The 56,609-nt window shown below is 59.4% G+C and carries 54 protein-coding genes and 1 riboswitch (2 of these 55 only partly in view); of the genes, 19 read left to right on the plus strand and 35 right to left on the minus strand.

Features of this window, described 5'->3' with window-relative positions:
• Positions 1–948 carry the 3' portion of an NAD(P)/FAD-dependent oxidoreductase gene (locus FTE24_RS00235; protein WP_160441605.1) on the plus strand. Its footprint begins 204 nt before the window's first position, so the window shows 948 of its 1,152 coding nt (coding positions 205–1,152); its start codon lies beyond the left edge, outside the window; it ends in the stop codon at positions 946–948.
• Positions 949–1,236: 288 nt separating this feature from the next.
• Positions 1,237–1,704: a MarR family winged helix-turn-helix transcriptional regulator gene (locus tag FTE24_RS00240; protein WP_141448387.1), complete on the plus strand. Its 468-nt coding sequence runs from the start codon at positions 1,237–1,239 to the stop codon at positions 1,702–1,704.
• 304 nt (positions 1,705–2,008) lie between these two features.
• On the opposite strand, the gene FTE24_RS00245 is transcribed toward FTE24_RS00240, so the two are convergent.
• Both FTE24_RS00245 and FTE24_RS00250 read right to left on the minus strand, forming a co-directional pair.
• Positions 2,009–3,442, minus strand: a complete 1,434-nt coding sequence (locus FTE24_RS00245) for an MDR family MFS transporter (protein ID WP_150234884.1) — start codon at positions 3,440–3,442, stop codon at positions 2,009–2,011.
• Positions 3,443–3,780: 338 nt separating this feature from the next.
• Complete coding sequence (locus FTE24_RS00250) at positions 3,781–4,083, minus strand: hypothetical protein (RefSeq protein ID WP_141448386.1); 303 nt, start codon at positions 4,081–4,083, stop codon at positions 3,781–3,783.
• Positions 4,084–4,342: 259 nt separating this feature from the next.
• Here FTE24_RS00250 and FTE24_RS00255 point away from each other — a divergent pair, with 259 nt between their 5' ends.
• The gene (locus FTE24_RS00255) at positions 4,343–4,822 is read left to right on the plus strand and encodes a GAF domain-containing protein (RefSeq protein ID WP_150234801.1); all 480 of its coding nucleotides are present in this window, start codon (positions 4,343–4,345) and stop codon (positions 4,820–4,822) included.
• Positions 4,823–5,081: 259 nt separating this feature from the next.
• On the opposite strand, the gene FTE24_RS00260 is transcribed toward FTE24_RS00255, so the two are convergent.
• The 3 genes from FTE24_RS00260 to FTE24_RS00270 all read right to left on the minus strand — a co-directional run bounded on the left by FTE24_RS00260 (position 5,082) and on the right by FTE24_RS00270 (position 8,117).
• Complete coding sequence (locus tag FTE24_RS00260) at positions 5,082–5,807, minus strand: phosphatase PAP2 family protein (RefSeq protein ID WP_237401565.1); 726 nt, start codon at positions 5,805–5,807, stop codon at positions 5,082–5,084.
• Positions 5,808–6,004: 197 nt separating this feature from the next.
• Complete coding sequence (locus FTE24_RS00265; protein ID WP_202111692.1) at positions 6,005–7,336, minus strand: Nramp family divalent metal transporter; 1,332 nt, start codon at positions 7,334–7,336, stop codon at positions 6,005–6,007.
• Positions 7,337–7,592: 256 nt separating this feature from the next.
• On the minus strand, positions 7,593–8,117 hold the full coding sequence (locus FTE24_RS00270; protein ID WP_141448384.1) for a DUF402 domain-containing protein: 525 nt from the start codon (positions 8,115–8,117) through the stop codon (positions 7,593–7,595).
• Between the two features lie 210 nt (positions 8,118–8,327).
• On the opposite strand from FTE24_RS00270, the gene FTE24_RS00275 reads away from it, so the two are divergent.
• Positions 8,328–8,810 carry a GNAT family N-acetyltransferase gene (locus FTE24_RS00275; protein WP_141448383.1) on the plus strand — a complete coding sequence of 161 codons (483 nt, stop codon included), beginning with the start codon at positions 8,328–8,330 and terminating at the stop codon, positions 8,808–8,810.
• On the opposite strand, the gene FTE24_RS00280 is transcribed toward FTE24_RS00275, so the two are convergent.
• Both FTE24_RS00280 and azlC read right to left on the minus strand, forming a co-directional pair.
• The gene (locus tag FTE24_RS00280; RefSeq protein ID WP_141448382.1) at positions 8,807–9,133 is read right to left on the minus strand and encodes a branched-chain amino acid transporter permease; all 327 of its coding nucleotides are present in this window, start codon (positions 9,131–9,133) and stop codon (positions 8,807–8,809) included. The genes FTE24_RS00275 and FTE24_RS00280 overlap by 4 nt on opposite strands.
• Positions 9,130–9,858: an azaleucine resistance protein AzlC gene (gene azlC / locus FTE24_RS00285; protein ID WP_141448381.1), complete on the minus strand. Its 729-nt coding sequence runs from the start codon at positions 9,856–9,858 to the stop codon at positions 9,130–9,132. Before azlC ends, FTE24_RS00280 begins: the two co-directional genes overlap by 4 nt.
• A 110-nt stretch (positions 9,859–9,968) precedes the next feature.
• Here azlC and FTE24_RS23540 point away from each other — a divergent pair, with 110 nt between their 5' ends.
• Positions 9,969–10,433 (plus strand): aminotransferase class I/II-fold pyridoxal phosphate-dependent enzyme, encoded by a 465-nt coding sequence (locus FTE24_RS23540; protein WP_337189994.1) that lies wholly within the window; start codon positions 9,969–9,971, stop codon positions 10,431–10,433.
• Positions 10,402–10,671 (plus strand): hypothetical protein, encoded by a 270-nt coding sequence (locus tag FTE24_RS23120; RefSeq protein ID WP_237401566.1) that lies wholly within the window; start codon positions 10,402–10,404, stop codon positions 10,669–10,671. The genes FTE24_RS23540 and FTE24_RS23120 overlap by 32 nt, the downstream gene beginning before the upstream one ends.
• Before the next feature lie 21 nt (positions 10,672–10,692).
• On the opposite strand, the gene FTE24_RS00295 is transcribed toward FTE24_RS23120, so the two are convergent.
• The 6 genes from FTE24_RS00295 to FTE24_RS00320 all read right to left on the minus strand — a co-directional run bounded on the left by FTE24_RS00295 (position 10,693) and on the right by FTE24_RS00320 (position 17,133).
• Complete coding sequence (locus FTE24_RS00295; protein ID WP_150234799.1) at positions 10,693–11,379, minus strand: M15 family metallopeptidase; 687 nt, start codon at positions 11,377–11,379, stop codon at positions 10,693–10,695.
• 281 nt (positions 11,380–11,660) lie between these two features.
• Positions 11,661–12,881: a TraB/GumN family protein gene (locus tag FTE24_RS00300; RefSeq protein ID WP_150234797.1), complete on the minus strand. Its 1,221-nt coding sequence runs from the start codon at positions 12,879–12,881 to the stop codon at positions 11,661–11,663.
• 288 nt (positions 12,882–13,169) lie between these two features.
• Positions 13,170–14,045: a YitT family protein gene (locus FTE24_RS00305; RefSeq protein WP_141448377.1), complete on the minus strand. Its 876-nt coding sequence runs from the start codon at positions 14,043–14,045 to the stop codon at positions 13,170–13,172.
• Between the two features lie 123 nt (positions 14,046–14,168).
• A complete protein-coding gene (locus FTE24_RS00310) occupies positions 14,169–14,573 on the minus strand; it encodes a GNAT family N-acetyltransferase (RefSeq protein ID WP_170315031.1) in 405 nt (134 codons plus the stop codon).
• Positions 14,574–15,093: 520 nt separating this feature from the next.
• Complete coding sequence (locus FTE24_RS00315) at positions 15,094–15,711, minus strand: NAD(P)-dependent oxidoreductase (protein ID WP_150234795.1); 618 nt, start codon at positions 15,709–15,711, stop codon at positions 15,094–15,096.
• A gap of 198 nt (positions 15,712–15,909) precedes the next feature.
• Complete coding sequence (locus tag FTE24_RS00320; protein ID WP_141448367.1) at positions 15,910–17,133, minus strand: NADH:flavin oxidoreductase/NADH oxidase family protein; 1,224 nt, start codon at positions 17,131–17,133, stop codon at positions 15,910–15,912.
• A gap of 156 nt (positions 17,134–17,289) precedes the next feature.
• Here FTE24_RS00320 and FTE24_RS00325 point away from each other — a divergent pair, with 156 nt between their 5' ends.
• Positions 17,290–17,883 (plus strand): TetR family transcriptional regulator, encoded by a 594-nt coding sequence (locus FTE24_RS00325; RefSeq protein ID WP_150234794.1) that lies wholly within the window; start codon positions 17,290–17,292, stop codon positions 17,881–17,883.
• A 222-nt stretch (positions 17,884–18,105) separates the two neighbouring features.
• Here the strand turns inward: FTE24_RS00325 and FTE24_RS00330 are convergent, their stop codons facing one another.
• The 8 genes from FTE24_RS00330 to FTE24_RS00365 all read right to left on the minus strand — a co-directional run bounded on the left by FTE24_RS00330 (position 18,106) and on the right by FTE24_RS00365 (position 24,582).
• Complete coding sequence (locus FTE24_RS00330) at positions 18,106–18,690, minus strand: TetR/AcrR family transcriptional regulator (protein WP_141448365.1); 585 nt, start codon at positions 18,688–18,690, stop codon at positions 18,106–18,108.
• A gap of 78 nt (positions 18,691–18,768) precedes the next feature.
• Positions 18,769–19,467 (minus strand): SDR family oxidoreductase, encoded by a 699-nt coding sequence (locus FTE24_RS00335; RefSeq protein ID WP_150234792.1) that lies wholly within the window; start codon positions 19,465–19,467, stop codon positions 18,769–18,771.
• Between the two features lie 255 nt (positions 19,468–19,722).
• Positions 19,723–21,009, minus strand: coding sequence for an ABC transporter permease (locus FTE24_RS00340; protein WP_141448363.1), 1,287 nt, complete (start codon positions 21,007–21,009; stop codon positions 19,723–19,725).
• A complete protein-coding gene (locus tag FTE24_RS00345; RefSeq protein WP_150234790.1) occupies positions 21,002–21,907 on the minus strand; it encodes an ABC transporter ATP-binding protein in 906 nt (301 codons plus the stop codon). The genes FTE24_RS00340 and FTE24_RS00345 overlap by 8 nt, the downstream gene beginning before the upstream one ends.
• Positions 21,908–21,940: 33 nt before the next feature.
• Positions 21,941–22,831 carry an ABC transporter ATP-binding protein gene (locus FTE24_RS00350; protein ID WP_150234788.1) on the minus strand — a complete coding sequence of 297 codons (891 nt, stop codon included), beginning with the start codon at positions 22,829–22,831 and terminating at the stop codon, positions 21,941–21,943.
• Positions 22,832–22,944: 113 nt separating this feature from the next.
• Positions 22,945–23,334 (minus strand): GntR family transcriptional regulator, encoded by a 390-nt coding sequence (locus FTE24_RS00355; protein WP_150234786.1) that lies wholly within the window; start codon positions 23,332–23,334, stop codon positions 22,945–22,947.
• Positions 23,335–23,364: 30 nt separating this feature from the next.
• Positions 23,365–24,084: a hypothetical protein gene (locus tag FTE24_RS00360; protein WP_150234783.1), complete on the minus strand. Its 720-nt coding sequence runs from the start codon at positions 24,082–24,084 to the stop codon at positions 23,365–23,367.
• Between the two features lie 309 nt (positions 24,085–24,393).
• Entirely contained in the window at positions 24,394–24,582 is a 189-nt protein-coding gene (locus FTE24_RS00365; protein ID WP_087798774.1) for a hypothetical protein, read from the minus strand.
• 505 nt (positions 24,583–25,087) lie between these two features.
• On the opposite strand from FTE24_RS00365, the gene FTE24_RS00370 reads away from it, so the two are divergent.
• On the plus strand, positions 25,088–26,356 hold the full coding sequence (locus FTE24_RS00370) for an MGDG synthase family glycosyltransferase (protein WP_150234781.1): 1,269 nt from the start codon (positions 25,088–25,090) through the stop codon (positions 26,354–26,356).
• 549 nt (positions 26,357–26,905) lie between these two features.
• Here the strand turns inward: FTE24_RS00370 and FTE24_RS00375 are convergent.
• The 3 genes from FTE24_RS00375 to FTE24_RS00385 form a co-directional block, all read right to left on the minus strand.
• Entirely contained in the window at positions 26,906–28,594 is a 1,689-nt protein-coding gene (locus tag FTE24_RS00375) for a glycoside hydrolase family 13 protein (protein ID WP_150234779.1), read from the minus strand.
• A gap of 299 nt (positions 28,595–28,893) precedes the next feature.
• Positions 28,894–30,303, minus strand: a complete 1,410-nt coding sequence (locus FTE24_RS00380; protein ID WP_150234777.1) for a nucleobase:cation symporter-2 family protein — start codon at positions 30,301–30,303, stop codon at positions 28,894–28,896.
• Between the two features lie 69 nt (positions 30,304–30,372).
• On the minus strand, positions 30,373–30,957 hold the full coding sequence (locus FTE24_RS00385; RefSeq protein ID WP_141448356.1) for a xanthine phosphoribosyltransferase: 585 nt from the start codon (positions 30,955–30,957) through the stop codon (positions 30,373–30,375).
• A gap of 342 nt (positions 30,958–31,299) precedes the next feature.
• A riboswitch (purine riboswitch) is annotated at positions 31,300–31,399 on the minus strand.
• A gap of 173 nt (positions 31,400–31,572) precedes the next feature.
• Between FTE24_RS00385 and mscL the strand changes: the two genes are divergently transcribed.
• Positions 31,573–32,058 (plus strand): large conductance mechanosensitive channel protein MscL, encoded by a 486-nt coding sequence (gene mscL, locus FTE24_RS00390; RefSeq protein ID WP_141448355.1) that lies wholly within the window; start codon positions 31,573–31,575, stop codon positions 32,056–32,058.
• A 982-nt stretch (positions 32,059–33,040) separates the two neighbouring features.
• Here the strand turns inward: mscL and FTE24_RS00395 are convergent.
• Both FTE24_RS00395 and FTE24_RS00400 read right to left on the minus strand, forming a co-directional pair.
• A complete protein-coding gene (locus tag FTE24_RS00395) occupies positions 33,041–33,346 on the minus strand; it encodes a hypothetical protein (protein ID WP_150234775.1) in 306 nt (101 codons plus the stop codon).
• Between the two features lie 365 nt (positions 33,347–33,711).
• The gene (locus tag FTE24_RS00400; RefSeq protein ID WP_150234773.1) at positions 33,712–35,022 is read right to left on the minus strand and encodes a hypothetical protein; all 1,311 of its coding nucleotides are present in this window, start codon (positions 35,020–35,022) and stop codon (positions 33,712–33,714) included.
• A gap of 333 nt (positions 35,023–35,355) precedes the next feature.
• Between FTE24_RS00400 and FTE24_RS00405 the strand changes: the two genes are divergently transcribed.
• A complete protein-coding gene (locus FTE24_RS00405) occupies positions 35,356–36,201 on the plus strand; it encodes a GTP pyrophosphokinase (protein ID WP_237401567.1) in 846 nt (281 codons plus the stop codon).
• A gap of 166 nt (positions 36,202–36,367) precedes the next feature.
• Here FTE24_RS00405 and FTE24_RS00410 read toward each other — a convergent pair whose 3' ends face one another.
• The 3 genes from FTE24_RS00410 to FTE24_RS00420 form a co-directional block, all read right to left on the minus strand.
• On the minus strand, positions 36,368–37,183 hold the full coding sequence (locus FTE24_RS00410) for a M15 family metallopeptidase (protein ID WP_150234769.1): 816 nt from the start codon (positions 37,181–37,183) through the stop codon (positions 36,368–36,370).
• A gap of 157 nt (positions 37,184–37,340) precedes the next feature.
• Entirely contained in the window at positions 37,341–38,132 is a 792-nt protein-coding gene (locus FTE24_RS00415; protein ID WP_150234767.1) for a hypothetical protein, read from the minus strand.
• A 75-nt stretch (positions 38,133–38,207) separates the two neighbouring features.
• The gene (locus tag FTE24_RS00420; protein WP_150234765.1) at positions 38,208–41,291 is read right to left on the minus strand and encodes a DEAD/DEAH box helicase; all 3,084 of its coding nucleotides are present in this window, start codon (positions 41,289–41,291) and stop codon (positions 38,208–38,210) included.
• An 879-nt stretch (positions 41,292–42,170) separates the two neighbouring features.
• On the opposite strand from FTE24_RS00420, the gene FTE24_RS00425 reads away from it, so the two are divergent.
• Positions 42,171–42,572, plus strand: coding sequence for an HTH domain-containing protein (locus tag FTE24_RS00425; protein ID WP_337189996.1), 402 nt, complete (start codon positions 42,171–42,173; stop codon positions 42,570–42,572).
• Between the two features lie 250 nt (positions 42,573–42,822).
• Here the strand turns inward: FTE24_RS00425 and FTE24_RS00430 are convergent, their stop codons facing one another.
• Positions 42,823–43,341: an SMI1/KNR4 family protein gene (locus FTE24_RS00430; RefSeq protein ID WP_150234761.1), complete on the minus strand. Its 519-nt coding sequence runs from the start codon at positions 43,339–43,341 to the stop codon at positions 42,823–42,825.
• A 76-nt stretch (positions 43,342–43,417) separates the two neighbouring features.
• Complete coding sequence (locus FTE24_RS00435; protein WP_150234880.1) at positions 43,418–45,859, minus strand: glycoside hydrolase family 31 protein; 2,442 nt, start codon at positions 45,857–45,859, stop codon at positions 43,418–43,420.
• A 370-nt stretch (positions 45,860–46,229) separates the two neighbouring features.
• Between FTE24_RS00435 and FTE24_RS00440 the strand changes: the two genes are divergently transcribed.
• Entirely contained in the window at positions 46,230–46,979 is a 750-nt protein-coding gene (locus tag FTE24_RS00440; protein ID WP_150234759.1) for a tryptophan-rich sensory protein, read from the plus strand.
• Positions 46,980–47,106: 127 nt separating this feature from the next.
• Here FTE24_RS00440 and FTE24_RS00445 read toward each other — a convergent pair whose 3' ends face one another.
• Entirely contained in the window at positions 47,107–47,493 is a 387-nt protein-coding gene (locus FTE24_RS00445; RefSeq protein WP_141448344.1) for a RidA family protein, read from the minus strand.
• 126 nt (positions 47,494–47,619) lie between these two features.
• Positions 47,620–49,014 carry an ATP-binding protein gene (locus tag FTE24_RS00450; RefSeq protein WP_150234758.1) on the minus strand — a complete coding sequence of 465 codons (1,395 nt, stop codon included), beginning with the start codon at positions 49,012–49,014 and terminating at the stop codon, positions 47,620–47,622.
• A 215-nt stretch (positions 49,015–49,229) separates the two neighbouring features.
• Between FTE24_RS00450 and FTE24_RS00455 the strand changes: the two genes are divergently transcribed.
• The 3 genes from FTE24_RS00455 (at position 49,230) to FTE24_RS00465 (ending at position 51,583) form a co-directional block, all read left to right on the plus strand.
• The gene (locus FTE24_RS00455; RefSeq protein ID WP_150234756.1) at positions 49,230–50,087 is read left to right on the plus strand and encodes a carbon-nitrogen hydrolase family protein; all 858 of its coding nucleotides are present in this window, start codon (positions 49,230–49,232) and stop codon (positions 50,085–50,087) included.
• A 10-nt stretch (positions 50,088–50,097) separates the two neighbouring features.
• The gene (locus FTE24_RS00460; RefSeq protein WP_150234754.1) at positions 50,098–50,781 is read left to right on the plus strand and encodes a GNAT family N-acetyltransferase; all 684 of its coding nucleotides are present in this window, start codon (positions 50,098–50,100) and stop codon (positions 50,779–50,781) included.
• Between the two features lie 133 nt (positions 50,782–50,914).
• Positions 50,915–51,583: a GNAT family N-acetyltransferase gene (locus tag FTE24_RS00465; RefSeq protein ID WP_150234752.1), complete on the plus strand. Its 669-nt coding sequence runs from the start codon at positions 50,915–50,917 to the stop codon at positions 51,581–51,583.
• A 51-nt stretch (positions 51,584–51,634) separates the two neighbouring features.
• On the opposite strand, the gene FTE24_RS00470 is transcribed toward FTE24_RS00465, so the two are convergent.
• Together FTE24_RS00470 and FTE24_RS00475 are read right to left on the minus strand one after the other, a co-directional pair.
• Complete coding sequence (locus tag FTE24_RS00470) at positions 51,635–51,892, minus strand: hypothetical protein (RefSeq protein ID WP_150234750.1); 258 nt, start codon at positions 51,890–51,892, stop codon at positions 51,635–51,637.
• 74 nt (positions 51,893–51,966) lie between these two features.
• Entirely contained in the window at positions 51,967–52,194 is a 228-nt protein-coding gene (locus FTE24_RS00475) for a hypothetical protein (protein ID WP_202111693.1), read from the minus strand.
• A 374-nt stretch (positions 52,195–52,568) separates the two neighbouring features.
• On the opposite strand from FTE24_RS00475, the gene FTE24_RS00480 reads away from it, so the two are divergent.
• The 4 genes from FTE24_RS00480 to FTE24_RS00495 all read left to right on the plus strand — a co-directional run.
• Entirely contained in the window at positions 52,569–53,480 is a 912-nt protein-coding gene (locus FTE24_RS00480) for an FMN-binding protein (protein ID WP_150234748.1), read from the plus strand.
• A 148-nt stretch (positions 53,481–53,628) separates the two neighbouring features.
• Positions 53,629–55,503, plus strand: a complete 1,875-nt coding sequence (locus FTE24_RS00485) for an FAD-dependent oxidoreductase (RefSeq protein WP_150234746.1) — start codon at positions 53,629–53,631, stop codon at positions 55,501–55,503.
• 176 nt (positions 55,504–55,679) lie between these two features.
• On the plus strand, positions 55,680–56,126 hold the full coding sequence (locus tag FTE24_RS00490; protein ID WP_150234744.1) for a hypothetical protein: 447 nt from the start codon (positions 55,680–55,682) through the stop codon (positions 56,124–56,126).
• A protein-coding gene (locus FTE24_RS00495) for a polyprenyl synthetase family protein (RefSeq protein ID WP_150234742.1) crosses the window boundary here: on the plus strand, positions 56,113–56,609 show its 5' portion. It continues 484 nt past the right edge of the window; the window shows 497 of its 981 coding nt (coding positions 1–497); it begins with the start codon at positions 56,113–56,115; its stop codon lies beyond the right edge, outside the window. Before FTE24_RS00490 ends, FTE24_RS00495 begins: the two co-directional genes overlap by 14 nt.

A 56,609-nucleotide genomic window follows, 5' to 3' on the forward strand; every position in this document is an offset into this window, starting at 1 on the left:
AAGACAGTGGTGGACGCGCTGGTCGGGCGGATTCGTTCGCTCGGCGTCGAAGTGCGGATCAACACTCCGGTCGCGCGCATTTTGTACGAAGACGGACAGGCGGCCGGCGTGCAGCTGAAGGACGGAAGCAAACTGTACGCGCCCTGCGTGATCGCGGCGGTCGGCGGCAAGTCGGTTCCCAAGACCGGGTCGACCGGCGACGGGTATCCGTGGGCGGAAGAAGCGGGGCACACGATTACGAAGCTGTTCCCGACCGAAGTGCCGCTGACGTCCGGAGCCGCCTTTATCCAGAGCAAGGAACTGCAGGGGCTGTCGCTGCGCGAGATCGAGCTGACCGTCTGGAACGCCAAAGGCAAAAAGCTTGTCACGCACGTCGGCGATATGCTGTTCACCCATTTCGGCCTGTCCGGTCCGGCGGCGCTGCGGTGCAGCCAATACGTCGTCAAGGAGCTGGACAAGCAGGCCGGCGGCACGGTGCGGGTAACGGTCGATCTGATGCCGGACCGCAGCGCGGACGACGTGTACCGGGAGACGCTGAACCTCACGGCAGCCGATCCCAAGAAAGCGATCAAAAACGTGCTGAAGACGGCGGTGCCGGAAAAGCTTATTCCGCTGCTGCTCGTGCGCGCGGAACTCGACGAGATGCTGACGCACGACAACATCCCCAAGCTCAAATGGATCGAATTGTCCAAGCTGATCAAAGCGTTCCCGGTTCCCGTGAACGGTACGCTGTCGATCGAAGACGCGTTCGTCACGGGCGGCGGCGTCCAGCTCAAGGAAGTCGACCCGTCGACGCTTGAGTCCAAGCTGACCGCCGGCCTGTATTTCTGCGGCGAGCTGCTGGACATCCACGGCTACACGGGCGGCTACAACATTACGGCGGCGTTCTCGACCGGCCATGCGGCCGGCACGAGCGCAGCCGAACGGGCCGCGGCTTTGCAAGGTTGATCCCCTGCCGGGCGAAGCGGGGACGGCCGTATCCGGCTGCTCCGCCAAATGTCCGCCTTTCGGGCCGGTCTGCGCTTTTTGAGCGTGGACCGGCTTTTTGCTTGCGTTTCCCCGATTTCTTTTTCATACATGTGACCGAGATCACTTTAAATTTGAAGATTTCATAAAAGTACAAAAAATTTTAATAGTTAAAAAGAAAAACTGTGACAAATGACATGTTCTCAAATGTTCACACTGAACTAAGATAAATATAAACCATCTACCAAAATTTGAAAGGGCGGAGACGCAATGATCCATGCTTCAGCACGAGATACCGAATTGTCCCTGCATCTGTACCGGGTATTCGCCAAGTCGTTCAAAAGCGTCAGCGAACATGCCGTCAGCGGCAGCAAGATTCAAGGCTTCAATCCTACGGCGTTTGCCGTTCTGGAAGTTCTCTACTTCAAAGGCCAACAGCCGATTCAACAGATCGGGGCGAAGCTGCTGCTCCAGAGCGGCAACGTCACATACGTGATCGACAAGCTGGAACGCCACGGCCTGCTCGTCCGCCAACCGTGCCCGACCGACCGCCGCGTCATCTATGCCGAACTGACCGACAAAGGCCGAGCGCTGATGGACGACGCTTATCCCCACTACGCCGAACGTCTCACGAACGCGCTCAGCGGCCTCGAAGAGGAAGAAATGCTCCAACTGATTACGCTGCTCAAAAAAATGGGCATGGAAGCGGAACGACTGTCCCCGTCGGCGCGCAAATAAAGCGGCGCTCCGGCGTCGGGAGTGTCCGCGTTCGGCGACGACCGACGCGGTAGCAGGCCCGGCGATGCGTAAAACGATAAGTTCCGCGATCCGTCCGGCGGCAGCTGCGGATCGGTCAGGCAGAATCTTTTGCGGATGATTAAGTGAAATATTTCTCAATGTTTGCGCCCGACCGGCATCGGTCTCGGCAGCGATTGCCGCGCTTTCTCCCTGCTGCTGTCCTCCTCTTCGCTGCCCGCACGCAAAAAGACGATTTCCCGTTTCGAGGCACGGGAAATCGTCTTTTTCGTAGGTAAAACTGCTGTCACTCGCTCGGCGCCGGAGGACGCTTGCTCAGCGGCAGCACCGCCAGCAGGCCGATCACGGTGAGCACGAGCATGACGATAAACAGGCTGTGCAGCCCGCTCTCCAGCACGCCCGACAGGCTGCCGAGCCGGTCCGGAGACATCTCGGCGCGCGTATGTTCCGACAGCAGCGCGTTGATCTCCGCTTCGCTGACGCCGGAAGAATCGCCGCCGGCGTTCGACAGCAGCGAAGCGTTAAGCAGCGTGCCGAAGAAGGCGACGCCAAGCGTCTGGCCGAGCGTGCGCAGAAACGTGTTCAGCGCCGTCGAGGCTCCGCGCATCGAATAGCCGACCGACGACTGCGCCACGATCGTAAACACCGTGAGCGACATGCCGAAGCCGAGACCGAGCACGAGCATGAGCAGCGGCAGCACATAGACCGGCGAATGGCCGCCCATCAGCGCCACGCCGGCGCTGCCTGCGACAAGCGCCGCCAAGCCGATCACGGCAGCGCCGCGTGCGCCGCTTTTGGCGATCATGCGTCCGCCCACGAACGAGCCGATGATCCAGGTGAGCGACATCGGCGCGAGCAGCATGCCCGACAGCACGGCGCTGCCCTGCTGCACGCCCTGTACCCAGAGCGGAATATACGTCGTCAAGCCGATCAGCAGCGTACTGACGAAGATCGCGCCCAGGCTTGAGAAGGCAATGTCGCGTATACGGAACAGCTTCAGCGGCACCATCGGCTCGGCTGCCCGGCTCTCGATCCAGACGAACGCGGCCAGCATGGCGATCGATCCCGCCAGCAGGCCGATCATGAGCGGCGAATCCCAGGCCGCGCTCTGCCCGCCGGACGTCAGCGCCAGCAGCAGCGTCGTCATGCCGATCGTGAAGGTCGCGGCGCCGGCCCAGTCGATGTTCGCTTTTTTGCGCGTCCGTTCTTCCTTGAGGAACAGCGCGATAAACAGGACGGCCAGCAGGCCGAACGGCACGTTGATACCGAAAATCCAGCGCCACGAAAAGGTATCGACCAGATAACCGCCCAGCAGCGGCCCGACCAGGGACGCGATGCCCCAGACCGAACTGATCATGCCCTGCACTTTGCCGCGTTCCTCCATTTTGTAGAGGTCGCCCACGATCGTGTAGGTGACCGGAATAACGGCGCCCGCGCCGATGCCCTGCAGGGCGCGGAACGCAATTAGCTGCTCCATGCCGCCCGCGAAGCCGCACAGCGCCGAACCGGCGATAAAGATCAGGCATCCCGTCAGAAAAATAGGCTTGCGGCCGAACAGGTCGCTCAGTTTGCCGAAGATCGGCGTCGTGACGGCCATCGTCAGCAGATAAGCCGCGAACACCCAGCTCATGAGCGACGCCGCTTCGAACTCGCCCACGATCGACGGCGTCGCCGGGCTGATGACCGTGCCTTCCACCGCCGCCAGGAACGTCGACAGCATCAGGCCGGCCAAGACGTATTTGCGTTTGCTTTGCAGTTGTTCCACCGTTTCAAAATCCTCCCGTAACAAAGGCGTCTCCGGACGTCCCGTTCAAAATCTCGTACACCGCCCGAACCCGGTTCGATCTGCACCCGGGCCGAAACGGCACTTTTTCTATCTTACCACGGAAAAGAAAGAACGGTCCCGGTAAAACCTTTTTCCGCGGCGCACTCCTGCGGCCGCAAAAAAGCACGTCCGCATCCCAAGATGCAAACGTGCGGACCTGCCGCCGATATCGACGTCGGCGAGCAAAGGCTATCCGCAGAAGACACGGCCGGCTAGCCCGTCTCCCGCGGCGATCAGGCTCTGACGGCTTTGCCCGCGGGTTCCGCGGTCAGCACTTCCGAGCACAGGCTGCCCAGCGAACCGCGGATCTTGCGCAGTTCGGTGATGCCCGCTCCCGTCAGCGTGTATTCCTCGCCGTGAGCGGTCAGCAGATTCTCTGCGGCCAGATTCTCCAGCTCCTGCTTGACTTCGCGGTCGGCGACCCGGTAACCGGCGCGCTCCAGCTTGGGCAGCGCTTCGCGGATCGAGATGTCTTGCTCTTCTGCGTAATGCAGCAAATGGATGCGTACGAACAAATTCTGCGTTGCGGCCTGCATATCGCTTCTCCTCGCTTTCTGTGAATGGCTGTCGCATTTCCGGCACGCGGAGCTTCATTGTGCTTCGGACAGATGCGCAGTCTATGAGTTAACCTGTATTTACCCGCGTGTTTCCCGCCGGAAACATCGCGATCTTCCGGCTGCGCTCATTGACATTGGAGCTGAAAAAGGCCTAAATTAAGAGACCGATCTTCCCTGTTTCGCCAAAGATCGGCCTGATTTTTCATCGAATACGTCCGCGAATAGGAGGCTTATGCCCATGTTTGAAACGAAACCCCAAGCCGGTACGCGCGAAGAGCGTTACGCGACCGCGCTGTCCCAGCTGAAGTCCCTGATCGACGGCGAACCCGACCGGATCGCCAATCTCGCCAACGCTTCGGCGCTGCTGTCGCAGTGCCTGCCCGATACGAACTGGTCCGGCTTCTACCTCTACGACGGCAAAGAGTTGGTACTCGGCCCGTTCCAGGGCCTGCCGGCCTGCATCCGTATTCCGATGGGCAAAGGCGTCTGCGGCACCGCCGCGCAGACCCGCGAGACGCAGCGCATCGACGACGTGCACGCTTTCCCGGGCCATATCGCCTGCGATGCCGCGTCGAACAGCGAGATCGTCGTTCCGCTCGTCAAGAACGACGAGTTGATCGGCGTGCTCGATATCGACAGCCCGGAACATGCCCGCTTCGACGGGACCGACCAGGAATTCGTCGAAGAATTCGCGCGGATTCTGACTGCCCAGCTGTAAAGGCCGGCGTGCAGGCAGTTCAAGCGAACCGTTCGCTGCGGTGTCCGCTGCCCGCGTACGATTAGGGCAGCGCCCTGATACTGCTGCGTACTGCTGCGCCCGAACCAAAAAGCTCCCGCGTCGCCTCTGGGCGATGCGGGAGCTTTTTTGCCGTTCATTTCGGCGTTTATCTCGGCGGTCGCTTCTATAATGCGGTTCCGCCGGCCTGTTCCCTCGGGCCTACGCCGATACATGTCCAGCGACACCTTCGCCCGACGCCTCAGATCGGCGCGCGATCCGCTTCCGCGTTCTGGACGTCCGCTTCCGAACGGCCGCCGAGGCGGCGCTGCTTGCGGTGGCGCCAGTATTCGAACGCTCCGATCGTGAGCGCAAGCCATGCTCCGCTCGCGGCATAGCCGCCGATCACGTCGCTCGGGTAATGCACGCCGAGATAGATTCGGCTGAGCCCGATCGTCAGCGTGAGCAGGATGCACAGCACCAGCGCTGCAATGCGCAGCGGCAGCGGACGGATTATGCGCCACAGCAAATACGCGAGAATGCCGTAAAGCGCGAACGCGCCCATCGAATGCCCGCTCGGGAAACTGAACGAATACTCTTCCGCCAATCGGTTGATATCCGGGCGTTCGCGGCGGAACAGATTTTTGAGCAGAATATTCAGCAGCGCGCTGCCGCCGGTGGCGACGAGCAGCAGCAGCGGTTCCCAGCGAAGCCGGGGCACGAGCAGCAGAAACGCGAGCAGCGCCACCTCGATCACGATGACGATCTGCGTGGAACCGATCCACGACAGCGTCTCCGCTACCTGCGTCCAGATCGGCGTTTCCTGCGCCTGAATACGCCCGATCCATTTATGGTCGAAATCGATGACTCTCTGATTGCCCGATCCGACGAGCATGGCGATGACGACGAAGGCGACCGCCAACAGGCCGAACCCGATAAAGCACAGTGCGGTGTGCCTCATCGAAGTGGTAACTTTGCTTTGCGACATTGTTTTTCCTCCGGGTTCTTCTTGAAATAGGATTTGGCCACCAAGATGGCTTTACATTCAATTTACGTTTCCCGGCACCCAAGTAAACACTTTGCGCGGAATAAAAATTAAAATCGTAGGGAATCGTTCTTTTTTTCGACAAAAAAGCCTTCTCCGCCGATGCGGAAAAGGCTTGAATGAGAGGCGTCATGCTGCACTCAGAAACTCTCGACGACCAAAAAGATGTTCAGCGCGATGACGAGAGCCGCGATCGCCCAGCCCAGCACCTGCGTGATCGGATGGTTTACGAGTCCGCCCATCAGCTTGCGGTTGCCCGTGAACAGCATGAGCGGCACGAGCGCGAACGCGATGCCGAACGACAGGATGACCTGGCTTGCGACGAGCGCTTCGGTCGCGTTGATGCCCGAGATGATCAGCGCAAGCGGCGGAATCATCGTGATGGCCCGGCGCAGATACAGATTGATCCGTTTGTTGATGAAGCCCTGCATGACGACGTCGCCCGACATCGTGCCGACCGACGAACTCGACAAGCCGGCGATCAGCAGCCCGAGGCCGAACGAGATCGCGGTCGCCGGACCGGCCAGTTCGCGGAAATGGATAAACGCCTGATCCAGTTGTTCGACCAACAGCCCGTTTTTGAAAAAGAGCGCCGCGGCGATGATCAGCATCGCCATGTTGACCGCTCCGGCCACGATCATCGCGAAGATGATATCGAAAAATTCGAGCCGGAAAATCTTCTTCTTCTCTTCCTCGTTGCGGCCGACGATCCGGTTCTGCGTCAGCGACGAGTGCAGGTAGATCGCGTGCGGCATCACCGTCGCGCCGAGAATGCCGGCGGCCAGCATGATGCTCTGCGTGCCTTCGAACTGCGGCGTGAAAATGCCCGCGGCCACGGCCCCCATATCGGGCTTCGCCATGAATACCTGGAACGCGAACGCCAGCACGACGGCGACGACCATGCCGGCGATCCCCGTCTCCAGCGCCCGGAACCCGCGGCGCTGCAATTCGAGAATCGCGAACGAGGCGACGGCCGTAATCAGCGCGGCCGGCAGCATCGGGATCCCGAAGATCAGGTACAGCCCGAGCGCCGCCCCGATAAATTCGGCCAGGTCCGTCGCGATGATAACCAATTCGCTCTGTATCCACAGGAAGATCGAGACGCCTTTGGGGAAGCGGTCGCGCGCGATCTCCGGCAGGTTGCGTCCGGTCGCGATGCCGAGCTTCGCCGACAGCGACTGGATCAGCACCGCCATCAGGTTCGATGCGAAGATGACCCACAGCAGCATATACCCGTACTGCGAGCCCGCCGTAATATTGGTCGCGAAGTTGCCTGGGTCGATATAGGCGACCGCCGCGATAAACGCAGGTCCCAGAAACGGCAGCAGCCGCTTGAGACCTTTGGTGTCTCCGTCCAGCACAGCCTGGGCCGCGATCTCGGTCCGGGTTCTGCTGTCCGTTTGATTGCGCACGAGTTCGTTCGGCGCCGGATCGGCGCCCTCCCGTGTTCGAGATTCGATCTCTTTCTCCATCCTTCGTTCCCCCCTCCGTCTCCAGTTCGTACCTGATCTATTTGGGTTTCGGCTCTATTTTGGTTCCGACTCTATTTGTTCTCCTTGCACATGAATGTTTCCCCGGTGCAACTTTTGAACTGATTATAATCCTTTTCTTTTTATATGTAAACACTTCAATACGAAAACTTGCGCAAAAAACAAATTATTTTTCACGGCGTTTCATGACGGTTCGGAAAAGTCTGCGCCTTGTCCGATCCACGAAAAAACGGCGAAGCTAGAAGTTCAGCTTCGCCGTCCCGGCTTGAATACGTCCGATCTCTTCGTCCAAACTTCCGTCGAACGGGAATTCCCCGCGCTGTGCGCGTTCCTGCAAACTGCGCAGCGAACGCTGCGCGTACCGCGTCAGCTCGTCCGGATACCCGAGCCGCTGCCGGTTGTCTTCGAATTCGTCTTCGTCGACCACGTGCCAGCCTTCCGCTTCGTTCCACAGCAGGTCCAGATCCAGGTCGACGAACGACACATGCTCCCCGTCCCGCACGCACGGCTGCGATACGTTGCAGTAGATCGAGATCACTTGGCCGTCCGCAATATCGAAACTGACGGTGAATCCTTCTTCCAGCGCATACACTTCGAGCGAAGCGTGCGGCACGGTAAACGTCCGCTTTTTCGTATGATGCTTCAATTGGCGTCCCGGCGCCCCTTCGGCGATCAGGCAGCCTTCGCGTTCGCCTAGCAGCTTCATGTCCCAGTCGTAATGGGGCGTATCGCCGTATTTGAGCGCATGCAGCTTCAAGTCCATATTCGGCTCCTTCCCGCAGCCAACCCGAATGTGCGGCCGGCTTGCGCGTTCTTTCTTCTATAACCCGGACGGCGGCCAATTTACACGAACGAGGCCGACCTTTATAATTCAACCTAGTATCTTGTCAACTCTTGATCCGAACCTTTGGCGTTGACAAGGGACTAGCGTTTGCACGCATCCCAATCCAGCCCGAGAGGAAGAACAAGACCTATGCAATGGCATTTAAAATCGTTTGAACAACTGAGCGCAGACGAACTGTACCGGATTTTGGAGCAGCGGGTGAACGTCTTCATGCTGGAGCAGAACTGCCTCTATCCCGAGATCGACGGCAAAGACCTTCGCAGCTTCCATCTGTTCGCCGAGGAGAACGGACAAATCGCCGCTTACTGCCGCCTGCTTCCGCCGGGCGTCGCCTACGATCAGGCTTCGATCGGACGGGTGCTCGTCGGCGGCGATTTCCGCGGCCGCGGATTGGCCCAGGAGCTGATGACGCGCGCGATCGCTTTTCTGACCGAAGAACGCGGCGAGCGCGAGATCAAGATCCAGGCGCAGCATTATCTGGAGAAATTCTACGGCTCGCTCGGCTTCCGGCCGATCTCCGACGTGTATCCGGAAGACGGCATTCCGCATGTGGACATGCTGCTCGGCGGAACGGACGCGAACGATTGGAGCACCGGAAAACTCGAACGCTAGAGACGGATCAGGACCATGTACAGAATCGTGCCCGCCGCGATCGACAGGAACATGTTCTTTTTCCACACATGCAGCCAGACGACGACCGCGACGGACACCAATTCGGGAAGACCCCGGCTGCCGGCGAGCACGTTCACGTCTTTGAGGCTGTAGACGACCAACAGACCGATCGCCGCGGCGGGCAGCACCCGGCCGAGATATTGGATGTACGGCGGAGTCGGACGACCCGGCGGGAACAGCAGGAACGGGAGAAACCGCGTTGCCATCGTACCGAGCACGATCACGGCGATGACGACGATTTGCTGGCTTAACGTCATGCTCATGCCCGTCCTCCTTCTTCGGCTTCCGCCGCTTTGCGTTCCGAAGCTTTGCGCGTCAGCGTCAGCACGGCCAGAATCGCGATCATCGCCGGCACGATAAAGCGTTCGCCGCCGAACAGGATCAGGCTTGCCGCCGAGACGCCGATGCCGATAATCGCGCTGTGATGCACTTTTTGCTTCATCCACTGTTCCACGAAGATCACGACGAACAGCGCGGTCATGACGAATTCGAGGCCCGCCAGGTCGAAACGCACGAACGAACCCAGCAGCCCTCCGACCGTCGCTCCGGCAACCCAGTACAGATGATTGAGCAGCGTCACGAAAAACAGGTACCAACCGCGGTCGATGTTCTGCGGAATGTTCGCCGAATAGTTGATCGAAAACGATTCGTCGCACATGCCGAAGATCAGGTACGGCTTTTTCCAGCCTGTCCCTTTATACTTTTCCAGCATCGACAAGCCGTAGAATAAATGCCTCGCGTTGACCATCAGCGTCAGCAGCAGCGCCCCGAGCGGATTGAACGGTCCGAGCAGCAGACCGACGGCCACGAACTCCATCGAACCGGCGAAAATAAGCAGGCTCATCAGAAACGTGTAGCCGACGCCGAAGCCCGACACGTTCATGAACACGCCGTAGGCGATGCCCAGAAACGCGAACCCGGCCAGAATCGGCACCGTCACGGGAAAAGCCGCGCGGAACGCTTGAGACACTTTTGCTGAATCGTTCATTTCTTTCAATCCCTCTCTTCGCCTGTAAGCTTGTCCGTTTATTTTAGGGCCCACAATCCATACAATCAACGTTATAATTGTATGGATTACAATTTTGCGAGGTGCGAGGTGTGCCATGCCGATTAACTCTTTCGTCGACTACCCGATGTCCTGGCGGCCGGACCGTCACGGGCAGCGGCACGTTCGTCTCGGCCAACGCGGCGCGCGCAGGGCTTGAGCGCTTCCTGAACTACCACGATCCCGCCGACCTGCCCGGGCAAAAAGAAGCCGCGCTGCGCTGGATGCGTCCGCTCGGTATACGCGCGAGTGCCGAGCGGGTCGCAATCGTCTCCGGCGCCCAGAACGCGCTTGTCGTCACGCGGCTCGCCCTGTTCGAGCCGGGCAGCCGGATCGCCGTGGACACGCACACGTATTCCAACTTCATCGAACTGGCGAAGTCGCTTCGCATCAAGCTCGTGCCGGTGGCCGGCGACTGCAGCGGCATGCTGCCCGGCGCGCGATATCGTCGCATACAAAAAGTCGCTGGCGCGCGGCGCCAACGACTTGTTCGACCGATTTTTCCCGCAATCGGATAAGCCGGGCCATCCGCTCGGCTTTTTCCGCTGGCTGCGCCTGCCGCGCCCCATGCACGCCGCGCGGCTCGAAAGCGACCTGCTCGCAGCCGGCGTCCGCGTGTTCCATTCGGACCGGTTCCTTGCGGGAGCGGGCGCTTCCGGCGATTACCTGCGCATCGCGCTGTCGTCTACCGACTCGTTAGACGAGCTGGAACGCGGCCTGCGCATTCTGCGCGGCAATCTGCAAGGCGGCGCCTGATCAGGCCGTCGGTCGTTCACCTTAATTCGAGCTGCCGGCGTTCGGGGCCGGCTCCGGCGACTCGACAGCCGACCCCGGCGGGTATCTGCCGTTCTGAAGCTGGCGCAGCGTGTAGCCGAACGTGAGCTGAAGATGCGGATAGTCGCGGAAGTTGCTCCAATCCCCGCCCCATTCGAAGCCCATTTCTTTGGCGAGTTCGACCACTTCCATCCAGTCGGAACGGCCGTTGCCGCTGCGGTCCAGCTCCATGTCCCACACGATTCGGCCCGAACCGTCGCGCAGCGCGAAGTCGATCGCCAGTCCGAAATTGTGGTACGACTGGCCGCCGCGCGCGTTCGTGACGATATTCCCCGGCTTGTCCCGTCCCTGCCGGAACAGCTCGTCCTGCTCGTCGATGCCGCGAAAATCGGACGTGATCACGACGTCGATACCGCGGTCCGCCGCCAGGCGGATCAGCCGCTCGGACTTCTCGCGAATCTCGGGATGCAGCGCGATGATCCGGCCGCCGCTCTCGCTGCTCTCGACGCCCGGCACTTCCGGCACGTAGCCGAAATAAGATAGCGCTCTCCAGCCGGCGGCCAGCAGACAGAGCAGCAGAGCGAGCGTCAGCCAGCCTCGCCAGCCGGACTTTCGGCGGCGCTTGGCCGGGCGCGGGCGGACAGGGGAGGGCGGCTTGGGAGGCGGTGTCGGTGGGTTCGCGGGCGGCATGGATCGTCTCCTTCGTCGGCTGATAGGATCGCTTGGCGTCGTGTTACTCTGTCTCCATTCTACCCGGAACCTTCCGCGCATTGCCAGCCGGGGCGTTTCGAAGCGGCGGCCGCGCAGCGAATCCGGCCGGATCAGGCACCCTTACGCCAAGCCGTAAGCGACCGCCAAATAGCCGTTGTCTCCCGGCAGGGAGATAACGGCTATTTGGCGTCTTGAAGGTTTTCCTTCGTTTTTCTTATACATCCGATGATTTGCTGCCTTTTTGGCTGTCTTTTTACTGACTATTTGCGCATAATCTTGTAGCCTTTGTCTTCCAGCAGCTTGAGTACTCCGTCTTTGCCCAGATAATGCGCGGCGCCGACGACGATAAAGTATTCTTCGGCTTTGCCGCTCTTGAGGTAACCTTCGATCTTGTCCGCCATGCCGACGTTGCGGTCGGTCAGCAGCGCTTTGTAATACTCGGGATCTTGAGCGACGCTGTTCGTAAGTTCGAGCAGCGCTTTTTCGTTGCCGCTTTTCCACATTTCGGCCATTTCGTTCGTGCTGTCTTCGATCGAATCGAAGTTGTCGATTACGCTCTTGAGATTCTTCTCCTGAACCTTGTCGGACAGGCCGTTGAACATGCCCAGCTGCGATTCGTACGATTCCAGTTCAATCACCGGAATTTTCTTCTTGACCGCCTGCTGGATAAAGTACAGATCGACGCCCGCTCCGGCTTCGTAACCGGCTTCGCTGGACTTGAGGCTGCCAAGCGTCGTCTCCACGACCCACGGCTTGAACTTGTCGAGCGCGTTCGCCTGAAGTCCGTTCGCTTTCAGCAGCTTGCCGAGTTCCGTGTACGTAGCGGCCGAGATATGATCTTTGAGCGTCGTGCCGTCTTTGTACGTGCCCATATCGAGAATCATCTTCTGCTGGTCTTCGCCCGCTGCCTGGCTGAGGTCGATCTCGACGCCCAGATAGTCCGCTTCGGCAAACGCCTGCTCGAACTCTTTGCGCAGCGGATAGAAGCTGTCGTCGGCGATATGCATCGAACCGACAAGGTAGACGGTCGTCGGACCGTTCTGTACTTCCCACAGGAAGCCGCGTGCCGCTTGGCCGGTCGCCTGCGAGACGAGCAGCACCGTGTTCGTCTTGCGGTCCCAGCGGACGTCGTATCCGGCCACTTCGGCCAGGGCGCGCAGCGAGACGAACGGAATGCCGTCGATCAGCTTCGACTTCGCTTCGAGCGTCACGACTTTGCCGTTGACGGTCACGCGCACGGTGCCGTTTTTGTTGTCTTTGAGCTTGATCCCGAGCGCCTGCGTCGTGAGATCGACCGGAACGAGCGTCGTGCCTTTTTGCACCAGCGCTTCGCCGGCCGCATAATCGATCTTTTTGCCGTTCAGGTTGACGGACGTCTGCGCGAATCCTTCGGGCGGAGCCGCGGCAAAAGCCGGCACGGCCGAGGCCATCAGGCCGACGGAGACGGTCAGGGAGAGGAGCATGTTTTTCCACGGTTTCATTGGCGTTGGGTTCTCCTTAGAATGGAAGATTTGGGGTAGGCTGTTGTTCTGGATGTGTGCTTACTATCCGTTACCCATATAAACACCAAGCAGAAGCTTTACGTTACGAAAATACGTGATTTTCGCCAATCCGCGCGGCAAAAAGCCTTTCCCCGAAAAAATTCGGAGAAAGGCTTTTCCCATGCGACGGTGAATCGGTCTGCGCACGGCTCTGCGGAATGCTGCGCCATGAAGTAAACAGGTGGGAACCTGTCGGCTTGGCGAATGTCTTTTTTAGCGAATCTCTGTTTAGTGAATGTCTTTTTTCTTGAAATTGCCGCCCCGGACTTCCGCCACGTCGTACACGACGACAAAAGCGTTGGGATCGATCTCGTGAATGATCTCTTTGATCTTGCTCTCTTCCATCCGGTTGATGACGCACGTGATCTCCTTGAACTGCTCGTTGGAGTAGCCGCCGTACGCGTCCGAATACGTGGCGCCGCGTCCGAGGCGATCCCGAATGGTCTCGACCATGACTTCCGGCTGGTTCGTGATGATCTTGAACGTCTTCGAGCCGCTCAGACCTTCTTCGACGATATGGATCACTTTGGAAGCGATAAAGTAAGCAAGCGCCGACAGAATCGCCCCTTGCAGGCCGAACACGAACGAGACGACGACGAACACGAATGTGTTCAGGAACAGGATCAGGTCGCTCGTACCAAAAGGCAGTTTGCGGGACAGCAGCACGGCCAGCATGTCGATGCCGTCGAGCGCCCCGCCGTTGCGCAGCGCAAGGCCCATGCCCGTACCGATAATGATGCCACCTACTACGGTGACGAGCAGCGTGTCGCCCTGAATGATGGTCGGCACGTGGTGCATCAGGCTTGCGCTGATCGCGAGCGCCGCGATGCCGACGATCGAATACAGCGCGAAGCTTTTGCCGATCTGCTTGTAGCCGAGCCAGACGAACGGAATATTGATGATCGCGATCAGCAGGCCCAGCGGGATACCGAACAGCTGCGAACCGACGATGCTCAGACCCGTCACGCCGCCGTCGGACACCTGATTCGGAATCAGGACCGCTTCCAGACCGTAGGCGGTCAGCACTGCGCCAATCACGATCAGCAGCACCCTGGAGAAAATTTTGAGCGACTTGGCCGATTTCTTCGTTCTCTCTTTTTCCATACCTTGCCCCCTCTATAAAAATAAAAAAACACTAAAATACAGTCTATACCAGTTGCGGCGTTCGGGGCAAATGACAACGGGGCGGCTTCGCCTCTCCGGCGAACCGCCCCGCTCCCGTTCTTTTCAGCAAAACCGCTCCATCACCACGTACTCCTGACCGCCTTTGCGGTACACGACGTTCGTTCGGACGAGGCCGAATTTTTCGTAAAATGGAATTTTGTTCGTTCTTGCGTTGCAGCAAATATGCTTGGCGCCTTTGCGCTTCGCTTCGCCCAGCACCGCGTTCAGCAGCCGGCTGCCGTAGCCCTGATTCTGCCGCTCGCTGAGCGTGGCGAACTTGCGAAACTGCGCGTCTTTTCCCTGTATGAACAACGACACCGCCGAGACCAATTCCCTGCCTTCGAACAATCCGTAATGAATGCCTTCGTCGTCGTCCGGCAGCTTGATATAATCGAATTCTTCCTCCGGCCACATCACCGCATGCCGCAGCTCCCACGCTTGTTCTTTGGTAATTACTTTGACTCCCACTTCAAATCAAACCTCTCATTCGCAAAAATACATAAATTCGAACCAAAAACGGGCCTCATCGCCTCACCCTGCTCTTACGGATCGGAAGGCGGCCGGTTTCATCCTGCATTGTACCACTTGTTAGGAAAATGTGAGAGGGGCGGAATGTAAAATTTTCGAGCCGGACGTTCTCCGTAAATAGGAATTCCCCTATGAAAAGACGGTCGGGATCAGCGAATCTCAAGTCGATCGTCCATAAGGGTAAACGTTTAATTAATATCTAGCCAAGACCTCCACTCCTGACCCAATCCCTAAAATTCCATTTTGGCATATGATGCTGGATATCGCCCTGAACATGCCACTGGAGCGTACGCCGCTGCTCGATTTAGTTAAAGAACGACAATCTGCTTAGCATCAAAGTCCGCCTCCCCTTAGATCTGGGTATCTACTTCCTCCAATGCTTCTACAATTTGTTCGCAGCAAGGGGCCGTCCCGAAAGCCGGAATTCCGGCTTGGGACAGCCCCTTGTCGACTTCGGCCTTCAGTAAGCGATGCCTACCCTCGCCTGCACGTGCCGAAGATCGCCGATTTGGCCGTACGTGAATTCGGCCGTGTCGAAGACCGATATTTCGGTCCCGCCTTCGGGCAAATAGTCGCGCTCCGTCCGATATTTGCCGACGTATTCGCCGTCCGGCAAATACGTCGGACAGACGATCGTCCAGTCCAGCGTCGACGCTTGCAGCAGCGTATAGACGCGATGATGCTCCTCCGCCGCCCGGGTCAGGCGGCGCCTGGATTCGTTCGACTGGTAGCGCAGCAGCTCCGTCTCCGTGCGGCTTTGCAGGATACCGGCCGTACCCACCGTCACGATGCGCCGAACGTCAAATTCTCGCATCGCTTCGATGATGAGCGGCATACTGTCGCTGAGCGTCGTCGTTTTGTCCGTGTTCAGCGCGCTGATTATGGCATCCTGCCCCTCGACGGCCCGCCGAACGTCCGCGGCGTTACACGCATTTCCTTCATGGACCGTCAGTCCTTCGCAGGCTTGAACTTTACCCGGATCGCGTACCAGCACCGTCACTTCATGTCCGTCTCTTAACGCATGATTGACGATCAAGCTGCCGACGCGCCCCGTTGCACCTAATATGAGAATACGCATACGTTCGTTCCCCTCCCTCGTTAAGATCGTGCGTACTGAACAGCACGCTCACTTCTTTTCGTTCAACCGTTCATTTGATTTGCCGTACAAAAAAGACCATCCATCGAAATGAATGATCTCTATCGATCCTTCTTATGCTCTATGTTAAACCAAATCGCGATCAGCCCCAAGCGGATGTTATGGTTCGGTCTGCTCTTCTCAATTCGAACGACGCGGCGAGAGAGCCGCGATTCCCTGCCGGCGCACCATGTGCAGCAGCGGGTCCCAGGCGTTCCGGTGCAGCTTCACGGCTTTGCCCTGCGCGATGCGCCGCATCTGCTGCTCGTAATAACTCAGTCCGATCATTGCGCCGAATTGTCGGTCCAGCGACGGGAACCCGGTCGTCAGGCGCTGCGTCGTAACCGTCTCGTACCGGCCTTCCATGATTTGATTCGGTATATCCGGGATCAAGGCAAGCGGACGCGCGATGCCGATCATCGAGGTCTTCCCCGCCGCCAGCGCTTCCTCCATGCCGAGTTTCGACCGGAAGCCGCCCGTCACCGCGATCGGTACATGGACGATCGAGGCCATACGCTCCGCATACTTCAGGAAAAACACTTCGCCGTCGTCCTCGGCGGACATTTTCGGATTTTCATAGTTGCCGCCGGAAATCTCGATCAGATCGATTCCGCGCTCCGCCATCGCCTTGACCACTTCTTCCGAATCTTGTTCCGTAAAACCGCCTTCCTTAAAATCCGCAGAGTTAAGCTTCAATCCGATCGGGAACCCCGCTCCCAACACGCGGCGCATTTCGTCGTAAATCTCGATCAGGAATCGCATCCGGTTCTCCGCACTGCCGCCGTATTCGTCATTTCTTCGATTATCCGCAGGCGATAAAAACTGGTTGACCAGATAACCGTGCGCGCCGTGGATCTGAACGCCCGTGAATCCGGCTTCTTGGGCGATCCGCGCCGTCTCGGCGAAGCGCTTCACGATGCCTTTTACCTCCGCGTTCGTCAGTTCTCGCGGAGTGTTGAAAGCGCGGCCGTAGCTGCCTCCTATCGGAACGGCACTTGGCGCGACGGGCTGCTTGGACATCGTTCGCGGCGACTGCTTGCCCGGGTGATTGATCTGCATCCACAGATGCGCGCCGCCCCGTGTTCCCGCCTGCGCCCATCGCTTGAGCCCGTCCATATCGCGCCGATCTTCCACCACCACGTTCCCCGGCTCTCCGAGCGCGCCGCGATCCACCATCACATTGCCCGTCACAACGATTCCCGTTCCGCCTTCAGCCCATTTTCGGTACAGCTCGACATGCAGGCGGTTGGGCGAATTGGAACGATCCGCCATCGCTTCACTCATCGCCGATTTCAAAAACCGGTTTCGGATCACGGCTCCGCTCGGCAACGTTAGCGGCTGCGCAACTTTTAATAAGGGATTCATAGCCTCTGCTCCTTTTATACAAACGTAAACATTTGGACACTTGTCAAGATTCTATGCTCATGATAAACTTGCTCCCGACCTTCGGCAAGATTCAGATCCGTGCAAATGTCCGGATTTGGACAGATCGTGAAATATGCAAAAAAAGGAGGATGCCCCGTGAAGCGAGATTGGACGAAAAAAACGACCCGCGGCGCGAAGCGGACGCTGGATGCTTTTACCGCGGCCATGTTGGACACGCTCACCGGAAAATCGTTCGAGCAAATTACCGTGAACGAATTATGCGAGAACGCCAATTACCCGCGCGCCACCTTTTACAACTACTTCGACGATAAATACGATCTGCTGCACTACATCTGGCATTGCCTGAATCAGCAGATCCGGCTGGAGCAATACGAAGAATCGGAGCCCGAGCAGCGGTTGTTCGTATTATTCGATCGGGCCTATGATTTTATCGACGCGCATCAAGGCACCCTGAACCGGATCGTCAAGCACAATGCCAAAGAGAGCTTTTTGCTGTTCCATTTCCGCGTTCAGTTAAGCGCCCGGGTACGGGAAATGTTCGATCCCAGCATTTGCCGCTACCGGGATCAGATTCCGCACGAGATCATTGCCGATCATTATTGCAACACGGCTCTTCTCGTGCTCGAATGGCGATTTTTGCACGGCAACGATTGCTCCAAAGCGGACACGCTGCGTTATTTGGAACATCTGCTGGGGGATTTGAACGCGAGGTCGCTGCATGAAGCCTAAGCGCATCGACGACGAAAAGGGACGCTTCCGAAAAAATCGGAAACGTTCCTTTCTAATAAAAGCCGGTTTGCTTTCGCGGACCGAACGTCCTGTTCCCGAGCCGCTGCGTCGAACCGATTCGTCAGGAGACGAATCCGCGAGAAGCGCCCGTCATGCGTACGGTTTGACCTATGGCGATTTCTCGGCACTTTCAAGAACGATAATTCTAGTATGCTCAAAAAATCAGCTTGGTTGAGTCAGAAACCGGATCGCCATGTTCATGATGCGAACCAGCTTTTCCGTATCGACCGTGGTTCGTCCCATCGCCCGGATCCCGATCGACAAAGCTTGAAGATATTCGGCCGCTTCCTTAGGCTCACACCCGGAAGAAAATTCTCCCGTCTGCTGTCCCCAAACGATAATCCGTTCGAACATTTCCTCGGTCGAAGCCAAAGAACGCATAGATTTGATATTGATTTCGGCGTCGCGCGCGGCCAATTCCGTCATCGAATTGACGATCATGCAGCCGGACGGCGAATGATCCTGCTCGGCAATCATAAATCGGAACACGGCCCGCATCGCTTCCGTCGCCGTCTCGGATTGTTTGACTTCCTGGGTAAGCCTCGTTTCGACTTTGCCGATATACCGATCCATCGCTTGCAAAAACAGCGAATGTTTGTCGCCGAACGTGTCGTACAGACTTCGTCGATGAATGCCCATATGTTCGACGAGATCGCTCATCGACGTTTTCTCGTAACCTTGCTCCCAAAAAAGGATCATGGCTTTATCCAATACTTCATGAATTTCGAACTCTTTGCTTCTGGCCATCCATATCCCCCTCCCCAAATCAATGTATCATATCGGGAAAGATAAGCGAAGAATGAACCGGTCCGCCGAGTCTGTTCGTTACGCCAAATCCGGATACAGAACAGCCACGCCTCCGGCAAATCCTTGTTGAACTTGACGGCTTACATCGTCGGCAAGGATCTCGTAAAGACCGGCTTCGATCCCGTCGATCGCGATACGCGCGATGTCTGTCGGCGACGACTTCGGCGCTTCCAGACCGGCCGTCATGTCCGTATCCATGAATCCGACGTGCAGGCCGGCTACCTTGATCTTCTTCGGAGCCAATTGCAGGCGCAGCGAATTCGTGATGCCCCATTGAGCGGATTTGGCTGCCGAGTAGGCGCCTTCCGATCCGATATTGATCCACGACAACACGGACAGGATGTTCAGGATCGAACCTCCGCCGTTGCCTTCGATCACCGGCGCGAACGTACGAATCATCGACAGCGTGCCGAATACGTGGGTATCGAATTCCAAGTGAATGTCTTCCATCTTGCCTGTAAGCAGGGAAGCGCCCGTCGACGAGCCCGCGTTATTGATCAACAGAGTCGCATCGCTTGCGATCCCGGCAGCCGCCGCCACGGATTCCGGATTCGTAATGTCCAGCTGCAGCGGAATCGCGCCCGGCAGGTCGACCGATTCCGGATTTCTCGCGCCCGCATACACCTTGGCTCCTCTTGCCAGAAGTTCAAGAGCCAATTCTTTTCCCAATCCCCGATTCGCGCCGCTTACGATGGCTACTTGTTTGGAAATCTCCATTTTTAAAAACCTCTTTTCTTGAATGATCGTTCTCAAATAATCAAAAAAATAACAGGCGGCTTCTCCGACGACATTAAACGCTCTTTCTGATACGTAGTATATTTCATTTGAGAACGATCAGTCAACTATTATTTTATTCTTTTTTATCCAGATTACGGATTACGCTGCCGAAGCTTGGTCATCCAACGCAAAAAAAGACGAACCCCTTTGAAACGAAGAGGTTCGTCTTTTTCGAACTATGGATCCGAATCCGGCTTAGATCTTGTACGCCTTCATCGCTTTACGCAGTTCTTTGAACGAAGGGCGCTTGCCGTACATCAGGACGCCGGTGCGGTAGATCTTCGCCGACAACCAGCCGAAGAAGAAGATCGACGCCAGCAGCAGCACGAGCGATACGGCGATTTCCCAGAACGCGATCTCGCCGAGGCCGATCCGCGCGATCATCGTCGTCGGCGACGTGAACGGCACGAACGACGAGATTTTCATCAGCAGCGAATCGGTATTGCTCAAGCTGAAGATCCCGATGTAGAACGCGGCCAGCGACAGCATCGTCAGCGGCGTCACCGCCTGGCCGAGATCTTCCGTCCGGCTGACGATCGATCCGACGGCCGCATACAGCAGCGCGTACAGGAAGTAGCCCAGCACGTAGAAGATCAGCCCGTAGATCAGGACGTCGTACGGCATCTGCGAGAAGTCGAGATCGAAGCCGGCCAGGACGTCCCGGTTGTACGGCAGCATCAGATTGACCGCGATCGTGACGCCGAACACGGCGATTTGCAGCAGTCCGACGAGGAAGACGCCGATGACTTTGCCGAACATCTGCGTCAGCGGAGAGACGCTCGTGATCAGGATTTCCATGACGCGCGAACTTTTCTCGGACGTGACTTCGGACGCGATCATGTTGCCCGTCAGCATGGCCGAGAAGAAGAACAGCGTCATGAGGACGTAGACGGTAATGAAGTTCATCGGATTGAACTTGTCTTCGTCCGCGCCTGCGGCGCCCGTGCCGGACGTCTCGTCGTAGCTCGACGCGCCCAGCAGGACCGGCGTCGTCAGCTGCGCGATCTGTTCGTCGCTCAGCGCGCCCGCCGTAATGAAGCGGGTCTTGGCGCTCTCAAGGGCCGGCTGCAGGACGGCCTGCACGTCGGTCGGCACGGAGCCGCCTTCGGAGACGTACTGCACGGCCGGGAACGCGCCGTCCGTACCCGGCGCGATCTTCAGGTACCCTTTGAGGTCCTGCTCGGCCGCCTGCTTGTTCAGCTCGGCCGCCGCTTCGCCTTCGAGCGGCACGAATTCCATATCGTTGTCCGGCAGCTCCGCGACGTAATTCTCGATCTGCTGCGCGATCTCCGTCTGGCCGCCCGCCGCGATGCCGATCTTGTTGCCCGCGGCCTCATCGCCGCCCTGGAACAGCTGGATGAAGAATGGCACGTGGATGCCGATCGTCATGACGAGAGCAAGCAGCAGCGTCGTGATGACGAACGACTTGGTGCGCACTTTGTTCCTGAACGTAAAGCCGATGACCGTTCCCAATCTATTCATGGCGTTCACCCACCGATCGGATAAAGATTTGGTTGAGCGTCGGTTCCTTTACTTCGAAATGACGGACTTCGCTCTGGCGCATCGCTTCGGTCAGCACCGGAACGGCCGCCGCTTCGTCCGAGATCGTAATGACGTAATGTTCGGGATCGCCTTCCATCCGGGTCACGCCGGGAATGGATTCCAGCCCCGTCACCGCCGACGACGTCTTGAGCAGGATCTGCTCGCGCGGGAACCCGTTCTTGATCTCGCGGATATCGCCTTGAATGACCGTCTTCGACCGATCCAGAATCGTGATGCTGCGGCACAGCTCCTCGACGTGTTCCATCCGGTGCGTGGAGAACAGGATGCTTGCGCCTTCGTCGCGCAGTTCCTTGACCGCAAGCTTCAGCAGCTCTACGTTGACCGGGTCCAGACCGCTGAACGCTTCGTCCAGGATCAGGATCTGGGGACGGTGCACGACCGCCGCGATAAAGCCCATTTTCTGCTGGTTGCCTTTGGACAGTTCCTCGATCCGCTTGTCGTAGTATTCCTCGGCATCGAACTTGTTCATCCAATATTTCAGGTTCTTCTCCGCTTCGGAGCCGTCCATGCCGCGCAGCTTGGCCAGATAGACAATCTGTTCGCTGACTTTGACTTTGGGGTACAGCCCGCGTTCTTCGGGCAGATAGCCGACCAGGCGCTGCACGTCGCCGCCGTAAGGACGGCCTCCGTATGTAATGCTGCCTTCGTCGGGGTAGATCAGACCGAGCACCATGCGCATCGTCGTCGTCTTGCCGGCGCCGTTCGCGCCGAGCAGGCCGTAGATCTCGCCCTCTTTGACCCCGAGCGTAATGCCGTTCACCGCCGTCTTGTCGCCGTAGCGCTTGACCACGTTTTGCAAAATCAATCGTTCCGTCATGTTGATCCTCCTCTTCCTTGTTGGGGTACAGAGTCAGTCCGACAGGCCGCCGTTCATCCAGTGTTCCATCACTTCGTCCAGTTCCAGCGCCCGCACCCGGATCGGCTTGACTCCGGCTTCGTCCAGCAGCGCCGAGGAACCCGCGTAATCGAGCGTAACGAAGCGGACCATCCCTTCCGCCTCGATCGCCGATTCGACGACGCCCGGCATCTCCGCCAGCAGCTCGTCGTCGCGTCCGATCCAGATCTCCCGGCCCCGATCCATCAGCGCGTCCTTTTCCAGCAGGCCGAGCGAGCGCCCTTTGTCGATCAGCACGAGATAATCGGCCATCCGCCGGACTTCTTCCACGATATGCGTCGACAGCAGCACGGAAGCGCCATCTTCGTCCACGCATCGGCGGATTTCGTTCATCATCGTTTTCCAGGCAAACGGATCGAGTCCCGACGAAGGTTCGTCCAGCAGCAGCAGCTTAGGCCGGACGGCCAGCGCCGCCGCGATCTCGAACTTGCGCCGCTGCCCTTTGGACAGTTTGTTCATTTTCTTGCCGCCGGGCACGTCGAAGCGATTTAGCAGTTCTTCGAACCGCTGCCAATCCCACTTCGGATACCAGGCCGCGCGGAAAGCCGCCACGTCGTCCATTTTGAGGCTGTCTTCTTCGGACGCGAAGTTCTCCGGGACGTAGGCGATCGACGCGCGCACTTCCGTGGGCAGACCCTGCGGATAAGACTGTCCGTACCAGATCACTTCGCCTTCGTCCGGCATGATCAGTTGGGCGGCCAGCTTCATCAGCGTCGATTTGCCGGAGCCGTTGCGCCCGATCAGCGCGGTCACGTAGTTGTCGTACAGCTTCAGGTCGACTGGGCCCAGCACCATGCGGTCGCGCTTCTTGACGACCTGCTTCCATTCCAACGCCGCCTTCTCCATCGTTCCCCACTCCTTTTCCGGTTGGCTGCCGATTCGGCCGCCTTGTATCCGGAAACCTGCCGCTTTCCCTCCTCTTCTTTTCCTGCAAAAGAGGGTTTTGACAGCGCTCCCGTCTATTTACGCTCTTCTTCCCGAAGCGTTTCATCCAAAAGATCCTTAAGATCCGTCAGCCCGTAACCGACCGACTTGGCGGTATCGAGCAGTTCGCGCACCGCTTCGACCACGATCCGTTTGCGATACGCTTCCCGGTCTTCCGTGTCCACCTTGGCCACGAACGTCCCGGTGCCCTGCCGGGTACGAAGCAGCCCTTCGTTCTCCAGATCCTGATAGACGCGGCGAATCGTGATCACGCTGCATTTCAGATCGGCCGAAAACTCGCGGATCGACGGCAGCAGCGTCCCTTCGGCGATCTGTCCGGTGACGATCAGCGAACGCAGCTGCGTCTCGATCTGGTGATACAGCGGCTCGGCGCTGCTCTCGTTAATTTGCACGGGTATCCGCATAACTTCACTCCTTTGTGTCCCGCCGGGCGTTTAAGCCAAATCCCGACGCGGTACCCCTCGCTTGATGAATCCGTATGCCGCGCAGACGCCCGCTGCCCCAAGTGCGAGCAGGACCCACATCGCCGGCGAAGCCGCGCCCCGCTCCGCGCTCATGCTTATACTCGATGCCACGACGTGTACCCCCGACAAATGCAGCGCCAGCGCCGTCAGCATGAGCACGGCCATCAGAATCAGGCTGTTCCAGAAGTAGGCCCGGCCCCGGAGCAGAAATTCCATCGCGATGTACAGGCTGTTAAGCAGCAGTCCAAATCCGGTCCAGGTCAGGGCGAACACGACGTAAGCGCCCAGATCGAGCTGTTCGCGCAGCCCGGCAGCCGACAGATACATGATCGTGAACAGCAGGATGCCGTTGAACAGCGTCGCCAGCAGCAGCTGCGCGATTCTGGCCCACACCAGCGCCTCGACCCCGATCGGCAGCGACCGGTAGTAAGCGAGCGTATTCGTGTACGAATCTTCGGCGATGTATTTGGCAATCCTTCTGGAAAAATAATAGCCGATCATCGAAGCGATAATCCAAAACATCATGTTCGCCAAAAAGGATAAGCCCGGTTGTTCCCGCAGCTGTCCCATCATCAAACCGCCGAAAAAGCCCATGTAGACGATAAACAGCAGCGATCCGAGCAAATAATACCGGTCAATCTTGAATTCCCGGCCGAGAATGAGCCAGACTTGACGCCAGATTCCGCCCATTTTGTTCCTCCGTTCTGTGTCGACGAACCGTCCGGGCAAAATGCCGGACATCCGTCTCTGTGTGCTTCTGTATATATTGTTAAGCACACTGTACCCGAATTTGGGCGTCCCGTCAAGAAAACCCGGGCAAACATTCTCTTTTTTTGTCAAAAAAACCGTCCTCCCGGCATGGAGCCGCAAAGGACGGTCGAAATGTTCGATGAACGGTAATGCCGATACGATCGGATTACCGGCTTGCGGATTTTCGGACGGCGTGCTGCAAAGCCAACCCGAAAATCCCGCTGCGGCGCAAACCGCACAAAACGTTACTCAGGAAGCGGACGAGTTGAGCTTGCCCATCTCGTGTTCGACTACCAGCGTCAATTCTTCCTCGTACCCGCCCATGATGTGATACTTCCGAACATATTCCTTGACGAACTTCTTCGGATCGCTCGGGCGAAAAATACGAGTCATTTCCCGCAGACTTTCCTTGACTTCGTTATGACCTTTGGTCGCCATCATAATTCCCTCCCGGAACGTTTTTCGTTATCGAGAATGTCAAAAAAATCTGCTGCCGACAGACGCCCCTTGAGGTGATCGCCTTGTCCGCCGCGCTCCGTTGTCTTGCAAAAAGACAAACGCGCGCCGCCTTTCAAAAAAACATCTACCTGTTGTGTTACATACCCGACGAAATGCTGACTGAATCACTTCCGGTTTGCCCTTCCTTCTCTCTCTTTGGCCGGATGCGACTCTCCTCCAAACGAAAAACGAAGACTGATAAACAGATTGTAAGCAGATGCTTACTTACAAGTATAACATTTTTCGACGAAATGGGGTAAGAATCGCCCGGCTGCCCAAAAAATAACGGCATGCGTGGCCGGCCCGAATTCCGCCTTATTATGTAGACGCGATCGACGCGGAAAAGTTGCTGGTTCGTCCGCGCGCCCCGACCTTCCGTTTCATTCGCTCCCCGCGCCGAATCTTGGTATGATAAGCCTATCACGCAAAAACCAGGGAGGAACCCATGCAACCGCAGGAACCCAACGTCCTGATCCTGTACGCCAGCTATGGCGACGGGCATTATCAGGCCACGAAAGCGCTAGAGAAAAGCTTGCACGACCGGGGCATTCGCAAAGTCAAAATGCTGGATCTGATGGCCGAAGCCCACCCGAGGCTCAACGATCTCACCCGGTTCGTCTACATCCAGAGCTACCGTACCCTTCCCGGCCTGTACGGCCTCGTATACAATATGACCAAAGACATGAAGTCGGACAAACCGTTCGCGCATATCCTGCATGCGTTCGGCACCCGGCGTCTGGAAGAATATCTGAAAAAAGAACGTCCTGGCCTCGTCATCCACACGTTCCCGCAGATGGTCATGCCTAAGCTGCGCCGCAAGATCGGACTCGATATTCCGATCGTCAACGTCGTCACCGACTTCGACCTGCACGGCCGCTGGCTGCACCCCGACGTGGACCGCTTCTACGTCGCCACCGAAGAGATGCGCCGCGAAGCCGCCCGGATCGGCATCGACCCGAACCGTATCACGGTGAGCGGCATTCCGATCAAGGAAGGGTTCGGGGCGGTGGAGGAAGTGGGGAGCGACTCGGCGCGCGGCGGATTCGCCGCGGAGCCAGGCAGCCAGCCGGCGGAAAGCGGCCCGGATGCCGCTGCCGCGGCAAAGCCGTTCTCTTACGCCGCGGCGCGCGCGCTGCGGGCCGGCGAGCCGCCGGTTTCGGGCGTCCGGCTCGATCCGGCGCGCAAGACCGTGCTGCTCATGGCCGGCGCCTACGGCGTCATGCTCGGCCTGCGCCGCGTCTGCGACCTGCTGCTGGAGCAGGGCGACATCCAGGTCGTCGTCGTATGCGGACGCAACGAAGAGATGCGCGCCGGTCTCGCGCAGCAGTACGCGAACGTCGATCGCATTCAGGTGCTCGGCTTTACCGACCGCGTCGCGTCGCTTATGCGCATGAGCGACGGCATCGTCACCAAGCCCGGCGGCATCACGCTCGCCGAGTCGCTCGCCTGCCGGCTCCCGATCTTCCTGTTCCGGCCCGTGCCGGGACAGGAACGGGGCAACGCCGTGTACCTCGCCGAACAGGGCGCCGCGTTCATCTCCCGCAGCGCCGACGAACTGGCCCGTCAGATCGCCGACCTGCTCGGCGATCCGCGGAAGCTGACCGCCGCCCGCGAACGATCCGCCGCGCTCGGCAACGCAAACGCCGCCGGCGAGATCGCCGACGATCTGATCGCGCGCTATCTGAGCGTCCGATCGGCCGAGATTCCCGGCTGATCGGGCGGCGGCCAATCGATTTTCCCAAACGTCTCTGCGGACGTCCAAATGACCGGGCTTTCCGGTTATTTCGCTAACTGCCGGCATTGCTTTAAGTAACTGTATTCTCCGGTTATCCCGCTTTTTATTGATCCCGTTTCGAATAACTGCCTATATCCAACTAGTCCGTATGCTCTCGGGGGCAGCTCCAAAATAACTGCGTCACGCCACTTATTTTCCACATAAGTGGCCTTTTTTTCGGGAAACAGGCAAATTAAATGGATCTGGGCAGTTATTGCGCCAAAAAGACCAAATTCACGCGAAATAGATGGATCTGCGCAGCTATTTTGCTTGACCGCTCCTTTTCTGGCTCCTCTTCTCGTTCATGCGTCTATTCACCCGTTCACCCGTTTATCCCTCCACCTGCCCACTCTTCCCTCTTCCACCTTCCGTAAACAGACCCCACTCCCGTCCCCACGGACTGAAAATACCAAAAAAACGTCAAACCGAAGGCAAAAAAGCCTCCCCCTTTTTTGTTAAGGGAAAGGCTTTTGTTAGAATCCGCTCCGCTCACACGAGCTTATACACCCGGCCCTCGTAAGGGCGCAGAGTCAGGTCGTAGACGTCTTCGTCTTCGAGTGGCTCATAGTTGGCGATCAGCAGCTCGGGCTTCAGGGCGCGCAGGTCTTCCGGCCATTCGAACGAAGGCGTGCCGCTGAAAAAGTTCAGGATGACGAGCAGCTTCTCGTCTTCCCACGTGCGCACGAAAGCGTAGATTTCCTCGTGCAGCGGCAGCAGCAGTTTGTAGTCGCCGTAGACGAGCACCTCGTGCTTCTTGCGCAGGGCGATCAATTTGCGGTAATGATGGAAAATCGAATCCGGGTCTTTGCGCGCGGCTTCGACGTTGATCTTGGCGTAATTCGGGTTGACGCCCATCCACGGCTCGCCGTCCGTGAAGCCGGCATGTTCGCCGTAAGTCCACTGCATCGGCGTGCGGGCGTTGTCCCGGCTTTTTTTCCAGATGCGCTCCATGATCTCGCGTTCTTCCATGTCTTTTTGCTTGCACTGCTTGTAATAGTTCAGCGTCTCGACGTCGCGATACTGCTCGATCGTATCGAACTGCACGTTGGTCATGCCGATCTCTTCGCCCTGATAGATGTACGGCGTCCCTTGCAGCGTATGCAGGAACGTCGCCAGCAGTTTGGCCGAACGCACGCGGTAGTCTTTGTCGTTGCCGAATCTCGACACCTGGCGCGGCTGGTCGTGGTTGCTCATATAGTTGGCGTTCCAGCCTCTTTTGTGCAGAACGGTCTGCCAGCGGCTCATGATCTTCTTGAGGTCGATCAGCGTCCACGGCTTGATGTCCCATTTGCCCGTTCCGCCGGACTTGGCATCCAGGAACATGTGCTCGAACTGGAAGATCATGTCCAGCTCGTTGCGGCCTTCGCCGACGTAATCGAGTGCCTGCTCGGGACCGAGACCGGACACTTCGCCCACGTTCATGATGTCGTAAAAATCGAGGACGTCTTCGTTCAGCGTGCGCAGGAAATAATGCACTTTGTCGAGGTTGGAGAAAAAGTGGTACGCCTGCACGACCGGAAGGTTCTGCGGGTTGTCCGCGTCGGGCAGCCCTTCGGCCTTGACGATATGCGAGATGGCGTCGAAACGGAAGCCGTCCACGCCTTTTTCCAGCCACCACTTCACCATGTCGTGCAGCTCGCGGACCACTTCGGGATTTTCCCAGTTCAGGTCCGGCTGTTCTTTGGCGTACAGGTGCATGTAATATTCCTGCGTGCGTTCGTCGAATTCCCAGACCGATCCGCTGAAATACGATTCCCAGTTGTTCGGGTAACCGCCGTTTTCCTTCGGTTCGCGCCAGATATAGTAATCACGTTTGGGGTTGTCTTTGGAAGCCGATGCTTCGATAAACCATTCATGCAGATGCGAGCTGTGGTTAAGCACGAGGTCCATGATGATGCGAATGCTGCGGGCGTGCGCTTTCTGAAGCAGTTCGTCAAAATCGTCCATCGTGCCGTACTTGGGATCGATGCCGTAATAGTCGCTGATGTCGTACCCGTTATCGTAATCCGGCGACGTGTAGATCGGGCAGATCCAGATAGCGTCCACGCCCAGCTCCTGCAAATAATCCAACTTTTCGATGATGCCGCGCAGATCGCCTTTGCCGTCGCCCGTCGTGTCTTTGAAACTGATCGGATAAATTTGGTAAATGACGCTTTCTTTCCACCATTTCTTGTTCATTAAGTCACCCCGAAGCGAATAGTAGTGTAATCCCTTGTCAACGCTAAAGGTAAGGTTACGCCCCCTTCAAACGCACCTAAAGCGTGTGCGCTTGAAGGGAACGTAAACCTCGGATTAAGAGCTGACAAGGTAGTAATCCGTACGTTTTTTGTTGGTTGTCTACCTCTATTGTAACCCAATTCGGGACAGGCTCTTTCAAATTTATAGAAAGCAGGCAAAAAAAGACCGGGCATCCCGCTTGTGCGGCGGGAGCCGGTCTTTGGTTAGGAAGTGTTTTGCTGTGAAGGGTTTTGCTGAGATCAGCCGATCCGGCCGACGCCCGTTTGGGACGAAGCCGTGTCCGCGGAAGCGGCCGGCGCCGTTTCGCCGCCGAATACGTCGTCGTCGCCGGTAATTTTGAGATGCGCGTTTTTCTCGCCCAGGCCGTTGAACAGCAGGTTCATGAGAATGGCGGTGAAGCTGCCGGCGATGATGCCGTTGTCCACCAGAATGCGCAGCTGTTCCGGGAGACCCGCGAACAGGCCCGGCACGGTCGAGACGCCGAGTCCCATCCCGACGGAGCAGGCGATGATGAACAGGTTCTCGTGGCGGGACAGGTCGACCTGGTCGCCCAGCACGCGCACGCCCGACGACAGCACGAGGCCGAACAGCGCGACCATCGCGCCGCCGAGCACCGAAGACGGAATCAGCTGCGCCGTCGCCGCGATCTTCGGAATAAAACCGACGATGACGAGCAGGATGCCCGCCACGGCGACGACGTCGCGCGTCTTGACGCGGCTCATCTGCACGAGGCCCACGTTTTGCGAATACGTCGTGTACGGGAACGAGTTGAAGATGCCGCCCAGCATGATCGCAAGGCCTTCCGCGCGGTAGCCGCGCGCAAGTTCTTTGGAGCCGATATCGCGGCCGACGATGCGTCCCAGCACCATGAACACGCCCGTCGATTCGACGACGCTGACAATCGCGACGAGGATCATCGTGAGGATCGCGCTGACGTTAAAGACCGGCGTCGCGAAATGGAACGGCGTGATCGCGTGGAACCAGCTGGCGTTCGCCACCGGCGAGAAGTCCACTTTGCCCATAAACGTCGCGACGACCGTGCCGGCGACGAGGCCGATCAGGATCGAGATGGAACGGATAAAGCCGGTCGAGACGCGGTTCAGCAGCACGATAAAGACGAGCACGCCGAAGCCGAGCAGAATGTTCGACAGACTGCCGAAGTCTGCCGCTCCCTGTCCGCCGCCGAGGTTCGTCATCGCCGTCGGAATGAGCGTCACGCCGATGATCGTCACGACCGAACCGGTCACGATCGGCGGGAACAGGCGAATCAGTTGGCCGAACAGGCCGGAGAAGAGGAAGATGAACAAGCCCGAAGCGATAATCGCCCCGTAAATGGCCCCGATCCCCATGCCCGGCGCGTTGCCGATCATGATCATCGGCGAGACGGCCTGGAACGCGCAGCCGAGCACGACCGGAAGCTTGATGCCGAACAGCCGGTTGCCCCAGACCTGCATCAGCGTCGCGACGCCGCAGGCGAGCAGGTCGATCGCGATAAGGTACGTAAGCTGCTCCTGGGTCATGCCGATCGCGTTGCCGACGATCATCGGTACGACGATCGCGCCGGCGTACATGGCCAGCACGTGCTGCAGGCCGAGCGAGAATGTTTTCGCCGGATGGCGGTGTTTTTGGAAAATGCGGTCCGAACTCATAAAACGTAATTCCTCCCCTGATGTGCGTTTCTCTTGGTCAATGCGCATGGCTCCCGAACCCGCTTAAATTCAGTGTACCGCTTCCGTCACGAACGATACTTTGCCTTCCGAGAGCGAAGCGACGCGCACGAGCGATTCCACCCGGTAGCCCGCGTCCTTGATACGCTGCGCGCCGCTCTGGAACGATTTTTCGATCACGATGCCGATGCCCGCCACCTGCGCTCCGGCCTGTTCCACGATCTTCGCCAATCCCAGCGCCGCTTCGCCGTGAGCGAGGAAATCGTCAATGATCAGAACTTTGTCGTTGGGAAAAAGGAACTTTTTGGAGACGGTGACGTCGTTGCTCTGCTGCTTGGTGAACGAGTATACTTTTTCCACATAAATGTCTTCCCGCAGCGTCAGCGACTTCTGCTTGCGCGCGAAAATCATCGGCACTTCGAACTCCAGCGCGGCCATGATCGCCGGCGCGATGCCGGACGATTCGATCGTCAGCACTTTCGTGATGCCTTCCCCTTCGAACAGCCGTGCGAATTCGCGTCCGACTTCCTTCATCAGGACCGGGTCCATCTGGTGATTCAGGAACGAATCCACCTTCAGTACCTGATCGCTCAATACGATGCCTTCGTTCAACACTTTATCCTGCAAAAGTTTCATAAGTAGTTCCCCCCGGATGTCTGTTTTCAAAAGCGGAAATGCAAAAAAGCCCGCCTCTCTTCCGTCGCGGAAGAAAAGCGGACTGTGGAGTCAACGACTGCAAAGCTTCGCCTTGAAGCGATTCCCGGGTGCGTACGACAGCAGCGCACGGCGCCTTATGCGGCGGGGTCTGCGAAGCAGACACGGCCGTGGCGCCGCGGCGCGGACGCGCAGACGATCGGAGCGCTTCGGCGGAAAGCCGGCTCGTGCAGGCCGCGAATCGCGGGTGCGCAGCAGGGCCTCCGGGCCGGAAGCGGGTGGATCGTCGCAGCAGGCAGCGCCGGGAAACCGGGGCGTTGAGAGCCCCGGGCAGTCGTTTTCCGTAGTCCGATCGTTCCGGCGACCGGGTAGAGACATGCGGGCCTATTCCCGCACCTATACGAAAAATGAAATAATGTTTGAAGTATACTCCGAATCTGCCGGAATGAAAAGTGAAATTTACATGAAAAGTGAGTTTTCCAAACGGCAATCTGATGTACAATGGTAAAAACCGTTTAATGCCAGCGCGAAATCCAGTTCTGCTTTTTCGTCATCTGTGCGCGCGAAGCCGACATTTCATTCAATGGGAGGAAAAGTATGGGAATCATCAAAGAGTTCAAAGAATTCGCCATGCGCGGCAGCGTCATCGATCTCGCGGTCGGCGTCATCATCGGGGCGGCGTTCGGCAAGATCGTCACCTCGCTGGTCAACGACATCATCATGCCTCCGATCGGCAAACTGCTCGGCGGAGTCGATTTTGCCGACCTGTTCTACAATCTCGATCCCGATATCGTCATGGCCGACGGCTCTCCGATCCGGACGCTGGCCCAGGCGCAGCAGGCCGGCGCCGCGGTCGTCGCCTACGGGCAGTTCATCAACAACGTGATCGACTTCCTCATCGTCGCCTTCTGCATTTTCCTGCTCGTCAAAGGCATCAATATGCTGAAGCGCAAAGAACACGACAAGCCGGCGCCGGAGAAAACGACCCGCGCCTGCCCGCACTGCCTGAGCGAAATATCGGCCAAAGCCAGCCGCTGCCCGCACTGCACGTCGGAACTTGCTCCGGCTCAGGCGGGGGTGTAAGGGCTGGGAGTGTTGGTGCGCGCATGTAGATGCGGCAATATACATATACGTGCGCATAGAAATGCGAATTGAGGCAAGACAGGAAAGCCCCGGCCAACGCTTTTGGGAGCAGGCGGGGCTTTTTTGGGCGCGGAATTTGATCGCGCGAAGGCGTGGTGAAGGCGTGATCCGCCGGGTTCGGCCGGCGGACGAATGTGTGGGGAAACCGGACGAACGTATGCTGTGGCGGAGAACGCCGGAACCCAGCTTTCCGGCAGGAATAACGCGCGAAAATTCGCCACCGACTGCACGCCATTCCTGGCTCCGACTGCAGACTGCCGATTCTCGGTTCCCGGTTCCTGATTCACGTAAAAGCAGCTTTTCCCGCCCGCACGGCCGCGCTAACGAACCCTAGTCACGCTATTTGCGCTCCAGAACGCTTTTACGAATTTTAACGAATCGTCATCACGCTATTCGCCTAAAAACGGCCTTAATCGTCCTAATTGCGTCCAATAAGGATATGAGGATTCGTTAGATTATTCAAAACGCGAAATAGCAGCAAATAGGGATATGAGGGTTCGTTACGTTTCGAATCCGGGCCTCCAAGCTGCAAAATTCGAACACCGTGGGAGCTGGAGATTCAAGGAGTGCGAAGATGGGAGATTCGTCGAGTGCGGTGGCGGCGGATTGGAGCCGTGCGGCGGAAGCGACTGGCGGGGAAGGGCTTGGGAATGCAGAGTTTGGGCGGCGGGCCTTGGACTGCGAAGTGGGACGACGGACTTTGACTTCAGACTTCAACTACCGAATAGGCAAAGAAACCCCGCCCTCCATTGGGAGAGCGGGATTTATCGGCATTCCGGCAAGCCTGGATTCCGGACTGCGGGATTTGTACTTGGGAATTCAGGTTTGGGATTTCTGGCGGCAGGCTGCAAGAATCTGAGATTGTGCTCTATCATGCAGAGATATTGGGATATTGGGATATTGCGATAATTCGCGACCCCGCTTAAATCGGTCGATTGCGGTTGGGCAGCAGGTTCGCGACGATCGCGTTCAGCTCGCGGTATTCGCTGCCTTTGTCTTCGCCCAGGTCGAGTTCGCGGATGCGCAGCCATTGGTAGGGCGACGACGGGTCGATCGGTTTGAAGATCCGCTGTTCGGCATCGTCGAGGCGCACTTTGTATCCCATGCGCGCGAACATTTTGACGAACTTTTCTTCTTGGGGACGCTCGCCTTTTTCGATCAGGATCAGTCCTCTAAGCTGTTTGAGTTCTTCGTGCTGCATCACTTCGAAGTGTACGATACATTCCATGATTCTTCACCCTTTCGTATAAACTTGAGTCGGAAACTTTGCTCTATTTTTCACATCCATACCTTTTATACGGTTTGCCGTGCGAAACGTTGCAGGAATCGCCAAATTCGCCGCCAAAACACGTATCCCCTGCCCGGAAGGCAGAGGATAGGCTGAAGCATACCGAACGAGCAGGGCGAACCAGACGTGATGACCGAAAGCCGGGCTCAAGCGCTTGAGAACCAAGCTTGACAACCAAATCCCAGCCTCAACCGTCCTAGACCCAGACGCGACGACCGAAGCCCAGCCTCAACCGTCCTAGACCTAGACGCGACGACCGAAACTAGAGCTTCAACCGCCCTAGAACAAGGCTTAACGCTCCACCCTCACACCTGTTCCGAAGCGCAGTGCGGGCACCACTTGGACCCTTTGGGCAGGCCGCTGCCGCAAACCTGGCAGCGTACGACTTCGCCGACCGGGCGGCGGCCGATGATCGGTTCCACGCGCTCGTCGGACCCTTCTTCGACGGGTTCCTGTCCGCCGCGGTTCCACGACGCGATCAGGCGATCCAGCTCGTCCTGGCGCTCTTTCTCGCGTTCGACCCGCTCCCGCTGCCGGCGTTCGGCTTCCGGATCGTGCGCAGGCACAGGTGCCAATACCGGTTCTTCTTCGTAGACCGGCTTCGCTTCGGGCGCTTCGGCGGGCATCTGCCGTTCGCGCTCTTCCTTCATCTTGCGCCGCTCGCGGCTGCGAATCTCCCGCAGCTCGCGCCGCTGGCGTTCTTCCCGCTCTTCGGCGGTCTCTTCGCCGGAACGGGCCGACCGCTCGCGCGAAGGCGAATACTCGATCTCTTCCCGATCGTCGTCTTCGAACGCAGCCGGAGCCGCCGGGCTGCGCCCTTCGTCTTCCTCGCGGCCCAGTTCGAATCGCTTCGTCTCGAACAACTCGTCTTCGGCGTCTTCCGGCGCCGCGACCGCCGGCGCCGGCGGCGGAACGAATGCGTCGCGCCGGGCCGGAGCCGCCGCCGCGTACACTTCTTCCGCCTCGTCTTCGACGTAAGCCCGTTCGCGGTCGTCGTACATGCCGCGACCGTCGCGGCCCGAAGCCGGCGGCTCATCCGCCCCGGAGTCGTAAGCGGCCGCCTCGTAAGCTTCCGAACCGGATCGTTCGTCCGCGTACCCGATGTCTTCGACGGACACGTCACTCTCCGCAAGAGGAGCCGGATCGTTCACGAGATCGTGCACCTGCTCCGCTTCCACCCGGTTCCCCGCGGGCGGCGCTTCTTTGCGCAGTTCAACCGCTGCCGCCGGCTCGGCCGGCTTGTCTTCCGCCGCTTCTTCGGCTTCCGGTTCAACCGGACGTCCGCAGTGCGGACAGACGACCGTCCCGGCCACGAGGCGCGTTCCGCACTCGCACAGCTTCTCGTTGCGCAGATCCGCGATCCGGCCGCGCAGTTCGGCGATCTCTTCGGTCAGCAGGTCGCAGGCGGTGCACAGCTCCATGATCTCGTCCTCGGCCGGCGACGTGTCGCGTTTGCTGTAGCTTTCGTAGAATACCTGTCCCATACGCTGGTAATGCACTTCGATCTCTCGCTGAATATCCGAAATGTGACTGTTCAATCTGCCGATCTCGACCGCGCTCTGGGCGCGTTCGGAAGCCCGTCCGGCGCCGTCCTTGATCCGCTGCAAAAAGTTCAAGCTCGTCTCCTCCTCTATCCGATCGGCGCGGCTTTTCACGACCGGAAAAGCCGGCGCCGCACTCTCGTCCCTTTATTCTACACGATTTGCCCCGGCATGCGAAAATGTCCGATCGCGCGGAGGTCCGTGCCCGCCCGAACGAAGGATTCGCGCCCCCGTCATTGCGGTTACAAGATAAGACGGAAAGGCGCATGGACATTCCCGCCCCAAAGTCGTAAAATCAAGCATTGGGCGCTTGGGCGTCCTCTGCCGCAGAGCAGTTTCCTATGCTTGTCAGTTTACAATAGATGCGCCGATCCCACAATCGAAGCTCATAATCAGGAGAAGATCATTTTGAATACGACCACACCGTTTACGATCGCGCCGGAAGACTCCGAGCGCGAAGCCCTAAAAAGAGCGGCCTGTCCGGAGGAAGACGACGTTCTTTTCCCCGCAGGCGCTTGGGTACGTCCTCCCGACTTGTACCGGCTGGCGCTGGAAGAACTGGAAGCCGAGATCGAAGCGATCCGCCGGGAATGGAAAAGCGACGAAGGCTTCAGTCCGATCGAACATATCAAGACGCGGGTCAAAGAACCGGACAGTATTCTCGGCAAGCTGTCGCGCCTCGGGCTCGAACCGTCCGCGGACCATGCGGCCGACTTCATCTACGATATCGCCGGCATGCGGATCGTGTTCCCGTTCGTGACCGATATTTATCTGCTGCTCGAACGTATCGGACGTCATCACGGCCTGCGCATTTTGCAAATCAAGGACTATATCATGAATCCGAAAAGCAACGGGTACCGCAGTCTGCACGTGCTGCTGTCCGTTCCGGTCATTTTTGAGGAACGGCTCTGCCGGGTGCGCGTCGAAGTCCAAATGCGGACGCTCGCGATGGACTTTTGGGCCAGTCTGGAACATATTTTGCTGTACAAATACGACCGCCGCGTGCCGGACCATCTGGAGCGCGAACTGTCTTCGGCGGCCGGCGCGGCCGGCGAGCTGGATCGCAAGATGCTGACTCTGCGCAGCGAAGTGATGTCCCTCAGCGAGGAAGACCTGTTGGAAGGGGCCGACCTGGAGGAAGTGAGCCGCAGCTACGCACAGCATCCGAATGCAGGGTCCTCCCCCACACCCGCCCCCGTACGCAGCGAACGCGAGCGCAGGCAGGGAAGCGTTTCCAAAAATGCTTTTGACTAAAAAAGAGCGACCAAACGCCGCCTCCGCGCAGCAAAAAGAACCTTCCGTTCCGCCAAAAGCGGGCTGAAGGTTCTTTTTGCTGCCGTGATGCGCGGAACAGGCGGGCTGCAGGATGCCGCAGGACATACCGACGCCGGCATGCCCCGGGTTCCAGGGATTCCGCCCGCTACTTCTGCGCGTTCAGGTTGGCTTCGTCCAAATATTCTTCAAGCGTCAAGCCGCTCGCGTGCACCGCTTCGGCCAGTTCCTGACCGACGTAGCGCACATGCCACGGCTCGTACGAATAGCCGGTGATGTCTTCTTTGCCTTCGAGGTAATGCACGATGAAGCCGTAGTCCTGCGCGTGCTCCGCCACCCAGCGTCCTTCTTCGGTCTCGCCGAAAGCCTGCTCCAGCTCGTTCTGCACGCTGAGCGCGGACACGTCCATCGCCAGGCCGGTCTGATGCTCGCTCGTTCCCGGCTGGGCGCTGAATTTCGCCGTTTCGGCTTCGCCGCGCTGGGCCACGTTGTTGTCGTAAATGGACTTCTGCCGCTTGTAGGAGCGGTAGCCGGATACGGCGTACAGATCGATTCCGGCTTCTTTCGCTCCGGCGAACAGCTTTTCGAGCGCGCCGGCGGCTTCTTTGCGCATATGACTTTTCTCTATCGTGCCGCCAAAAGAAAATTCGACGTTCGGCACGACCAGATCGGCCGGCTCGTAACCGTCGGGCAGATAGCGCTTTTTGTTGACGACGACGTGCATCGAATCCGGATTGGTTACGAACGCTTTGCCGTCCTTTTGCTCGACCGTCGCCTGAAGGGAATCCTTCGCGAACGGACTCGGAGGGTTGGCTGTGCCTTCCTCCCCGCCTTTGCCTGGCTTTTGGACCGGCGGCTTCGGTTCGACCGATGCGCCGGCCGCGCCGCAGGCGCTCAACAGTCCTGCCGTCAGCGCCGTGCCGAGCACGAGCGCCGCCCATTTCGATGCCGCGTATTTTCGCATACTTCTTCCTCCCTGATGCCGTGCTTTGATCCGCCTGCTGCTGCCCGCCTTGCGTAAACGCCTCGTGTGCGGACGAAGTTCGGGGCATCGGCCCACAAAGGACCGTGCCCCGCCTCTTCCCCCTAAGTCAAACTGGCAGGCCGGACAAGGCCTGCCTTCAACGCGCCAACCGGGCGTGCATCGCCTTGCGCAGCTCGGCCAGCGCCGCCGCTGCCGGAGCGGCGTCCGGCAGCAGCGAGAAATCGCACGGCGCCAGCTCAAGCGGCGCCGCGCCTTTTCTCGCCGGCTTCGGCTCGTCCGGCAGCCGGCCGTGCTCATGCAGCAGCCCGTTCTCCGCCGCGGCGGCGATCCATTCGGCGATCTCCCGGCCGCCGCCTTCGGGCGCGGCGCGCGGCCCCGCCTTGCTGGCGTCGTCTTCGCCCGCGTCTTCCCAGCCAGCGCTCCAGGCGGCCAGCGCCTCGTCGGCCAGCTCGCCGGGATCGACGCCGGCCAGCACGAGGCCGAATGCCGGACGTGTCCGGGCCGCCCGGGCCGCCGCGTCAAGGGCGACCCACACTTCCGGACCGCCGCCCGCTTCCGCGGCAGCCAGTTCCCATACGGCCGTGCCGGCGCCGAGCGGAAGCTCGGCAGGCACGGACGGAACGCCTGCCGTCCCCGCCGCTTCGATCCGGCTCTCCAGCGGTTCGCCGGTCGGAGGCGCTTCGCTCGCGCGGTCTTCCTGTTCCGGCCAGGCCGTCGCCAGCTCGCCCGCTTCCTCGATCAGGCGATGCAGGCCAAGCGCCGAACGGGCGGCCAGACGCCGCCAGTCCGAACGCTGCTTCGGCGAAACGGTCCGCAGCGGAATTTCGATCCGCCGCGATTCCCTGCCTCCGTCCGGTCGTGCTTCCTCGACGACGGCGGCCAGCAGGCCCGGCTTCGCTTCCAATTGTACTACGTACAGGTCGTTCATCTCCAGATCACCCCTCTTCGCCGTACGCGCTTGCGGCCGGATAGCCGCTTTGCGCTCCGGACGCCTTACCCGCGTCTACTCGATCCGCTCTCCCTGCAGGGACACGAGCGTACGCAGTTCTTCGTTGGACATCTCCGTCAACCAGCGTTCGCCGGTTCCGGTCACGCGTTCGGCCAACGTCTTCTTGTTCTCGATCATCTCGTCGATCCGCTCTTCCAGCGTTCCCTGGCAGATCAGCTTGTGCACTTGAACGCCGCGCTGCTGCCCGATACGGAAGACGCGGTCGGTCGCCTGGTTCTCGACAGCCGGGTTCCACCAACGGTCGAAGTGGACGACGTGGTTGGCCCGCGTCAGGTTGAGGCCGAGGCCGCCCGCTTTGAGCGACAGGATAAACGCGCTCGCGCCTTCGCCTTCCTGGAACGTGCGGATCATGCGGTCGCGTTCTTCCTTCTTGACCGCACCGTGCAGAAACATCGGTTCCTCGCCGTAACGCCGGTTCAATTCTTCGGCCAGCAGCTTGCCCATCCGCACGTACTGCGTAAAGATGAGCACCGATTCGCCGTTGTCGCGAATGAGGTCGAGCAGCTCGACGAGCTGCATGAGCTTGCCGGACTTGTCCGCTTTGAACGCGCCGGTGCCGTGGTCCTTGACGAGCGCGGGATGGTCGCAGATCTGCTTGAGGCGCGTGAGCGCCGACAGGACGATACCCTGCCGGACGGTCCGGCTGCTGGCTTCGCGGCTCTCGACGCGCTGCATAAGCTCGCCGACGACCGATTGGTACAGCCCGGCCTGTTCGACCGTCAGCTCGCAGTACGATTTGAGCTCGATCTTCTCCGGCAGATCCTTGCGGATGTCCGGATCGCTCTTGAGACGGCGCAGCATGAACGGCGCGACCATCGTGCGCAGTTTGTCGCTCTCTTCCGGCACCTGCGGCGCGTTGGCGCCGAAGCGGCGCCGGAACGAAGCCGCCGAACCGAGATACCCCGGATTCATGAATTGGAAAATCGACCACAGCTCGGCCAGGCGGTTCTCGACCGGCGTTCCGGTCACCGCGATCCGGTGCGGCGAATTCAGCTTCATGACGTTCTGGGCCTGCTTCGTCCCGTAGTTTTTGATCGACTGGGCTTCGTCGAGCACGACGGACGCCCAGACGATGCCGCGGAATTCGTCCACGTCCCGCCCGATCAGCGGATACGTGGTCAGAATGATGTCGTGCTCGCCGGCGCACTTGGCAAACGCTTCGCCTTTGAGCCGCTGCGTGCCGTGATGCATGTGCAGCGTGAACTTGGGCGCGAAGCGCTGCACTTCCCGCTGCCAGTTGCCGAGCAGCGAAGTCGGACAGACGATCAGCTTCGGCCCGGGCATCGGATGGTCGAGCAGGCAGGCGATCACCTGCACCGTCTTGCCGAGGCCCATATCGTCGGCCAGGCAGGCGCCGAAGCCCATCTCGCGCATGGACGAGAGCCAGCGGTAGCCGCGCTCCTGGTACGGACGCAGCGTACCGTTCAGCTCTTCCGGCACGCCGCGCTCCACCGAAGCGCGTCCGCCGCCGCGAAGCAGGTCGTACAGCATGCCGTACGTCTCGATCCCCGAGACGCCGACGCCGTTCCAGACCGAATCTTCTTCGGACGCGGACAGCTTGAGCAGCTCGCCGAACGTCATCTCGTGCACCGTCTGCTTCTTGAGCAGGCGCAGCACCTGGCGCACTTCCTTCACGTCGACCTCGACCCACTCGCCGTTCAAGAAGACGAGCGGAACGCCGTCTTCGGCGATTCGCCGCAGTTCTTCAAGGCCGAGCGTCGTATCGCCGATCGTTGCTTCCAGATCGAATTCCACCAGCTGCTTGATGCCGAGCGCCGCTTCGCCTTCTCCGCTCCGGCTCGGTTCGAGCCGGGCTTTGAGCTTCACGCCCGCGGCGCGGCGGCCGCGCTTCGTGAAGCGCGAAGGCATCTCGATGCGCACGCCGCCCGCCCGCAGCGCGGGTACGCCGGCGATCAGGAAATCGAACATGTCCTGCGCGCCGAGCCAGGCTTCTTCGGGATGGGGCTGCCGGAGCGCTTCCTCAAGCTGCGGCGCCTGCTGCGCGGCGCCGATCAGCAGCCGGAGCAGCTGGCGCTTGGGCTCCGCGTAGCTTCGCCCGCGCAGCACCAGTTCTTCGTCGGTCAGCCTCCAAATGTCCGAAGCCGGCAGCGAAGACCCGGCTTCGAGTTCGTCCTCTGCGCGAAACGCAAGGCGCCAGCGGTCTTCCCCGCCGCCGTCCAGATCGGACACGCGCGGCTCCAGCCGCAGGCCGAGCCTCAGCTTGGCGCTCGAAGCTTCGCCCTCGTCGGGGCTCTCCGGCACCGAGCCGCCGAGCGCGGCGATCTGCCGCTCCAGCTCCTCGACGTCTTCCGAGCCGCCCTGCACTTTGGTCTCGCGCTGCGGGTCGAGCAGGCTGTTCCACCACAGCGAAGCGAGCGGCGAGTAACCGCGCCGGTAAGGAAGCTTCATCTGCGGCAGCGCGCTGCGCATCCCGCCGAGCAGCACCCGCATCTGTCCGTCGATCAGCGCGGACAGGAACGAGTGCAGCACGAGTTCCTTCGCCCGGCCAAGCGGCGGGGATTCTTCCTCGGTGCCCGCCGCGCCGGGCGCCGTCAGCCCTACCGGCGGCATCGCCGCGGCCAGCGCCGCGAAGCGCTCCAGGTCTTCCGGCCGCTCCAGCAGCGGCTTCCACGTCCCGGTAAAGGTCAGCTCGGACGCCCTGCGCGCGCTGACCCTTGCCGCGGGATCGGCGCCCGGCGCAAAGCAGCCGGCCGCCATCAGGTCGCGCGCGAAGCCTACCGCCGCGCTCCAATATCGCATCTCCGCGCCGGGCGCGAAGCCCTGCGCGGCAAATTTCTTCTCGTCGAAATCCGACAGCAGCGTAAACGCCGCCGCGGCCGGCAGGGCCAGTCCTTCCAGCGTCCTGCCGCCGAAGCCGCGTCCGCGGCCCCGGCGCGAAGACGCGCCCGGCCAGCGGAGCTCGGCCAGGCGCAGTGCCGCCTGACGGAGCGGTTTGTCGCCGCCGATATCCAGTTTTCTCGCCTGCCGGGTCCAGGCGTCCACCTTCGGCTCCGACGTTTCGCCGGAGAAGCAGAAGAAGACGTCTCCCAGCCATATGCCATAAAGCGGTTGATTCATGTTTGTCCCCCGTCTTTGTCCGCTTTTTTTAAATTTAAAAATGAACAAGCCAAAATTGCCCTTCTCCCCATTCTAAACGATATTCGCCAATTTTTCGACTGATTCTGCAACGTGCGTGCGGATTCCCTGCCGATTTCGCGGTCCAACCCGCCGGATCGGAGCGCCGCGGCGGCCTCGCGGGGAGACTTCGAATCCGGCTCGGATCGGGGCGAAGACGCTGCCGACAGCCTGCTCCCGAACCTTTTTCGCGAGACTGCATCCGCCGCCCGGCTGCCGCCCGACCGTTGCGGAACGCCGCGGCGGATCGCGCATTCCGGCCATTCGGTACGGCAGGTCGGCACGGCGGGCCGGAAAGCCCGGCACACGGGCAGCCGATTAACGGACGCGCGCTTCTGCGGTATAATGGACGTTCCTGCGCGGCGGTTCCGGCCCGGAAGCTATGGTCGAGCAGAGATCCCGATCCCCGCAGCCGAAAATAGGGACGAAAAGTCAACAAAAGTGCTCGGCATGCGTCCCTTTTGGCCGCAAAGTTGACTTCCGGTCACCATTTCCGCTTCCTTCGGCCCGCAATCGGCGCAATTCCGCGAAAATGCTGACTTGATGTGCGTATTTGTGAAAAAAGAGCGCTCAAAACCGTGAAATCCGCACGAAAAGTCAGCTTTTTTCCGTTCGGGCCGTTCAGGCCGGGATGTTGCTTTTTCCGGTACGCAGGGTACGAGCAGAGCCGATTTCACTGACTGCATCTGACTGCGTGGCGGGCTTTTCCGACAACACTCTCCCTGCACGTTGGGACGATTTGAATGATTTGAATGATTTGAATGATTTGAATGATTNTTCGAAGACGAACTCCCGTCTATCGCGGCGCCGAGCAACCGTTCCCTGCTCAACGAAGCGGTGGAGACGTACAAAATCCCGCTGGAGACGCTGGAAAAGCTGACCGGAATCGGCCGCAGCGATCTGGAAGCCTATGCAAGCGGAGACAGCGACCTGGACCATCTGGAAGCCGGGCACCGTTCGTCCGCGCTTGGCCTGATCGCTTTTCTCGGCATGGGCATCAATACGCCGGCCATTCTCCCCGAAGACCGGCTGCGCGTCATCATGAACGGGTTGACGGAACAATTCGGCCTCACGCCCGAGACGCTTGCGCTGCACAGCGGCGTCGAACCGTCGGACGCCGAGCGCTTTCTGGCCGGACGCCGGGTCGCCGCCGAGAAGCGGTTCAAACTGTCCGTCGGCGTACTGTTCCTGTATTTCCTGATCTACCGCAGGAACGATCTATAGACGAGGTCTTTTTGCGAAAAATGTTGCCCGCCCAACCGCTCTTTTAGTCAAAAAACCGTCAGCATCAGCCAAAAAAAGCGCGCCAAAAAGGCCGGACGCCCTTGCATGCGCCCGGCCTTTTTCGAATGTTTGCACGGGACCGGCGGTGTCCGATTGTCCGCGCCCGAGTTGTCCGCGCCCAAGTTGTCCGCGCCCAAGCATGCGGAAACGCGGAACGGAAGCGGGCCGGACCTTCCGCCCTTCCCCCGCTTCAATCCCCCGCCCGGTCGAACTTCCCCCGGCTGTCGGCCAGTTCGGCTACCCAGTCGTCGAACGACGCGAAGCCGGGAGCCGCGCGTCCGGCTGCCGGCAGCCGCCGGAAATCGAACACGCCGTACCGCTGTTCGCGTTCGCTCGCCGGCCGGAACGCGCCGAACGCGCCGGAGCCGGGCATCGCCACGGCCGGCAGCAGCGCCGGGTAGGGATTCTCTCCCCGCCCGTCGAACAGCGTCCGCGAGAAGTGTTCGATCTCGCCTGGCCCGAGCACTTGAACGCCGTCGCCAAGCGGTCCGGCGAACAGCTCGACCGCGCCAACCCCGATCAGGAACCGCCTGTATTCGGGCGGCAGCTCTATTCCGGACGCCTGTTCGAACTCGTCCAACCCCTGCCCCGTGAACGTACGCCGCCTGAGAAAGCGGCACGATTCGCCGTTGTCCAGCTCGATAAATTGTCCTTCGCTTGCCCGAATCCAGCTATTGATCCGGTCGTAAGCTTCGATGATTTTCCACATGACCGCCCGACCTCCGCTTCCTTGCGTTTATCTCCCTGCCGCCCGGTGAACAGGCCGAAGGGCATGCTGCCTGTACCTAGCCGCGCAGCTTGAACACCGCGCCCTGGCTCGTATCCTGCACCTGAAGCATCAGACCTCCGGTCTGCGCGTCGACGTACCAGCCTTCGCGGCCGTGCTCCGCGTCTTCCGCCGTGATCTCGCCCAGTCCTTCGACGGACGACGGCTTGAACGCCGTGCAGACGAGCGCGAAGCGCAGCAGATTGCGATTGGCGGCATAGCCTCTGCGCTCGTAGCGATAGCTCAGTTCGAGGCCGCCGGCTTCGCCGCGCAGTTCGAACTCGATCAGCGACGAGACGCCGCTCGCGTAATCGAAGCTCGATCCGTCGTCTTCGTACAGGCTGTACGACGCTTTGAAGCCTTCTTCCGCCGAAGCGCCGTAGACGCGCAGCGTCAGCGTCTCGTCCGTCCGGTCATCCGCGTAGAGCTTAGGTTCGCCTTCCGCGATAACGGCGCCGGCTTTGACGTACAGCGGCATGACGCTCAGCGGCGCATGGGCCAGAATATGGCGCCCGCCCGCAAGCTTCTCGCCGGTCCAGTAATCGAACCAGTCGCCTTCCGGCAAATAGACGGCGCGGTGTTCGGTGTCCGGCCGGTAGATCGGCGCAGCCAGCACGTCGCTGCCGACGAGGAACTGGTCGCACAGATTGGTCACGTGCGGATCGTTCTGGTATTCGAGCAGCAGCGGGCGCATCGGCGGCAGTCCCGTCTCGGACGCCTCATGGAACAGATTGTACAGATGCGGCATCCAGCGGTAGCGCAGCCCGATATATTCGCGCAAAATGCCTTCGATCTCCGGACCGAACGACCACGGCTCCTGCCGCAGCGTCCCGATCGACGAATGGTTGCGGCAGTAAGGGAACAGCACGCCCATCTGCGTCCAGCGCACGAGCAGTTCGGCCGACGCGTGATGCGCGAAGCCCCCGATATCCGGTCCCGCAAAGGCCAGGCCGGACAAGCCCATATTGAGCACCATCGGCATGGCCAGCGCCATATGTTCCCAGAAGCTGCGGTTGTCGCCTGTCCACACCGCCGCGTACCGTTGGATACCCGAGTAGCCGGCCCGCGTCAGCACGAACGGACGCTGGCCGTCCATATTTCTTTTCAACCCTTCGTACGTCGCTTTGGACATGAGCAGCCCGTACAGATTGTGCAGCTCCTCATGCGTCTTGGGATTGCCGTTGTTGCCGTGCATGACGTCGAGGTCCATCGTTTTGGACGCATTGAAGACGGCCGGCTCGTTCATGTCGTTCCAGATACCGGGAATGCCGAGGTCCGTGTAATACTTGTGCAGGTTGCCCCACCATTCCGACGCCGTATCGTTCGTGAAGTCGGCGAACGCGCTCGTCCCCGGCCACACGTCCCCGAAGAAAATATCGCCTTCGAGTTTGCGGCTGAAATGGCCCTGTTCGACGCCTTCGCGGTACACGGAATACTTGGGGTCTTTTTTGACGCCGGGATCGACGATCGGCACGATGCGGATGCCCAACTGCTTCAGTTCGGCCATCATCGCTTCGGGATCGGGAAAACGGACCGGATCGAACGTGAACACGCGGTATTCGTCCATGTAGTGGATGTCGAGGTAGATGACGTCGCACGGAATTTCTTTTTCCCGGAACGTTCGCGCCAGATGCAGCACTTCGTTCTGGTCCATGTAGCTGTAGCGCGACTGGTGGTAGCCGAGCGCCCATTTGGGCGGCAGTGCGATCCGGCCGGTCAGCTCGGTGTAGCCGCGTACGACGCTTTTGAGTTCGGGGCCGTACACGAAGTAGATGTCGTAGTCGCCCGTCGAACAGCCGATCGTGTAGGCGATGCCGTGCGAGCGCATATCGAAGTCGGTACGGCCGGGATTGTCGAGGAAAATACCGTACGAACATTGGCCGTGCAGATGGACGAGCAGCGGAATCGATTCGTACAGCGCTTCGATCTCCGGCATATGCGGCGCGTATACGTCGGTATTCCACATCGTGTAGCGCTCGCCGCGCTTATCGAGAAAGCTCGCTTTTTCACCCAACCCGTAAAAGTGCGAGTCGCCCGGCATGTCGTACACCGAATGAATGGCTCCGCGCGGATTCCAGCTGATGTTGTTCTGGCGGGCAATAAGCCGTTCTTCGAGATCGAACACCGACACGGCGCACGACTGCTTCTCGATCTCCAGCACCAGATGGCCGGCGCTCAGTTTCCAGACGCGTTCCGTTTCTTCGATCTCCGCTTCCAGCGGCCGGCTCTCGCGCGGCAGCACGGCGATCGTCGTGGACAGGTCCGGTTCCCGGCCCATGAACAGCTTCATGCGGAACAGGTCTTCGCCGAGGAACACGAACGCCAACGACGCGCGCTCTCCGCGACAGACGTAGACGCCGTTCATATGGTCCAGCGCCAGGGCTTTGCCAATCGTGCCCCACGCTTCCTGAATAATCATCGGTCCCACGCGGTCGGGGTGTATCGCTTCACTCGTATCCATCTTTTGCGTCAGCTCCTTGTGTGACCGCCTCTCCACCCGGCAGCGGATCGAAGACGGCTTGATATCGCGGCCGCCGTCTCGGCGGGCGATGCTTGTACTCACATACTTCACCTGAATTGCCCTGTCTGAACAGGCGGGTGACCCTTTTCGCGCACCGATACGGGCAAACGTTTGCATAAATTCGTAAAATACGGTCAAAACGCTTGCTTCTGTCCCGATTATGGCATCCCTTTCGCCGCCCCGCAATCGAAAAGTTTCGACCACGGGGGTGCGCGCCGACGAATTCGGGGTAAAAGGAATTGTAGAAGAAATGACCTGCCGGTCATTCGTTGACGAAATCCTATGTTTATACCGAAAGGAGCGACCTCTTTTGACGACGAAAAATCCGTACAAATGGCTGAACGCCGTGCTGCTCGCAGCCGTAATCGCGGTGAACGCCCTGTCGACGCTGCTGCCGCTCGCCGGCCGCGACACGCGCGAAATTTCCGACATGTTCAAAAACCTGCTGACTCCCGCGGGATTCGCTTTCTCCATCTGGTCGGTCATCTATGTGCTGCTGATCGGCTTCGCGATCTACGCGTTCGTGGCCGAACGCAAAGGCCGGGCTTCCGCCGCCGCTCCCGGGCCGTGGTTCGCGGTCAGCTGCGTGCTGAACATGGCGTGGCTGTTCTGCTGGCATTATCTGCTGATCGAACTGTCGGTCGTCGTCATGCTGCTGCTGCTGCTCAGCATCATCATGATCTATGTCCGTACCCGCCTGCATGGGGAACGTCTGGAAGTGCTGGACATCGTGTTCGTGAAGCTGCCGTTCAGTATGTACCTGGGCTGGATCAGCGTCGCGACCATCGTCAACATCTCCGCCCTGTGCACCAAATACGAATTCGGCAATGCCGGCTGGGCGATCGCCATTCTGATCGTCGCCGCGGCGCTTGCGTTCACGATCGGCTTCCGGTTCCGCGACGGCGTGTACCCGCTCGTCTTCGCCTGGGCGCTGTACGCGATCTCGGTCGAGCAGTCGGACACCGTTCGCTCCGTCGAACTGACCGCTCTCGTGATCTCGATCGTGCTCGTGCTGTTCGCGGTCTGGATGTTTATCCGCTCGATCCGGGACCGGGACTGAAGCATCCACCTTTTACCGTATGCTGTGCCTGTTAGCGAAAAAAAGCAAAAAAAGCCGACTGCATCCCGCAGTCGGCTTTTCTTGTATTCGGGTCGGCCGGCAAACATCCGGCCGGGCAAGCGGCCGATTATTCGGCCAGCGCGATCACTTCGATCTCCACCAGCGCGTCCTTCGGCAGGCGCGCGACTTCGATCGTGCTGCGCGCCGGGTAAGGCTCGCTGAAGAACGTGCCGTAGACGGCGTTCGCCGCGGCGAAATCGTTCATGTCCTTGAGGAACATCGTCGCTTTGACGACGCGGTCAAGACCGCTGCCCGCCGCTTCCAGCAGCGCTTTGACGTTCTCCAGCGACTGCTTGGCCTGCGCTTCGACGCCGTCCGGGAATTCGCCGGTCTGCGGATGCACGCCGAGCTGACCGGAAGCGAAGATGAACGGTCCGGCCGCTACGGCCTGCGAGTAAGGTCCGATTGCGCCGGGCGCTTTATCGGTGACGATCGTTTTTTTGCTGTGCGACATGTAATCCCATCCTTTTCGGTATAAGTATACAGTCAGTTTAAGCGTTAAAGCGTCATTGGGCAACCCATCCGTCAAGGGCGGACACTGCCGACGGTTTCCTCCGCCTATGGATGCAAAAAGCCGCTCTCAGGAGAGCGGCAGGAACAGCGAAAACGTACTGCCTTTGCCTTCGACGCTCTCCATGCGGATAAAGCCTCCGAGCAGGCGCGACAGATCGCTGCTGATGGACAGTCCGAGACCGGTACCGCCGTATTTTTTGCCAATTGTGCTGTCCGCCTGCTGAAACGCCTCGAAAATCGTGAAATGCTTCTCGGCCGCGATCCCGATACCCGTATCGCGGACCGCGAACACGATCCACTCCCCTTTGAGCTGCGGTTCTTCCGCCTTGTAGATGCGCAGCTCGACCGAGCCTTGATCGGTAAACTTGAACGCATTGGCGAGCAGGTTGCGCAGAATCTGCTGAAGACGCTGCGGATCGGAACGGATCGTGTCCGGCAGGCTGCTCTCCAGGCGGATATTGAAGTCCAGCTGCTTGTGCTCGGCCGTCAGCTCGAAATACGAACCGACCCAGCTCGGCACTTCCTGAAGGCTGATGTCTTCGTTGACAATCTCAAGCTTGCCCGCTTCGACCTTCGACAGATCGAGAATGTCGTTGATGATCTTGAGCAGGTCTTCGCCCGAATGGTAAATCAATTGCCCGTAACGCGTCGTCTCTTCGATCGGCGTGTCTTCAGCCGACTCCGAGATAAACTGCGCCAGATTGATGATGCTGTTGAGCGGCGTGCGCAGTTCGTGCGACATGTTCGCCAGAAATTCCGATTTGTACTGGGAAGCGAGCTGCAGCTGCTTGGCCCGGTCTTCCAGCACGATCTCGTTCTTGCCGAGTTCCTCCGTCTGCTCCTTGAGCAGGCGGTTCGCTTCCGCGAGCGCGAGGGTGCGCTGCTGTTCTTTCTGGAAATCGCGCAGGATAAAAGCGAACAACCCGCACAGCAGCAGAGCGGTAGGCAGCGTATACGGAACGATGTGCGACAGGTAGTACCCGGCCGGAATGACGCCGAGAATCGCGATATTCAGACTGTTGAGCACGTTCATCACGACGATGGCGAGCGCGGCGCGGCGCAAGAAATTCCAGTCCAGGCGGCGAAGCCACACATTCAGCAGCGCTCCCGCGACGCCGAGAATCGCCAGATTGACGAAGCCGGCCACGGCCGCTTCGCTCCAGCCGAACGAGAAACGCGTCAAGCCGATCCCGAGTCCCACGGCAAACACGATCGAAGGACGGGTATACACGAAAATGGCGATCAGCAGAGGCACCATACGCATGTCGAAGATAACGTCTTCGGACAGATTGAACCCGAAAAACATCGAAAACCATCCGCCCGCAATAAGCAGCAGAACGGAACCTATATATTTTGCCGTACCGGGCGCGCGGAAAATTGCGTACTTGTAGATCAGGTTGGCGACATAGGCGAAGGTGACCAGCACCGCCATATTTTGCACGAACATTTTCGGAAATTCCATTTTTTCGCCTCTATTTCCTGGTTCTTCCGCTCCGGTTGTCGTCGGCTTTCTCATACTCCAAGATTCAGCCCAAAAGTATGTATGCGAAAAATTCGAACGTATGATCTTTTATTTTTATATACGATACATATTTTGTCAAGAAGAACTGTGTGTGGTCGCGGTTCGGCCGATTTGCTATGATTGGGGTATCTTGACTTCAAGGAGGTTTTCGTCCGATGAAAATGCGTACAGCCGCTGTACAGTATCATCTGCATTCGATCTCGTCTTTTGACGAATTTGCCAAGCAGGCCGAACATTACGTAAAAACGGCTTTGGAGTTCGAAACCGAGTTTTTGCTGTTCCCCGAATTTTTCACGACCCAACTGCTGTCCATCCCCGACGAGCACGGGCAGGCGCAGGGAATCGGGAGTCTCCCTGATTATACGCAGGCTTACCTCGATTTGTTTCGCGAACTCGCCCAGTCGTCCAACATGCACATCATCGCAGGCACGCATGTCGTGCGCCGCGCAGGCAAATTGTACAACACGGCGCACCTCTTCTATCCCGACGGCCGCGTCGCGACGCAGGAGAAAATCCATATCACGCCGACCGAAGTCCACGAATGGAATATGGCCCAGGGCGACGAAGTATCCGTGTTCGACACGGACAAAGGCAAGATCGCGCTGCTGACGTGCTACGATATCGAATTCCCGGAGATCGTCCGTATCGCCCGGGCCAAAGGCGCGGACGTGATCTTCTGCCCGTCCTGCACCGATGACCGGCACGGCTTCCATCGGGTCCGCTACTGCTGCCATGCGCGAACGATCGAGAATCAAATCTACGTCGTGACGACCGGCACGGTCGGCTCGCTGCCGACGGTCGATTTCATGCGCGGCAATTTCGGCCAGGCGGCGATGATCTCGCCGAACGACGTGCCGTTTCCTCCGCGCGGCATCGTGGCGGAAGGCGAGATCAACGACGACATGATCGTCGTCGCCGATCTGGATCTGGACCTATTGGAGCAGGTCCGCCAAAAAGGCTCGGTCACGACCTGGCGCGATCGCCGGACCGACCTGTATACGGACTGGTCTTAAGGCGATGAACATGCCTCCTGTCGAACGCTACGAGAAGACCGGCTACGTCTTCCGCGAAGGACGGCCGCAGCAGCTGCGCATCCGCAATTACGGGCCGGCCGATATACAAGGCCTGATCGCGATCCAGCGCGAATGCTTCCCGCCGCCTTATCCGTCCGAGCTCTGGTGGAACCGCGAGCAGCTGCTCCGGCATATGGAAATCTTCCCCGTCGGAGCGCTGTGCGCCGAAGTGGAAGGACGCCTGGTCGGCTCGCTCACGACGCTGATCGCCTCGTTCGATCCGAAGCAGGCGCAGCACAGCTGGAGCGACATGACCGATAATGGGTATATCGGCACGCATGATCCGTTTGGTAATACGCTGTACGTCGTCGACATCAGCGTGTCGCCGGCTGCGCGCGGCCTCGGCCTGGGCAAGCAGATGCTCCAATCGGCCTATGAGCTGGTCGTCGGACTGGGTCTTGCACGTCTGCTCGGCGGCGCCCGCATGCCCGGTTACGGCGCCGTCCGATCGCAGCTGACGCCGGAAGCTTACGTCGACGACGTCCTGCACGGCCGCCGCCGCGATCCGGTGATCGGCTTCCTGCTGCACTGCGGGCGAACGCCGATGTCCGTCGTGACGGACTATCTGGACGACCCGGAATCGGCCGACCACGCGCTGCTAATGGAATGGCGCAATCCGCTGCTAAAGCCCTGACTTTTTATCCGCCATCTTTTTTCTTTCTATAGTAGAAACTGGAATAGAGGCTTTTGGGATAGGACTTTTGGATAGACCTTACCTCGCCTTACCGAACCGTTAAATTTAAATTCACGCATCGGAGGAATCAGACATGGACTATGTTCGCGTAACCGATATTGCCGATCCGCTGTTCGCCGGCCTGCACCGGCTCATGAGCGAGATTTTCCCGCCCGAAGAAGTGCTGGCGTTCGATCTCTGGACAGAACCTCTGCAAGATCCCGGTATCCGAGTGTTCGTCGCCGTGCATGAAGGGCAAGTCGTCGGCGCCACGGAATACCGCTATTATGCCGACGACAAGATCGCCATGACCGACTTCACGATTATCGGCCGGCCGGGACTCGGCATCGGCCCGTTCCTCGCGGCGCGCCGCGAAGCGGACCTCAAGCGTCTGGCCGCCGAAGCCGGCGGCACGCTGCAGGGCATGTTCGCCGAAATTTACGATCCGTACCGCTCGAACGAACATGCATTCGGCGGAGTGAAGCCGATGGACCCGTTCGTGCGGCGCGAGGTGCTGGCCCATCTCGGCTATCGCCGTCTGGACTTCGAATACGTGCATCCGTCCTGGCAGCAGGACGGCGAAGCGGTAAGCGGACTCGACCTGTGCTTCCTGCCCTACGCCGGGCAGACTTCGCTGCCGGGACCGTTCGTCGCGAGGTTCCTGCGCACGTATTACGCCGTGCTTGAACCCAAGCCGGCGGCATGGACGGACATGGTGGAATCGCTCGAACGCGGCGGCGATGCCGCGCTGCTTCCGCTGTAAGCGAAGCCACGCCGCAGCCGGACAAACGCAAAAAAGAGTGCCAATCGCGCGTTACGCGCGGTTGGCACTCTTTGGGTTGTCCGGTTCGGAAAGGGGAGGCAGCGCCTGCCGCTTCCAATAAGGAAGCACAATGGGGCGCTTGGGCCGAGGCGGAATCTGCGCCGCTTCTTCGGCGGAGTCCGTTCGTTCCTCTTCGGGAAGCGTATAATAACGCAGGTCGTAGGAACTGACGAGATCGCCTTGCACGGTAATGACGACATGGCCGCGACGTTCGATGACCCTGCCGGATACGACACGGGATTCCACCATGGCTTGATCCCCTCTCTTTTCGAAAAGTTATGGCACAAGTATGCTCAAGAGGTACGTTGGGATCGGCTGCACGCTTAGCGGTTGCCGCCCGTCGTCAAGGCCGAAGCCCACGATTTGTACTCCAGCTCGGCCGCTTCGGCATCGTGTCCGTAGCGCTCGCGCACTTTCTCGATCAACCGGTCTTTTTCTCCGTCTATATACGCCAGGTCGGCTTCCGTCAGCTTGCTCCACTGCTTCTTCGCTTCGTGCTGGGTCTGATTCCATCTGCCTTTGATCACTTTGGTTTCGATCGGGTTCGTCATAGAGTTCAGCTCCTTACGTTATGGATCGATTTAAAGTAAATTACCCTTCCCTTTATTCGGTGAATCCCCTGCGGAATCCTGCGGGGAATGCCCGGCAGGGAGAAGCCCGAGCCGCCTGGCGCAAGGAAATGGGCACATTTTCACGTGTTGTGCGCAGAATGAGACCCAAGCCCCAAACTTTGTGATTATTATCACTTAATTACTTCAAATTGTATGTTATTGTTCAAATGAAAACGGTGACGGACGGAGATCGAACCTGTGCATCGACTCTTTTCCGGCGCAGTTCCGACCGGAAGAAGCCCGATCTTACGTGATCGTTTTCCGCGCGCGTCGCCCTTGGGGACGACTCATTCAGAGATGACGGAGGGGTTAACATGAACAAAAAGCACGGGGCCGTATGGATGTGCGGCGTTCTTCTCGCAGGAGCGCTCTCGGCATGCGGAAGCAATGAGACGGCCGAGGTCACAGCCGAGCCGGCAGCGCAGGCCGAACCGGCGAGCGAGGCTGCGGCGGCACCGGCGGTGGAGACGGCAGCCGACGCTTCCCAATGGAAAGACGGACTGTACTTTGCCCAGGGGGACATGGACAAGGAATCCGGCTGGCAGCCGTACGTGATCCTGCAGGTGACAGGCGGCAAAATTGCCGACGCCGACTGGAGCGCGTCCAGCCTCAATGGAGGCCCGGACAAAAAAGCGACGTCCGAAGCCGGCAAGTACGGCATGAAAGCCGGCGGCGCTTCGTCCGAATGGCATGAACAAGCGGAGAAAGTCGAACAGTTCCTGATCGACAAGCAGGACCCGGCGGCGATCACGACCGATGCCGAAGGCCATACCGACGTCGTATCCGGTGTGTCTATACACGTGAACGATTTCACGAAGCTTGCGGAGACCGCTCTTGCGGCAGGCCCGGTCGAAGCCGGCCCGTACAAAGACGGCGCGTATCATGCGGAAGCGGCCGATTTCGATGCCGAAAGCGGCTGGAAAGAAACCGTGGATGCGACGGTAGCGGCCGGACGCATCGTGGCGATCAACTTCAGCGGCAGCAATGCGGCCGGCGAAGACAAGAAAACGAATTCCAGAGAAGGCAAGTACGGCATGAAAGCCGGCGGCGCCCAAGCGGAATGGCATGAAGAAGCGGAAAAAGCCGAGCAGTACGTGATCGAAAAACAAGATCCGGCGGCGGTCGAAACGAAGGAAGACGGAACGACGGACGCGATCAGCGGCGTGACGATCCATGTCGCCTCCTATCTCAAGCTGGCCGAACAGGCGCTGGCGGACGCGAAATAAGCCGCCGCTGCCCGGCAGCGGCACGGACCCGTTCCACTCTCACTCTTAACTTGAAGCAACGGGCGGACCGCTGCCTGCCCGATCCCCGAATCGTTCGGCGGGTCCGGCAGGTACGCGAACTCCGTCAATGGAAAGGTTGGTTGACCCGATGACAAAAATAGTAATTCTCGGCGGCGGCTACGGCGGCGTCCTGACCGCGAAAAAATTAGCCAAAAACTTCAAAAAAAATACCGATGTCCAGATCCAGCTGATCGATCGCAATCCTTATCACACGCTGCTGACCGAACTGCATGAAGTGGCCGCGAACCGGACACCGGAAGATGCGGTCAAAATCGAATTGAAAAAGATTTTTGCAGGCCTCAAAGTCGACGTCGTGCTCGACGAGATCGGCGGCATCGACTTCGAATCCCGCTCGCTCCAGGGGCAGCAGGCGTCCTACGCTTACGATTACCTCGTGATCGGGACCGGCTCCAAGCCGACGTTCTTCGGCATCCCCGGCGCGCAGGAACACAGCTATACGCTCTGGTCCTACGACGATGCGGTCAAGCTCAAAGACCGGTTCCGCCGGATGTTCACCGAAGCGTCGCAGGAAAAAGATCCGGCGATCCGCCGGGAGAAACTGTCGTTTGTCGTCGTCGGCGCGGGCTTCACGGGCGTCGAATTGATCGGCGAAATGGCCGAATACCGCAGCGAACTGTGCCGGGAATTTTATATTGATCCGTCCGAAGTGCGCATGATCGTGGCCGATATGGCTCCGAAAATCCTGCCGCTGCTGCCGGAGAAGCTGATCGCCAAATCCGAACGGTATCTTAAAAAGCTCGATATCGAGATCATTACCGGCAAACCGATTACGGGCGTCTCCGACACCGGCGTGGACCTCAGCGGCCAGAAGCTGACGGCGCGTACGGTCATCTGGACAGCCGGCGTCGAAGGCGCGGACATTCTCGACAAGCTCGACGTGCAGCAAAAAGGCCGCAAGCGGATCGAGACGAACGACAAGCTGCAAAGCCTCGATCACGAAAACGTTTATGTCGTCGGCGACAACATCTTCTTCATTCCGGAAGGCGAAGAACGCCCGGTTCCGCAGATGGTCGAGAACGCCGAACATGCCGCTCCGCTGATCGCGCACAATATTACGGCCGATATCAAAGGCGGCACCCATAAATCGTACAAACCGGCTTTTCACGGCATGATGGTGTCGATCGGCAGCCGGTACGGCGTCGCGAGCGTAGGGCTGCCGGGCAAATTTTTCTCGCTGACCGGAATTTTCGCGATGTTCGCCAAACACGCGATCAACGTGCTGTACCTGTTCACGGTGCTCGGCTTCAATAAAGTGTGGACGTATCTCATGCACGAGATTTTCCATGCCCATGATCGCCGGACGTTCCTCGGCGGACACTTCTCGAAGCGCTCGCCGAACTTCTGGCTCGTGCCGCTGCGCGTGTTCGTCGGCTGGATGTGGCTGCATGAAGGCTGGGACAAGCTGCAAAAAGTCGTGGCCGACCCGAACCATATTTTCCTGATCCCGCCCGATCCGCATGCCGACGTCGTCAGTGCCGCTTCCGAAGCGGTCGGCAACGTGGCGACGGCGGTCGATGCCCAGGCGGCCGCTTCCGCGGTCGAAAACGCCGGCCAGGCCGTGCAGGCCATCCCTGTGCCGGGCTTCGTCTCGGACATGGTCAGCTCGATGATGGATCTGATGTTCTATACCGGCGACGGCGGCTACACGTGGCTGGCGACCGCTTTCCAAATCGGCATGGTCGCCGCGGAAATCGTGTTCGGCATCCTGCTGATCGTCGGCCTGTTCTCGGCAATCGCTTCGATCGCCACGATCGGCATGGGCCTGATGATCTGGTCGTCCGGTATGGCTCCGACCGATATGTGGTGGTACTGGTTCGCCGCGTTCGCCCTTATCGGCGGTTCGGGCAGCATCTTCGGACTCGACTATTATGTCCTGCCGTGGCTCAAGAAATACTGGAAAAAAACTTGGTTTGCCAAGCGCTGGTACCTCTATACCGACTGACCGACCGGCTCTGCGCTGCGGCGGGGTCATGTGCAGCTTACCCCGCACATGGCCCCGCTTTTTTCGATCCGCCGTTTTGCATAATGAACGAATTTGACTCATAATGTGGAGGAATCCGAGTGAATACGGTATGTACGCCGATTCGGTATTTTGTTAGTCCGTCAAGGGGTGCTTCAATGAACGATACAATAATCCGGGAAACGCTGGAACGTCTGCAGGCCGAGATCGATCCGGTCACACGTATCCGGCTTGTGCCGGACCGGGCGGCGCTGAACGCCGCGCTGGCCGCGTTCGAACGCTGCGCCGTGGAACCGCTCCGCCAGCCCGGCCTGCTTGCCGTCTATGCGCTGCTCGATGCCGCGCTCGCCCGCCACGCCGAACCGATTCGGCTGGACGATCCGCAGTTGACGCGGCGCATTCTGGACGGCGACTATTTGTACAGCCTGTACGTCCAATACGCGCTGAAATGCCGCGAAGAATCGCTGCTGCGCGGACTTGCCCCGTTCGTCAAAAAAGTCCAGATCGCCCGCGCGCTCGGCCGAAGCGCGGAGATCGCCCTGCTGCCCGCTTTCGAGCGGGCGCTGGCGGACGCGAAGGAGGCCGGGCCGCATGAACCTGCCTGACGCTCTGCGAATCGACCTGCGCCGCATCGAACGCGAGATGAAGCGCATCGTCAAAAGCGACAAAGACCTTCCGCCGAACTCCGAGCTGGCCGCCGCGCTGCTGCGCACGATCGGCGCCGGAGGCAAGCGGCTGCGGCCGATGCTCGTCCTCGTCGGCGGCCGCTTCGGCAAACGCGCCGACGATCCCCGCCTGTTCCAGCTGGCAGCTGCTGCGGAATTTATCCATACGGCGTCGCTTATTCACGACGACCTGATCGACCGTTCGGCGCTGCGGCGGGGCGAACCCGCGCTGCATACACGGATCGGGCCGGCCAAAGCGCTGTACGTCGGCAGCTACATGTCGGCCCGCGTCGTCGAGCTGATGGCCCAGGCCGACGTCAAAGCCGGCGCCGACCGGCCAAGCTTCGCTTCGTTCGCGACGGCCGAACTGTGCCTCGGCGAATACGAGCAGCTCGAACACGCTTACGACTACGATCTCGGGCT

The sequence above is a fragment of the Saccharibacillus sp. WB 17 genome, from assembly GCF_008634075.2.
GTDB lineage: Bacteria > Bacillota > Bacilli > Paenibacillales > Paenibacillaceae > Saccharibacillus > Saccharibacillus brassicae.

Bases quoted from the DNA above. Each gene is read 5' to 3' on its own strand.
- FTE24_RS00240 (WP_141448387.1), top strand. From the start codon at position 1,237: ATGATCCATGCTTCAGCACGAGATACCGAATTGTCCCTGCATCTGTAC.
- FTE24_RS00245 (WP_150234884.1), bottom strand. From the start codon at position 3,442: ATGCTGTCGACGTTCCTGGCGGCGGTGGAAGGCACGGTCATCAGCCCG.
- FTE24_RS00250 (WP_141448386.1), bottom strand. From the start codon at position 4,083: ATGCAGGCCGCAACGCAGAATTTGTTCGTACGCATCCATTTGCTGCAT.
- FTE24_RS00255 (WP_150234801.1), top strand. From the start codon at position 4,343: ATGTTTGAAACGAAACCCCAAGCCGGTACGCGCGAAGAGCGTTACGCG.
- FTE24_RS00260 (WP_237401565.1), bottom strand. From the start codon at position 5,807: ATGTCGCAAAGCAAAGTTACCACTTCGATGAGGCACACCGCACTGTGC.
- FTE24_RS00265 (WP_202111692.1), bottom strand. From the start codon at position 7,336: ATGGAGAAAGAGATCGAATCTCGAACACGGGAGGGCGCCGATCCGGCG.
- FTE24_RS00270 (WP_141448384.1), bottom strand. From the start codon at position 8,117: ATGGACTTGAAGCTGCATGCGCTCAAATACGGCGATACGCCCCATTAC.
- FTE24_RS00275 (WP_141448383.1), top strand. From the start codon at position 8,328: ATGCAATGGCATTTAAAATCGTTTGAACAACTGAGCGCAGACGAACTG.
- FTE24_RS00280 (WP_141448382.1), bottom strand. From the start codon at position 9,133: ATGAGCATGACGTTAAGCCAGCAAATCGTCGTCATCGCCGTGATCGTG.
- azlC (WP_141448381.1), bottom strand. From the start codon at position 9,858: ATGAACGATTCAGCAAAAGTGTCTCAAGCGTTCCGCGCGGCTTTTCCC.
- FTE24_RS00295 (WP_150234799.1), bottom strand. From the start codon at position 11,379: ATGCCGCCCGCGAACCCACCGACACCGCCTCCCAAGCCGCCCTCCCCT.
- FTE24_RS00300 (WP_150234797.1), bottom strand. From the start codon at position 12,881: ATGAAACCGTGGAAAAACATGCTCCTCTCCCTGACCGTCTCCGTCGGC.
- FTE24_RS00305 (WP_141448377.1), bottom strand. From the start codon at position 14,045: ATGGAAAAAGAGAGAACGAAGAAATCGGCCAAGTCGCTCAAAATTTTC.
- FTE24_RS00315 (WP_150234795.1), bottom strand. From the start codon at position 15,711: ATGCGTATTCTCATATTAGGTGCAACGGGGCGCGTCGGCAGCTTGATC.
- FTE24_RS00320 (WP_141448367.1), bottom strand. From the start codon at position 17,133: ATGAATCCCTTATTAAAAGTTGCGCAGCCGCTAACGTTGCCGAGCGGA.
- FTE24_RS00330 (WP_141448365.1), bottom strand. From the start codon at position 18,690: ATGGCCAGAAGCAAAGAGTTCGAAATTCATGAAGTATTGGATAAAGCC.
- FTE24_RS00335 (WP_150234792.1), bottom strand. From the start codon at position 19,467: ATGGAGATTTCCAAACAAGTAGCCATCGTAAGCGGCGCGAATCGGGGA.
- FTE24_RS00340 (WP_141448363.1), bottom strand. From the start codon at position 21,009: ATGAATAGATTGGGAACGGTCATCGGCTTTACGTTCAGGAACAAAGTG.
- FTE24_RS00345 (WP_150234790.1), bottom strand. From the start codon at position 21,907: ATGACGGAACGATTGATTTTGCAAAACGTGGTCAAGCGCTACGGCGAC.
- FTE24_RS00350 (WP_150234788.1), bottom strand. From the start codon at position 22,831: ATGGAGAAGGCGGCGTTGGAATGGAAGCAGGTCGTCAAGAAGCGCGAC.
- FTE24_RS00355 (WP_150234786.1), bottom strand. From the start codon at position 23,334: ATGCGGATACCCGTGCAAATTAACGAGAGCAGCGCCGAGCCGCTGTAT.
- FTE24_RS00360 (WP_150234783.1), bottom strand. From the start codon at position 24,084: ATGGGCGGAATCTGGCGTCAAGTCTGGCTCATTCTCGGCCGGGAATTC.
- FTE24_RS00365 (WP_087798774.1), bottom strand. From the start codon at position 24,582: ATGGCGACCAAAGGTCATAACGAAGTCAAGGAAAGTCTGCGGGAAATG.
- FTE24_RS00370 (WP_150234781.1), top strand. From the start codon at position 25,088: ATGCAACCGCAGGAACCCAACGTCCTGATCCTGTACGCCAGCTATGGC.
- FTE24_RS00375 (WP_150234779.1), bottom strand. From the start codon at position 28,594: ATGAACAAGAAATGGTGGAAAGAAAGCGTCATTTACCAAATTTATCCG.
- FTE24_RS00380 (WP_150234777.1), bottom strand. From the start codon at position 30,303: ATGAGTTCGGACCGCATTTTCCAAAAACACCGCCATCCGGCGAAAACA.
- FTE24_RS00385 (WP_141448356.1), bottom strand. From the start codon at position 30,957: ATGAAACTTTTGCAGGATAAAGTGTTGAACGAAGGCATCGTATTGAGC.
- mscL (WP_141448355.1), top strand. From the start codon at position 31,573: ATGGGAATCATCAAAGAGTTCAAAGAATTCGCCATGCGCGGCAGCGTC.
- FTE24_RS00395 (WP_150234775.1), bottom strand. From the start codon at position 33,346: ATGGAATGTATCGTACACTTCGAAGTGATGCAGCACGAAGAACTCAAA.
- FTE24_RS00410 (WP_150234769.1), bottom strand. From the start codon at position 37,183: ATGCGAAAATACGCGGCATCGAAATGGGCGGCGCTCGTGCTCGGCACG.
- FTE24_RS00415 (WP_150234767.1), bottom strand. From the start codon at position 38,132: ATGAACGACCTGTACGTAGTACAATTGGAAGCGAAGCCGGGCCTGCTG.
- FTE24_RS00420 (WP_150234765.1), bottom strand. From the start codon at position 41,291: ATGAATCAACCGCTTTATGGCATATGGCTGGGAGACGTCTTCTTCTGC.
- FTE24_RS00430 (WP_150234761.1), bottom strand. From the start codon at position 43,341: ATGTGGAAAATCATCGAAGCTTACGACCGGATCAATAGCTGGATTCGG.
- FTE24_RS00435 (WP_150234880.1), bottom strand. From the start codon at position 45,859: ATGGATACGAGTGAAGCGATACACCCCGACCGCGTGGGACCGATGATT.
- FTE24_RS00445 (WP_141448344.1), bottom strand. From the start codon at position 47,493: ATGTCGCACAGCAAAAAAACGATCGTCACCGATAAAGCGCCCGGCGCA.
- FTE24_RS00450 (WP_150234758.1), bottom strand. From the start codon at position 49,014: ATGGAATTTCCGAAAATGTTCGTGCAAAATATGGCGGTGCTGGTCACC.
- FTE24_RS00455 (WP_150234756.1), top strand. From the start codon at position 49,230: ATGAAAATGCGTACAGCCGCTGTACAGTATCATCTGCATTCGATCTCG.
- FTE24_RS00460 (WP_150234754.1), top strand. From the start codon at position 50,098: ATGCCTCCTGTCGAACGCTACGAGAAGACCGGCTACGTCTTCCGCGAA.
- FTE24_RS00465 (WP_150234752.1), top strand. From the start codon at position 50,915: ATGGACTATGTTCGCGTAACCGATATTGCCGATCCGCTGTTCGCCGGC.
- FTE24_RS00470 (WP_150234750.1), bottom strand. From the start codon at position 51,892: ATGGTGGAATCCCGTGTCGTATCCGGCAGGGTCATCGAACGTCGCGGC.
- FTE24_RS00475 (WP_202111693.1), bottom strand. From the start codon at position 52,194: ATGACGAACCCGATCGAAACCAAAGTGATCAAAGGCAGATGGAATCAG.
- FTE24_RS00480 (WP_150234748.1), top strand. From the start codon at position 52,569: ATGAACAAAAAGCACGGGGCCGTATGGATGTGCGGCGTTCTTCTCGCA.
- FTE24_RS00485 (WP_150234746.1), top strand. From the start codon at position 53,629: ATGACAAAAATAGTAATTCTCGGCGGCGGCTACGGCGGCGTCCTGACC.
- FTE24_RS00490 (WP_150234744.1), top strand. From the start codon at position 55,680: ATGAACGATACAATAATCCGGGAAACGCTGGAACGTCTGCAGGCCGAG.